This is a genomic window from Chryseobacterium gossypii, from assembly GCF_041361455.1.
Lineage (GTDB): Bacteria > Bacteroidota > Bacteroidia > Flavobacteriales > Weeksellaceae > Chryseobacterium > Chryseobacterium gossypii.
This window is the reverse complement of the sequence record NZ_JBGCUR010000008.1, coordinates 57,672-115,342: the sequence shown is the minus strand read 5'-3', so window position 1 is coordinate 115,342 and position 57,671 is coordinate 57,672. Positions and strand designations below refer to the sequence as shown.

Sequence of the window (57,671 nt, the reverse complement as noted above, 5' to 3'; positions counted from 1 at the left end):
TCACTACCCTTTCTTGTAAGTTCTCATTTGTATCTTCATAAATAGCAACGTGATGATTATTACCAGTACTCACAAAATCCACAGGCATTCTATTTCCGTCTTCATCAAGAATTTCTTTTCCAAAATGATCTTTTTTATAATGCAATGCCTCAGCATTATTTATTCCTGTTATCGTTACTGTTTTTATTGCAATTCCTTTAGATTCATTCAGCCAAATCGGATTTTTCTCTAAATCTGAAAATGCTTCTTTAACATTACCATTAAATGCATCCAAACGTTTTTTTAAGATTTCTTTTACTCCTTTATCAATGATTTTATCTAAATTTTTATAGTCTTTAAAATTATCTGAATTCACGGCTTTTCTTATTGTGTAACCTGTTTCATACCAAGCTAAGATTACACTTTCCGGTATTTGTTCAGTTTTATCTTCATTCAGATATATTGGATTTTTAGCCAAAGTGTTTTTCCCCGTAAAGGCTTTTTTAGAATCTCCTTCAAATTCTTGCAAACGCTCGAATAAAGCCTTTCTATATTTGTGATTCTGAACTTTATTAATGGTTTCCCAATCGAACTTTCCGGATATTTTTTCTTCTTTAGTTTTAAGAAACTTTGCGCTTCCGTATATGGTTTCTTTATGAAGCTGTCCTCTTGGTGTCAAAACAACCTTAGATACTACCCCACTCTTTTTCTTTGTTTTATTGATATTTTTAGTAACAACTTTATTTTTTACTTTATGTGAAATCAAAATTTCTTCCAAATGTTTTTTGGCTTCGGCTCTGAAATTCTTTACTGGTACTTTGAACTTTCTTTCCTTTGAACCATTTTTCTTTTCTTTGACTTCTGTAATCAAATTTTCAATGGCAAAAATATTGTGGTGCTCTTTGTGTTTTTCATCTCTCCGGGCATTCAAGTAATTAAGATACTGAATGTGGTTATGTGTGGTAAAAGCCACTGCAAGAGCATCCATTGCATGATGACGATGATCATTTCTTTTGGTCCATTCAATTATTCTTTCTTTTTCTTCTCCTTTAGAATTCGTAATCAATTCGGTCAAACCTATTGTTCTGTACTTTTCAAGATTAAGCTCTTTCATTATGTTTACCAGATTCCAATCTTCACGTAGCTTCTCTGTAATCCTACCAGACGTAGAAACCACAGTATTGGTAATACCGAACAAAATTTCTTTGGCTTTTTTAGCAATATATTGGGTGTCCCTCAAATCTCTCTCAATAAAACCATCTCCTATTTCGATACCTCTCTTTTGAAGTTTCACATACTTTGCTTTAGAAATGGCACCTTTATCAAATAATTCTTTGATAACATTAAGAAATTTTTCTAATTTTTCTTTTCCTTCAATTTCCAAGTAGTCAAATGAAGTAAAGTTTCCCTTTTTTAGATTGGCACCTCTTGGAACAAGAACTTTATTGGAAAAACTATCATCAAAAAAACGGGATTGTGGAATGATGTGATCAATATCATATTTATCTGTAAAGAGCTCTTCCTTTTTAATTTGAGTGTCTGTATACAAATCTTTAAATAGATTTTTCTCTAATTCCAGATATAATTTATATCGGATAATATCATTTCTTGATGGCATTTTTATTCCAAATTCCTTTTGCAAAATTTCTGCATATTTCTGATGAAGCACAGTTGCTTTGTTGATTTCAGCCGTCATACTTGCCCTTTCTTCAGCATTTTTTTTAAGTTCACGAGCCAGTTCTATTCTGATTTCATCCGGTTTTCCATATTCTTTTATGACTTCATTTACAATATTGATCATTTGATTCAAAACCTTCTCAACAACCGGATTTCTAAGGGCATTTTTAGGAAGATTTTCTAATTGTTCCTTCAAAATTCTGTTTGCCAATTCCTCTTTAGTCAATGAATTTTTAGAATGATTGTATCCTGCCATTGCTGTTGCAGAGAGTAAATTATCATCCATTGATTTTCTTGCAAAAGGTAATCCTGCTTTTAAATGAGGAATTATTTTTCGCATTGCTTTAGTACTCAGGCTTCCGTAATCCTGAGAAAATCCAATGTCAGCCAAAATTCTGGAATGCTCTTTTTTGAAGCCAAATTTCTTTTCTAACAGTTCATACAATTTTTCGTTTCCGGACGGAGAATCATCCCCTTCATAAGAATACAATAAATGCCAGAGCTGATAAGATTCTTGCTTTTCAAAGTCCTTTCCTTCAAGCTCAGGATTGAAATCCAAGACAGAAGTTTTAATTCCCAGCCCGTCAAATTTTTCTTTGACAAATTCTTTTATTTTTACGGCAGAAACTGAGATTTTGGATACTTTTATTTCATTGTCTGTACTGAGCTTAAATTCTTTTGGGAACGCCACATTTTCATTGGCCAGAATTTTCAAATAAGCATTATAAAGATTTTCGTTGGTTTTATTCCCATCAATTTCCTTAAAGTTACATTTCCAGTCCTTGGAAGAGTACCCAAGCAACTCAATAACTTCTTTAGAAGAAAGATTTCCTTTTATATTTAAATCAGTAAAAATAATTTCTTTGTGTTCTAAGTCTAAAGGAAATATCTCCTGGGTTTCCACATTTTTAAATTCTAAATCATTTAATCTTTGCCAAATTTTAAACTCCTGAAATAACGGGGATGATTTTGGAGCTACTTTCAACCCAACGATTTTCTTTTTGACATTTCCACTTTGAGTAACTTCAATTTCCTTATTCTCAAACTCACAAATACCGATTAACCCCTTTTGAGATTTCAATTTTCTCTGATAGAAAATAACGATATCCCGGATTTCTGCTTTAAGTTCATTCGTTAATTCTTTATGATATTTTGCCTGATTATCCCATATTTTCTCAAATTCATCTAAATAGTCCTGTCTGTAAAAAACCTGATTTTTTAACCTGGTATGTGGATTTTTCTGAAGCTGGGCATAAAGATATTCACCAACCGTTTGATTATTGAAATAAAGTTCTTTGCTTCTATCACTGATTGCTCCAAGATAACCACTGGAATTATTGAGATTGCTGTTAATTTCCTGAAATACAATTGCCAGACTTTCAAAATCCAGCTGTTTTTTCACCGCATCACTTCTCCAAAGATATTTTTCAATTTTCTTTTCCTGTACAGTGCCGGTCTGTTTGATTCCTATGAGGGAAAACGGTTCTTTTAAAATTGCCCAGGTTGCATTTTTATTTTTTCCTTGCAACTCCTTGTAGAGATTTTCTGTAAAAATTTCAGGGTTAAACTGCTTTTGAAAATTCCATACTTTATCAAATTCGGTTTGCAAATCAGAACGATAGAAGTCCGGTAATTGCTTTTTACCTTCTGTTAAAAGCTGATAAGAATATTCTCCCGGCGTCAGGTTTTCTTCATATAATTTTTTAGCAACAGACATCCCATCGATTATTTGTCCCTCTTCAGCGTTTTTTGCTTTTCTGCTGCTTTTGTATCCTCTTTTTTTATTGATTAAAAGTAAAACTCGTGCAAAATCAACCAACTCAATTTTCTCCTTTGCCGCTTTAGCTCTTAATTCCTGGGTTTGAAACGTAGAATTTTTCCCGATTTCTGTAAGCAGATCCCCTTCCTTCAAAATATTTCCTTTTTTTAAAACATCAATAAGATTCGCTCTTCGTAACTTGAATCTTTGCAGATTTCTTCGTGCACTTCTTGCCAAAGTTCTACCAGCATTGGTTGTAATTGGTTTTCCTTTTTCAAAATTAATTTGTTCGTCAACAGTTAATGGGTTCACACGAACGCCCAATTTTATAATCTCATTATTTTCAGGATTTTTAGAATCTTCCTGAACTAAAGCCCAGCCGATTGAGGAAACGCCAAGATCTAAGCCTAATATTCTCATGAATTAATTTTTTATCAGTTTCACTCTCCAAATATATTTATTTTTTATTACATTTGCATTGAAATTATAATTTTTCTTGACGAAGAAATTTTTCTTGGGCTCCAATCCAAGCTTTTTACAACCCCAAGTTGTATTATATAATTTCGACACAATTAACTCTTAATTATTAAATAAAGAATTTATTTATATTTGGAGAGTTTTGTGAATTGCTTGCCGGAATATTGGCTATTCCGGCTTTTATTTTTGTTAAATTTAAAAAGATAGATCTACATCGAAATACGGAAAACCGTAAAACAGATAAAAAAATAATTTCTATCTTTGACAATGAAAGCAATTCACAATAAGGATTATTCCGTTGTGAAAACATTTAAGGCGGGGGAACTCGCCTTTTTTCATTTTAAAAATGTTATTTTAGCACCTTCAAAAACCTTAAATGACTTCTTTAGAATTTATACAAAAGCACCTGCCCCTCACATCCCGTAGCATAGAAAATACTTTACTCCTACTGTCCGAAGACTGCACCATCCCCTTTATTGCCCGTTACCGGAAAGATAAGACCGGGAACCTGGACGAAACACAGATCGAACAGATCGCCAGGATCAGTAAGCAATTTGATGAGATCGTCAGGAGAAAGGAAACCATTTTAAAATCTATCGGAGAACAGAATGCCCTGACTCCTGAACTCCGACAAAGGATCGGGGAAAGCTTTGATATGCAAGAACTGGAAGACCTGTATCTTCCCTTCAAAAAGCGGAAAAAAACCAAAGCGGATGCGGCTAAGGAAAAAGGACTGGAACCTCTGGCCAAAATCATCATGAGCCAGAGAGATAATGATATCCGGTTTCTGGCTTCAAAATACCTGAATGAGCATGTAACCACGGAAGAAGAGGCCCTGCAGGGTGCCAGGGATATTATCGCAGAATGGATCAATGAAAATATGTACGTCCGCAGGAGCCTTCGCCGGCTGTTCCAACGTAAGGCGGTCATTTCATCAAAGGTGGTGAAGGCCAAAAAGGATGAGGAAGAGGCACAGAAGTTCTCTCAATATTTCGACTGGCAAGAGAGTTTAAATAAAGCACCATCCCACAGACTCCTTGCCATGCTGAGAGCGGAAGCGGAAGGATTTGTAAAAACGAATGTAGGAATTGACAAGGATGAAGCCGTTGATTGTATTGAAAGGGTAATTATAAAATCCGATAATGAAAGCTCTGAGCAGATCACTCTGGCTGTAAAAGACAGCTATAAAAGACTTCTGGAACCCGCCATTTCAAATGAAACGTTACAGGAAGCCAAAGAGAAGGCGGATAAAAAAGCCATTGAGATATTCTCTGAGAATTTAAGCCAACTGCTTCTGGCTCCTCCTTTAGGTGAAAAAAGGATCTTAGCCATAGATCCGGGATACCGAAGCGGATGTAAAGTAGTATGCCTGGATGAAAAGGGGGATTTGCTGCATAATGAAACCCTCTATCCTCACGCTCCGCAGCATGAGACCGGAATGGCGATGAAAAAGATCCGCTCCATGGTGAATGCCTACAATATTGAGGCGATATCCATCGGAAACGGAACTGCGAGCCGGGAAACTGAGTTTTTCATAAAAAAGATCGCATTTGACAAACCGGTACAGGTATTTGTAGTTTCAGAAGCCGGAGCTTCCGTATATTCTGCAAGTAAAATTGCAAGGGATGAGTTTCCCAACTACGATGTGACCGTCCGGGGAGCTGTCTCCATAGGAAGGAGATTGGCCGACCCTTTAGCAGAGCTTGTTAAGATCGATCCGAAATCCATCGGCGTGGGGCAGTATCAGCATGATGTAGACCAAACCCGGCTAAAGAATGAGCTTGATTCCACTGTGATGAAATGTGTAAACTCTGTCGGCATCAACCTGAATACGGCCAGCAAATCACTTTTAAGCTATGTTTCAGGGATCGGGGAAAAAATGGCTGAAAATATTGTCAATTACCGTATGGAACACGGCGCTTTTGAAGACAGGAAACAGCTGAAAAAGGTTCCAAGACTGGGTGAAAAGGCTTTTCAACAGGCTGCGGCCTTTGTCAGAATTACAAACAGTAAAAATCCTTTGGACAATTCTGCCGTACACCCCGAAGCTTACGGTATTGTAGAAAAAATGGCCCGGGACCTGGGAATTAAAACCCATGAACTGATCGCCAATAAAGAAAAAATCGCTTTGATTCGGCCCGAGCAATATATTACCGGAGAAATCGGTATTTTAGGGATACAGGATATTTTAAAGGAACTTGAAAAGCCGGGATTAGACCCGCGAAAGGCTGCCAAGATATTCGAGTTTGACCCGAATGTAAAAACCATCAAAGACCTCAGCCCCGGAATGATATTACCTGGAATTGTCAATAATATTACCGCTTTCGGATGTTTTGTGGATATAGGGATCAAAGAAAGCGGGCTGGTTCATATTTCCAGGCTAAAGGACGGCTATGTCTCTGATGTAAATGAGGTAGTGAAATTACACCAGCACGTGAACGTAAAAGTGACTGAAATTGACGAAACAAGGAAAAGGATACAGCTGAGCATGATCCTATAATTTCCGGGATCCGGACAGAAATACCGTTTGGCTTGCTAAACCGCATCAGTTCTTAGCATCAGGAAAATATAAGGTCCTAAAATAAAGATCCCTGCCAAAAGACAGGGACTTTTTTATTTTTTAGATTCCTCAACAGAAACTTTTCTGAATTCTTTAAACAATTTGCTTAGTTCCAGAGCTGATTTACGGGCTCTTGTTCCGGCTGCTTTGTTTCCTTTTTCTGCCTGTTGGTTTGCTTCAGTAATGAACGCTTCAAATTCCGAGTTGATTTTTTCAATTAATTCTTTCATTTTATTTAAAAATTTAGGCTGCAAATATAGGTTTTATGATAATTCCAGCCTAATGGTGACAGAAAAATTTACTCTGATTAATAAAATTTAATAAATCCTGGTGCTTTCCTTTACATGCAACTTTCCAGATACTCTTTCAGGATGATGGCATGGCAATGCTTCTCATCTTTTGCAGCATAAACCAATGTAATGGTATCCTGATCTTCATGGCGCTTAAGAAATTCCTTACCTAAGTTGTTATCATGAAGCTCTTTCCTGTATTTTTCAGAAAAGTCATCCCATAATTCAGGGTCGTGGTGGAACCACTTTCTAAGCTCATTTGAAGGAGCCAGATCTTTATTCCATTCATCGATATCCGCATCTTCCCTGGCCAGCCCCCTGGGCCACAGGCGGTCAACTAAAACCCTGTATCCATCTTCCGGAGCGGAAGCATTATAAACTCGTTTTAATAAAATTTCAGGCATTTTTAAAGTATCTGATATGAGATATGAAGCAAAATTTATTCCTATTCAATAAGATCAAATATTATGCAGTTTATGGAAAGGGTTAACCATTTAGTCAACAAGCATTTTCTGATCTCTATAATTGCAAGATAAAAATAACCTTGACCATTTGTGGTCAAGGCTAAATGATTTATGATAAATCGATCAGTTTAGTTAAGTTATTGAGATATTACTGTTTCGTAAAAATCAAATCTTTTGTTTCAGGAAGGTAAATATTAATATCTGTTCCTGGAGGGCATTTACTGTTGTCAAGAATAATATCATTAGGTTTATATTCCCATGAAAGCTGTGTGGAGTTTATTTTTTTTAGAATTATTTTCCCCCATCCAACGTTGCAATTTGTTCCCCTATAATTGAATATTACCTTAGTTCCACTATCTACAACCCATTGACTATAAATTGTATGAGTATATTGATTTATTTGGAAATTCATATTCTGGGTATCTTGTAAAATATTTCCTGTAGAATTTTTAACAATGTATCTTATAGATAAGACATCTCGATATATTTTTTTGTCTCCTAAATCGAAATATTTATCATTTTCTTTAGTAATATACAATGTAATTTGTTTTCCATTGTAAGATGATGAGTATTGCCCAATAAAAGCTTGCAGTTCATTATTTGTATCCTTTAAATATGATAGATTAGGTACATTATCCACAGCAGTACGAAGTGGAAATATCTGTTGAGCTTTACAAGATAACAAACTTATAAAAATGCTAAAAAGTATTGTTATTTTAATATTTATTGTTTTCATATTCTATTATTTGATTTATTATGAACAAGTTGTTGAAACTGGCTGGTTACTACTGTTTAAGCCTAAGGTTTTAACTGTACCATCACTTTCGATTCTTTGTAAAATTACTTTACCTTCTAGTCCCATATTTTTTAATGTTTCAAAGAAAAGTGTTTCCACCCCTAAATTATTTATTGAACCATCATTATTCATGTACATCATACCACTTATGACTTCATCCGTTAATTCTGATTCACGTTGTTGATACTTATAATACTTTTTGAAAATGTGCTTTCATTTTATTAGTTTTTAACACTACAATCTAAATATTTGTAGTGACAAGACTTGACGTGTTTCATAAATTTCCCAATTGGAATATTATACAAAATCACATCACATTCCATTAGCTTTGGACAATTGAAGCCACCACAAGGAATATTCTGTATTGATTACCAAAAATACAGCTTACAATTGTTTAGTGTTCAAACAGATTTATCAGATTCATGCAGATAAAAAAGAACATTTTTAAAATTTGCACTCTTAGATACAAAAACAAAAAAGAGAAAATGCAATTATTTAATTCAATAATTTACAAATTCTCTTTTAATTAAAGTGGCCCCAGAAGGACTACATTAAATTAATCTGCTACAACTCCTTAAATCTTAAAAACCTCTATGAATGCTTTATTTGTGGAGGTTTTAATTACTTTAAATTTAAGTTAATTAAAATTATCGTTTATGGCTAAAGTATTATTTATCCTTAGAAGTACAGTAAAAGATAAACCGATTAGTTTAGTTAAGTTATTGAGATATTACTGTTTCGTAAAAATCAAATCTTTTGTTTCAGGAAGATATATATTAATATCTGTTCCTGGGGGGCATTTACTGTTGTCAAGAATAATATCATTGGGTTTGTATTCCCATGAAAGCTGTGTAGAATTTATTTTTTTTAAATAAATATCACCCCATCCAACTCCACAATTAGTACCACCATAATAAAAAATTACTGTATTTTGTGAAGGTCTAGTTTTAGTGCTATATATTGTAAAACGAAGTTGATTTGCTGGAAAATTCATATTCTGTGTATCTTGAAGAACTACTCCAGAAGAATTTTTTACAATATATTTTATTGATAAAACATCCTGATAATACTTTTTCACTTTTAAATCAAAAAATTTATGATTTTGCAGACTAATAAATAAAGTAATTTCATTACCTTCAAAATTTGCTTTATAAGTACCAACATAGGGTGGGAGCTCATTATTTAAGTCTTTTAAATATGAATTATCAGATAACTTCATATAAGAAGAGTTTAATGGATATTCTTGTGCTTTACAAGATAAAAAGCTTATAAATAGACAAAAAAGTATTGTTGTTTTGATATTTATTGTTTTCATATTTTATTATTTATGAACAAGTTGTTGAAATTTGGCTGGTTACTACTGTTTAAGTCTAAGGTTTTAACTGTTCCATCACTTTCGATTCTTTGTAAAATTACTTTACCTTCTAGTCCCATATTTTTTAATGTTTCAAAGAAAAGCGTTTCCAGTCCTAAATTATTTTAATTAAAGTGGCCGCAGAAGGACTACATTCAATTAATCTGCTACAACTTCTTAAATCTTAAAAACCTTTATGAATGCTTTATTTGTGGAGGTTTTAATTACTTTAAATTTAAGTTAATTAAAATTATCGTTTATGGCTAAAGTATCATTTATCCTTTCTAGTTTGTCTTCCTGCTTAGTTATAAATAGCGAATTTCTTTTCCATTAAAATTAGCTTTGTAAGTTCCAACATATTGTGCCAACTCATTATTTGTATCTTTTAGATGAGCATTGTTTGGAATGTCTTTTAACGAAGTATTTAGAGGGAGAGTTTGTGCTGAACATAATAACGTGTTAATTATTAAACATATCAATAAAGTTCTTAAATATATTATTTTTATTTTTTTATAGGTTAATTTTATGGACATGGTGTTGCAGTAATTGAGCCCGAACTATCTTGTGTTACATTATATACTGTTCCGTTAGGCTCTACGCGTTGAAGGGCCACTTTATTGTCAAGTCCCATATTTTTTAGTGTGTCAAAAAAAGAGTTTCTAATCCTTTTTCATTCAAATCACCTGAACTGTTACTGTATGTATTTCCATTAACACTGGGTCAGTTAAATTCTTTTCAAGTTTTCTATATTGTTTTAAAAATTGTGCTATTTGCGCAGGTGAATATACAAAATTTGCTAATTCTGTTCCTGTACCCATATAACGTATTACATAATGTATATATTTAATGTTATCAGGACAAGTGCTACAATGCTCCGCAGCAACCATTCCTAAATAAGCATTTCCTACTCCATCATTTATACTTTGAGAAGATGCAAATCCGAATAGCAAGATAAAAAATAACCTTGACCGTTTGTGGTCAAGGTTAAATGATTTATGATAAACCGATTAGTTTAGGTAAGGTTATTGAGATATTACTGTTTCGTAAAAATCAAATCTTTTGTTTCAGGAAGGTAAATATTAATATCTGTTCCTGGAGGGCATTTACTGTTGTCAAGAATTATATCATCTGGACGGTATTCCCATGAAATCTGATTGGTATTTATTTTCTTTAAGTAAATATCTCCCCAGCCTACACGGCAATTTGTGCCACTATAATAAAAAACAATAGTATTTTTATTAGGATAAGTATAATAACTATAAAGTTCAATATCTGTTGTATTATTTTGTGTGTCCTGTAAAATTGTACCAGTTGAGTTTTTAACAATATATTTTATTACTAAAGCATCTCTATAAAAGTTCTTTTGTAATCTTTTTGTTAGTTTATCTTCTTCTTTAGTTATATATAAAGTAATTTCTTTTCCCTGAAAATTAGCTTTATAAGTACCAATATATGGAGCAAGTTCATTATTAGTGTCTTTCACATGGGCATTAAGAGGTATATCTTTCATACTTGTATTCAATGGCAATGTTTGCGCTTTACAAGATAAAAAAGTTATAAAAATGCTAAAAAGTATTGTTATTTTAATATTTATTGTTTTCATATTCTATTATTTGATTTATTATGAACAAGTTGTTGAAACTGGCTGGTTACTACTGTTTAAGCCTAAGGTTTTAACTGTACCATCACTTTCGATTCTTTGTAAAATTACTTTACCTTCTAGTCCCATATTTTTTAATGTTTCAAAGAAAAGTGTTTCCACCCCTAGAGTATTTATCGAACCATCACTATTAACATAGGTTGTGCCATTTTTTGCAAAATCAGTTAAATTTTTTTCTAACTCTCTATAATCAGTTATATAATTATTCAAATCATCCTGTGAAAAATTAGTCAAAGCATCCTGATAAGTCCCGTTAAACCAAATAACATAATGCATGCCGTTTGGAGCTACCATTCCAACAAATGCATTATTTACATTTGCAGGATCAGAAGTGGGCTGTGCTCTTGCAAAACCTAATAATTGGTCTATATCTGGTGGAGATAACATAGGTATTCCTGTTGGAGTGTGATTGTGGTAGCCTCCTGCATATCCTGTCTTATCTCCAAAATTTACACTGTGAGCACCACCACTTATTGTTGGTGAAGGGGTGCCATCAATTTTGAATTTCACACCTTTTTCGCCACCTAAAGTGGACTGCGCTTTTAGCTCATCAATCTTTGGTTGTACACCAGCTTTTGAAAGCATTCCCTGTGTTCTCTCACATGGATTTTGAGGTTCTTGAGGATAAGGATAACCGCTTGATCCACCACCGCCACCAGAGCCTCCCGGATTCGTTCCACTGCCGCCAGAACCTCCTCCGCAAGTTGCATCAACCTCTACAGCCTGACAAGGCAGATATGGTCCAGAAGGTAAACAATACATTTCAGTTATAGTTCTTACAAGCTCTACCTCTCCTGTAACTTCATTTGTCCATGTCCAAGTTGTTTCAATCGTTACACAGCCTCCTTTAGCTTCAGAGCTTAGTGTATTATTTAATTTCGCATTCGTAAGTTTGCTTCTATCATTAAAAACTAAAGCATTAAAAAATTTTTTAGATTCTTCATCTTCTTTTCTTTTAAAAAACACTCTATCACCATCTTTGTAAACAACAAGAACAAAGCCTACCTCTCCATTTTTTATTACTGGTGCTTCCAGAAAGGTTTCTTTTGTACCCATAGTCACAGCATAGTCCCAGTAAATATTACCAAAGTTTGTTACAAAGTAATCTTTATCTGCATATTCATCAAAAACAGCTTTTACATTTTTAATATACTTTTCATCCTCTTTCCAGAGGCTTTTTGAGCTATATTCTTTTGATTGCGGATCAGTTGCTGAATAAAGTTCGTCATGAACACAGGAATATAAGGATGTTGCAAATGCTATTAGCAAAAACAGCCTTAAAATATTCTTTTTTCTCATAGTTTTTTTTGATTTTGTAAATTAAATAATATTTTTTGAAAATGTGCTTTCATTTTATTAGTTTTTTTAACACTACAAATCTAAATATTTGTAATGACAAGCCTTGACGTGTTTCATAAATTTCCCAATTGGAATATTATACAAAATCACATCACATTCCATTCATTCCATTCATTCCATTGGCTTAGCTTTGGACAATTGAAGCCACCACAAGAAATATTCTGTATTGATTACCAAAAATACAGCTTACAATTGTTTAGTATTCAAACAGATTTATCAGATTCATGCAGATAAAAAAGAACATTTTTAAAATTTGCACTCTTAGATACAAAAACAAAAAAGAGAAAATGCAATTATTTAATTCAATAATTTACAAATTCTCTTTTAATTAAAGTGGCCGCAGAAGGACTCGAACCCTCACTGTCGGAGCCGAAATCCGAAGTTCTATCCATTAAACTATGCAGCCGTTGGTTTCAGGTAATGAGCATCAATAATTGAGATGCCTGGCCTGAATCTTCTTATCAGAAAGTGATCTTCACTCCGCCTAAAATCTGTGCACCAAGAACTTTATATCCCTTATACGTCTGATACTTTGAGCTCAGAAGATTATTTCCAAGCGCGAAAATACTGAAATTTTTGTGAATTTTATACTCTGCTGACAAATTTATATCCGCATACCCCCCAACTTTATCATTCCGGTCCTCGGCAGACTGGTACATCATGCTGTTAAGGACCAAAGGATTCGGAACAGCTTCAACAGAGTAAGAGTTTGTGGTTCTGTCTGTTGCAAAGATTCCTTTAAGGCCTAACAGTAGCTTTTTATCAAGCATGGTATATTTTGCACCGATCGTTGCCGTAAATAAAGGTACATTATAAATATCTTCATAATTCTTCAGATCGTATTTTGTAAATCTCAATTCTCCGTCAAGCACAAGATTCGCCAAAGGGAAATACTGGATGCTTCCCTTTATATCACTTACATTACCGTCATCGTATATAGCGGAGAATGTATTGGCAAAATTATAGGCAGAGCGGTTAAGCGTGTAATCATAATCAAAAAGGTCATTCCCTTTAAAGAACATAATATCCTTCATTTTTCCATAGCCGGCAGAAAAATCATATTTGATGGTTTCATCAAAATCCCCTCTTAAGCCTACGTAAAAATGGTATTTTGTTTCAGTAGGCCTCAAATATTGATCAGAAAGAATGAATGGATTCTGCTGTAACAGTTCCGAGAAGGTATTAATTTTCAATCCTCCGTCTACTCCGCCGTAAAATTTAAATTCTTCCGCGGCCGCAATCTGGAATTCCGCCTGTGGGAACCAATATGTTTTATTGTTTTTCACCTTTCCGGCCATCAGATCGTTGGAGTTCTTGGCGTTCAGGAAAGAGAATGAAGAACCAACCATCAGGTAAGATTCTCCTTTTCTGAACGTTAATTTCGGAGCCAGGCTCGTATTGAAAAAGCTGGCTGAATTTTTATCTCTTATGGCAAAATCGGTTTTTACAGTCTCCAGACCTACGCCTAGATCCGCATTCAGATTAATGCCTGAATTGCCTATTTCGATGGCATGTTTGGATAAATTAGCCAAAACAGAGGCCTGATTTTCCTGAGCATCAAAATGATCTTTTAAAAATGAGGACTTCACTCTTACATCATTCAGGATTTCATTGGAATAAAAATCATAATACCCGTTGACCTTAAACTGATTGACTTTTTGTTTCAGGTCAACATCGGCTGCCGGCTCCAATGCGTAAATACCATAGTAATTGTAATTGTCCAGACCATATTCAGCATTAAGGTTAAATTTCCCCTTCTCACCATAGGAATTAAGGAAAGCGCCTATTGTTGCCGTGCTTTGTTTAGAATCCCAGTCGTATTCTTTTTTCAGTCCATTAGTGGAAAGGACATGAACATCCGCTCCGACCTCTATTTTGTTTTCGAGTGTTTTCGAGATATTGGCATCCGCCAGGATCTTGCCATAATTCCCCATTCCAAACTGGAAATAATTATTCTGGGCCGTTGCATCAAATTTAGGAGCCACGTCTTCCCCCTGAATGGTAGAAGTTTTAAAATCTGAAACCGCAGGAACATCTGTAATGGTGTATTTTACAGGATTCTGGGATTTTTCTTCAGGCGGATAATTCTTAATGGTCTCCACGGAAGTCTTTTTCTTTTCGATCTTCTTCACCTCCGGCTCCCTCTTCTTGTTAAGAATCAGCTTTTCTTCTTTGATCTGGGAAAACGCAAATTGCGAAACTCCTAAAAATAATATGGATAATAATTGAATTTTTCTGTTCATTATTTTTTGTATTTAAGTATTATGCAAAAAATATTGATGGTTCCCGCAGGTCAACAATATGTTTTACATGAATACGACCTACATTTTTACTTTTTAATCTGCTTTTTAACTTCTTTAGCTTCTGCGACGATATCAGGAAAATCTTTATAGTTTTCAATGATCTGGTCGCATGTATAGCTTGCCTGGTAATTATCTTTCAGTCCGATATAGTTTTTTGCCATCAGCACCAGGGCCTTTGCTCCCCAATACTCTTCTGAAGCATAGTTGTTGGCCAGTCTGAAGATGGTCTCATTGGAAGATTTGAAAGCTTTCCCTTTATTCTGGTAATAAGCTTTTGCGTACAGGGCTTCAGCTGCTACGGAAGTGTTTGAGGACTTTTCAAGGGAAGCATAAGCCGCCTGGGCGTCCTTATCTTTTCCTGAGTTCATCAGGCTTCTCGCCTTGATCACTTTAGCCGTTTCAATAACGGCAGCGGAGTTTTTACTGTTGGCAATTACGGCATCCGCCAGCTTTTCAGCACGGGAGAAATCTTTTTCTCCGGCATAGATCTTCATCAGCTCTACATTGGCGTAATTCTTAATGCTGACATTGGAAGAATTTTTAATATTTTCCAGATATGTTTTAGCTTCAGCATTATTTCCCTGTGCGATATAGATCTGTGCAAGACGGGTTCGCGCATCATCCTGGTAATCATTCTGAACATCTGCTACCTCCTGCAGAACCAGTAAAGCTTTTGTAGTGTTATTCGTCTGATAGTAGCTTTCTCCCAATTCATATTTGGCCTGATAAAGACCTTCTCCTGTAGGATTCTGTGTCAGATATTTCTCATAGTAGGAAATGGCGCTTTTATAATCTTTCTTCGCGAAATACTGTTTAGCGGTTGAAAGGTTGATCTCATCAATTTCAGCCGCATCTATATTCACACCGATATTCCTTGCAAAATCCTGATATCCTGCCACATCTCCGTTCTTTGTAAAGACAGGCTTGGCAGCCTGAACAACCTTTTGCGCATAGGCTGTATTTTTATATTGCTCGCCCAGAGATTTTAATTCGGAAAGGGCTTTATCGTTTTGATTCTGATCAATATAATTCTGTGCCCTGTATATCGCGGCATTCGCAACAAGATCTTTATCCGGTGAATCCTTGATCACCTTTCCAAAATAATCATTAGAGCTGGCATAATCGTCCTGGGCTGCATAAGCTGTAGCTATTTCATACTGCGCATCATCATAATATTCAGAATCCGGATATTTGGATAAGAGGTTTTTCAGATTATTGATTTTGGCCTGGGTATCGCCTTTGAAGCCCAGGGCCATTGCTTTCTGATATAAGGTATAATCTGTTGCATCTTCATTTTTATCATAAATGGCTATGGCATCGTTCAGTTCATTGTTTGCGTAATGGATGTCTGCCAGACGAAGCTCCGCATCGTTTTTAAATTCGGGTTTCGGGTTGGTCAAATACTGTTTGAAGTAAGTCTGGGCCTGATCAAATTTTTTAGACTTAAAGTAAGCATATCCCAGGTCATAAGGCAATTGCTGCTTTTCAGGAAAGCTTTCGTTGAGGAGTTTCTCGTAACGTACGATGGCAGACGGATAATTTCCTTTCTGATAGTACACCTGGGCCAGCCAGTATAAGGCCCTGTTGTAAAACTCTTTATTGATATTAAATTCCAGGCTTCTCAGGAAATATTTCTCAGCTTCATCATAGTTCCCCTTGTTGAATTCTTCTGTTCCCAGCAGATAGGAAACCTCCTGGTCTATTTTATCAATTTCCGGAGAAGAATTCTGCAGTCTGTCTATAGCATTCAATGTTTCTTTATAATTACCTGAATACAGATAAGATTTCACCAGCAATGACCTCATTTCGGAAGCATTCGCGCTGTTCTGATTTTCATTGATATAGCTTTGGATTACCGATGAAGGGCTTTCAAACGGATTACCTATGTCATAGCTTAATTTTGCGTACTGCTCATGAGCCAGCTTTCTAACGTTCGCATCATAATCCATCTGATATGAGGAACGGAATGCCGAAAGCGCTTCCTGTTTCTTATCTACTGCCAGATAAGCATTCCCCAGCTGGTAATAAGCATTTTGTGCCAGAGCGGAATTACTGTTGATCAGCTGGTTATAATATGAAACCGCCTCATCATACTTTTTAAGCTGGGCTGCCACAAATCCCATTTCATATAAATCATTTTCTGACGGGTTTTGCTGGACATTCAGGTAATCTTTCAAATGAGGATAGGCTGAAGCATAATCATTTTTCATGAAATAGCTTTCCCCGATGATCTTATGAACCTCCGCCTTATAGGAATCGGAAATATCTTCATTCAGCAAAGCATTCCCTTCAGAGATTGCCTTATCATAATCCTTATCGTTATAGTACATCTGAACATAATAAGGACGTACAAGCTTGGAATATTTTTCCTGATCTTTTATCGAATCAAAATACTGGAAAGCTTTATCATTCTGCCGGTTGGCATAGTACAAATGCCCGAGCATATATGCTATATCGCCCTGCTGGGATGGCTCTGCCGTTTTATAAGCCTCTTCCAAAGCATCCACTGCACCTTTGGAATCGCCGGTCATGAACTTGGCATAGCCCAGCTTCAGTATATATTGTGTATTTTCTTCTTTAGAAAGCTGGTATTGATTAACTTTTTCCAAAGTCTCCAACGCCTTGTCAAAGTCTTTCTTAGCCAGATAATAATCCGCCAGGGGCAGATTGGCCTGGGCAAAATATGCGGAATTGGGATATTCTTTCATAAAAGCGGTTAATCCCTCTTCAGCATGGTTTTTCTGGAGGATAACCCCGATTACGTTATCGAAGAACTGTGCCGCTTCTTTTCTTGATCTTGACAGATTCTGATTGTAGAAATACTGTCTGGCATATTCGTACTGGGAAGCATTATATATTTTGGTCTGGTAAAGATTTTCGGCTAAATTGAACCTGTAGTTTTCTTTTTGGGTAAAGTACTGAGACTGTTGAGCGTCGGAAATTCCGAAGTAGAACACCGCTGCTGCTAGAAGTATTTTTTTTGATTTCATTAATATCAAATTTTAAAATGTGTAAGCCATAGACAGGCTAATTATTTTAAATTCTAAAGGGTATAATTTATCCACAATTTATCAACGAAAATATTGAAAAGATATTGTATAAACAAGTGTTTTAACATATTGTTAATATGTGGATTATTTTTTAATACTTCTTAACTTTTCGACAAGAAATCTTAAGAAAAACCAAATTATATCCAAGAAATAATTACATTTGCTTTTTTTCAAATCAAATATAGAATTGAATGGGTCAACTTTTTAGGAGAAAAATTTATTCGGACACCGATACATCTACTCATCTTTTAAGGGTTCTGGGTGTTTGGGACATCGTTTTTTTTGGTATAGCGGCCATTATCGGGGCGGGAAGTTTCAGCAGTTTGGGAGAGGCTGTTTTCAGAGGAGGACCCGGCGTTATTCTACTATATTTGATCTGCGGCTTCGCCTGCGGATTTACGGCACTCTGCTATGCTGAATTTGCCAGCAGGATCCCTACGGCAGGCTCTGCCTACACCTATGCCTATGCCAGCTTCGGGGAGCTGATAGCCTGGATCATCGGCTGGGCTCTCATCATGGAGTATTCCTTCGGAAACATCTATGTTGCCTTTTCCTGGTCTGATTATTTTACAAGCTTCCTGGAACGCCTGGGAATGCATATTCCGGATTATCTTACCTGCAGCTATACCGAGGCAAAAAAGGCTTTCATGAACAGCTCCGAAAATAAAGAGCTTATCAATGCCTGGCAAACTGCTCCCCTGATCGGAAGTCTGAAATTCATTGTAGATATTCCCGCCCTGGTTATCAATGGTCTGATTACATGGCTTTGCTATATCGGGGTAAAGGAAAGCAAAAATTTCAATAATGCCCTGGTTATTTTAAAGCTGGCCGTTATTATTCTGGTAGTACTTATTGGTTTTGCCTATATCAATACCGATAACTGGACTCCCGTAAATCCGGAAACCCATGTCTCTTCTTTTATGCCGAATGGTTTTGCAGGGGTCATGAGCGCCGTATCCGGGGTTTTCTTTGCGTATATAGGTTTTGATGCGCTGAGCGTACTCTCCGAAGAAACAAAAAACCCTCAGAAAACCCTGCCAAAAGGAATGATAATTTCCCTGGTGCTTTGTACGGTAATTTATATAGCCCTGACCTTAGTACTGACGGGAATGGTTGATTACAGAAAATTCGATGGTATAGGAGATCCGCTTTCGTTCATTTTTGAAAAAAGCAATGCCAATGTTGCCTGGATGGAGCTTGTGGTCTCTTTTGTGGCCATTGTTGCCATCACTACCGTATTACTGGTTTTCCAGATGGGGCAGCCCAGAATATGGTATGCTATGAGCCGTGACGGGCTGATGCCTCAGAAATTCCAGGAGGTACATCCTAAATATAAAACCCCTTCCTTTGCAACGATTATCACCGGTATTGTAGTAGGGGTTCCTATCTTATTCACGGATAAAACCTTTATCCTGGACTTTACAAGTATCGGAACTATTTTCGCTTTTGTATTGGTATGTGCGGGGGTTTTGCTTCTTCCAGCAAAAGAAAAGTTAAAAGGAAGGTTCCATCTCCCATATATTAACGGTAAAATCATTTTCCCTTTTATCTTCATTGGCGGATTGACCGCTTTCTATTTCTGGCAACCTGGCTTTTTTCATGACCTGATGGATTGGAAAGATCCGAAGGAAGGTGAATTCAGGGCTTCCATTTTCTTTTTCATTCTGATCAACCTCGTTCTTTGTATCGTGGCTTTTATAAAAAACCTGTCACTGATTCCTTTAATCGGTTTAAGTTCTTGTTTATACCTCCTTACAGGGATGAGCCATGAAAACTGGTTCTGGTTCGGATTATGGTTCGCGATAGGCCTGGTGATCTATTTCTGCTATGGCTACCGGAACAGTAAGCTGGGCAAGGAAATTATCTCCTGATCATTTTAGCGAATATACATCATACGGAGCGGGATCATAAAACTGTTTTATTTTATGATCCCGCTTTTCATTTTTCTTTATAATTGGCTGACTTATTGCTTTGGTTTTTATAAAATCTAAACTGATAACGCTATGTCTGAAAGAATAAAAAGCTTCAAAGAATTTTACCAGTTTTATCTTACCGAGCACAGCAGAACAGGAACACGAATCTTTCATTTCATCGGCACCCTGTTGGTATTCATAGTGATCGGATATGTGATCAGCTCAGGAAAAGAAAGGTTCCTGTGGTATGTTCCCATTTTCGGATACGGCTTCGCATGGATCAGCCATGCTTTTATTGAAAAGAATAAGCCCGCAACTTTCAGATACCCGCTCTGGTCCCTGATTTCAGACTTCCGGTTATTTTTTGAGCTGCTGATCGGGAGACAGAGGTTTAGCGGGACCTGATATATTATATTTTGATATAGTGGGATCATGAACAGTTTTGGCGGGGTTGCAAGCAACCCCGCCAAAACTTAAACATTACATCTCAAAACCATATAGGTTATTTAAACCGTTTTTTAAGGCTAAACTTAAGCCTGTTCACCAATCCCGGCTCAATGATGTCAATTCCCAATCCAAAGTTGCTGTCTGCAATGGTGTGATGTGCATTTCTGAATTCTTCAAAATCTTCTTTAGGGATTTCTAAATTCACTAATGGGTTATACTCTATGTAAACAGTACCTCCGTTTTTAGTGATGTTTTTCCGGCTGGTGTAATCAAAGTACGGATTTTTGATCGTACTTTCCTGTATTGTATATTTCTCTTGAGTGTCTATCTTATGGTCGGTGTAAAGACTAATTTCATACTTTTCACTGTCGAAATTATGCCAGAAAGGCGAATCTTTATGGGTATAATCCCTGGCACTTGATTTTATAATGCTTCTATCAAAGTACATCAGGAAACGGTTCTTTTGCGGATCTGCAAAATAAGGGTTTTCTATGGTAGACTGGTACTGAACCTTAAATTCATTTTTTGTCTTGTCATCGCTTACAATATCGATGGCCGCATCCCGGAATATATTTCTGACATCTGTTCCGTTCCTGTCCCCGGAATAGTTCAGGGTATAGAACAAAGAATTGTTCCAGGCATCTATTATTTCCCTTCTGTTGGTATTTTTAAAATACTTTCTCAAGCTGTTGGCCCGGTTTCCCCTGTATATGGTAGTAAGCTTTAGCTTTCCTGTAGTATCCTTCACGTCAAGCTCCACTTTCTCATCAATACAGTAATAAGGGAACCTGTAGGGTTCTCTTTCCTGTAATTCCTGATCCGGCTTCACTTTCAGATAATGCAGGAAATAGATAAATCCTCTGTTTTCAATCAGACCGAACTCGTCACGCATGGTAGCGTCCACAAAATAGGTTTCGCCTTTATAGTTGATTTTAACAATCGCATGATTAAAAGAAAGCAGTGATGGAAGATAGTACTTAAGGTAATAATCTGCCCGGAAATTCACTACAACAACCGAAGAATCCACACCGATATAGTCTAAAATAACTTTTAACAGAACAGATTTCGCCTTGCAGTCTCCCTGCTTGTTCTGATAGGTGATGGCAGGATACTGGGGCTTATGCCCGTTCATCTCATCCGCATTGTAAATATAATAAATATTGTTCTGTACATATTCGATGGCAAACTGGAGTTTCTCATCCGGACTGGTGATCGCATCCAGTTTCTCAATCAGGTTCGGGGCAAATTCCTGTAAGGAAGACTGATCATAAATTTCCTGATAGATCGGCGCGATATAGTTAGAAAGGTCCTTCCAGTTACTATCCGTTGCAAAATCTATAAACGGAAAAATTTCCCGGCTGGCATCCACCGGATTGATATAATTTTCCTCCTCGATGGTAAACTTTTCCCCCTTCTTCAAATAATTAACTTCCGGTTCAAGAACATTGCCCTGCTCATCCCTGAAAAATACCTTTTTATAGGCAACCGGCTCTTCCCTGCCATTAATAAAAGAGAACCTGTAGCTCCCGTAGGCCCAGTAGCTGTCAGGGCTTACCCATACATATTTTGAAAACTCTTTTCTGAGGAAATCACGGTCTGTAAAGGTCTTGATCCGGGAGTCTTCTAAAATAAGGATATCATAAAGCCTTAAATCCTTTATGGTGATATTGATTTTTTTATTGCTGCTTAAAATCCCGCCACTGCTTTCATTCTCGCTGTCCAGAACCTTAATTTTGGTATCCGGAATTTTATCTACCAGTACCCCTTCCCTTAAAACGCTGATCCTGTGGATATGATAAACCTCATTTTCTTCAAGGATAATATCCATTACAGAAGCTCTTTCCAGATTTGACGGCTCATTTAATGTGTAAGCCATGCAAACATATTCATTGATCTCCGTGTTACTCGTATAGTAGATTTTATCAAGAAAATAACAATAGTCCCTCCCCTCACTTGTCTGCCTATTTGAGAAATCAGATTCCTTTATCTTCGCTATCAGTTGCTCGTCATCAGCACTTTGAGTCCATTCCGCAGGCTTCTGAATCTTATAATTCTCAATCTGAGTTTGATTCTCCATATTATATTATTTAAATTTTGATTTGAAAGGGTCAAATTAATTAATAAAAAAGATAAAAAACAAGAGTAGAATAACTACATTATCCCGGAACAAATGCGGCACGGTAATTGTCACCAAGCTTAAAAACCAGAATTATGAAAAACAGCAAATATTTTTTGATAAAGGCCGTTGTGGTCATCTCCATTCCTGTATTGATCCGGTGTACAGCACCTGCAAATGTTTCCGGCGGGAATGAAAAAACATTGATCATAGGCCCGGAAACAGCAGACTGTACGGGAGTAGCCCCGATGAAGTGTCTCCAGGTCAAAGAAACCTCCAACGGCAGCTGGGTAAATCTTTACAGTAATATTGAAGGCTTTACCTACGAGCCCGGCTATGAATATGTGCTGAAGGTTAAGACTGAAAAAATTGCCCAGCCGCCGGCAGGCGGATCTTCTGTAAAATATATCCTGCTAAAACAGGTTTCTAAAACAAAAAAATAAAAACTCCGGGTTCCGGAGTTTTTTATTTATTGATTGGCTTTATGCTCATGTTCTTTCGGGGGTGCGGGATAGTTTCCCTTGGCTGCCTCTCCTACCGTATTTGCCGTGGTCATGGCAACCACCAGATCATTCAGCATATTGCTTGCCGCGGTAGGTGAATTAGGAAGCAATACCAGGTTGCTCCTGTTGCTGGCTCCTACAGAATGTAAGGTATCATAATGCTGGGTAACCACAATCAGTGCGGATGCTTCATGCGAATTGATGTTTACATTGTTCAGCATCCTTACAGACTCTTCCAGCCCTTTTGCAATCTCCCGTCTCTGGTCTGCAATTCCCTGGCCCTGCAGCTTTTTAGATTCCGCTTCGGCCTTGGCCACCGCTACAATCCGGATTCTTTGTGCTTCAGATTCATATTCTGCCGCTGTTTTTTCCCTTTCAGCTGCATTTATCCTGTTCATGGCATGCTTTACCTGCTCATCAGGATCAATATCAGTCACCAGAGCCTTAATGATATCATATCCGTAACTGTTCATCGCTTCCTGAAGCTCACTTTTTACCGCTACGGCAATATCATCCTTCCGTACAAACACATCATCCAGTTTCAGCTTCGGAACCTCTGCCCTCACTACATCAAAAACAAAGGAAGTGATCTGGTTTTCAGGGTTCTCCAGACGGTAGTAAGCGTCAGCCACCTGGTTTCTGATCACCTGATACTGAACGGAGATCTTCATTCTGATAAAAACATTATCCAATGTTTTCGTATCAATAATCACATCCAGCTGCTGGATCCTCAGGTTAAGTCTTTTTGCTATCTGATCAATAATAGGAAGCTTAAGATGTAACCCCGAATGCTTTACCGCCTGAAATTTTCCGAAGCGTTCAATAATAACTGCCGTTTCCTGCTTTACCACAAAGAATGAAGCAAATAAAATAATAAGTCCGAAGAAAATAATAGGTGCTAAATAAAGGCTCATAGTTTTATTTTTATATATTGTAATTGTATGTATTCTGTTCTGTAAGGAACCCAATGTGCAGGTTACCAAATATAGTAAAAATAAATCTAAGACGGCATGCTTTAACAGAATGACCGGTATGAATGCTTTTTAAAAATAAAATAATATTAAAAAAAAACTTACTTTTGAAACAGGATTACTCGCTATGACCAATGCCAGGGAAATACTAAAACAACACATCTCCAGATTCGTTCCTCTCACAGAAGAACAGTTGGAATATGTCTTTTCACATTTTGAGATGATCACTCTGAAAAAAGGCCAGATGCTGATCTCCGAAGGCAGTTTCGTGAATCATGAATATTTCGTTTTAGAAGGTTGCCTGAAAGCATTCTACGTTAATGACAATATGAAGATGTTTATCCTGCAGTTTGCCATGCCTACCTGGTGGATCACGGATTTTGATGCTCTTTACAATAAAACCAGGGCTACCATTAATGTAGACAGTATCACCGATGCAAGTATCTTATCCATTTCCGGCGAAAACAGGGAAAAAATATGCAAAGAGATCCATGAGATCGAACATTTTTTCCGATGGAGAACCAACAAAGGATATGTTGCCCTTCAGAAGCGCCTCCTTTCCTTCATGAACAATGAAGCCCGGCTCCGATACGACGAATTGTTGTCTATGTACCCGCAACTGTATAACCTGGTCCCCAAACACCTTATTGCCGCCTACCTGGGAGTTACAAGAGAGACATTAAGCAGGCTGCACCAGTCTAAAAATCATCCCTGATCTATCTTTTCCATGGACATCAAATAGTGATGTACATCACATAACTTTCTCCTTCATTCAACTGAACTTTGTGTCATCATTAATACATAAAAAAATGGACACAAAAAATTTTAAAGTCAATAATGCGCAAAGCATGATTGAATGGACAGGCAGAAAAGTAACCGGTGCTCATAACGGAACTATCGGTGTAAAGGAAGGGGTATTCACATTGGAAAACAATGTCCTCATCGCAGGGAGGTTTGTTATCGACACCCGCTCGATCAAAATCCTTGATATTGAAGATGCTGAAACCAATGCTCAGTTTGCAGGCCATCTGGCTTCTGATGATTTTTTCAGCTCCGATCAATACCCCGAAGCGATTTTTGAGATCAGCCATGCCGAACCGGGGGATTACAACCTTTATTATGTAACCGGTGACCTTACCATCAAAGGAATCACCAATTCCGTTGAAGCTTCCATTCAAATTGAGAGGGCCGGTGACACAGCTGTTCTGAACAGCAAGATCGTGATCGACAGGACCAAATTCAATATCAGATTCAGATCCGGAAAATTCTTTACCAACCTCGGTGACACTCTGATCTATAATAATTTCGATCTGGATATCCATCTGATAGCAGAAGCTCAGTAACTTATTAATTCTAAATTTAAATATCATGCCTTACATTAAAATAGAAGTATTACGTGACGACATTACCCGTGAAAAAAAACAGCAATTGATCCGGGAGATCAGCGGAGTTGTCACCACAGTTTTGAATAAGGATCCGCATCTCACCCATATTGTTATTGAGGAGATTGAGGACGAAAACTGGGGATATGCCGGAGAGCAGGTTTCAGTACTGAAAAAACAGGGATTCTCAACCGAAAAAAAATAGAAAAATGAGCCGGCAGACCATAATCGTAACAGGGGCATCATCAGGGATAGGCCTGGCAATCGCCCGCTATTTTCTGGAAAGAGGTGATAATGTAGTAATCAACTCAAAAACGGCTTCAAAGCTGGAACAGGTTTTCATTGAGCTTGGAGGCGGAGAAAATCTCGCGATGGTAGCGGGAGATATTTCAGACATATCCACCGGAAATTTATTGGCAGAGACCGCCATTAAAAAGTTTGGTTCCGCAGATGTTCTGGTAAATAATGCCGGAATCTATGAAAACAAACCTTTCCTGGAGGTCACCGAAGATTATCTTGACAGGTTTTTAAATACCAATCTGAAAGGTACGTTTTTTACTTCTCAGGCCTTTATTCCCCTGATGCAAAAACAAAAAGACGGGGTAATCATCAATATCGGGTCGCCGTTGGTGTACCATGCTATCGCCCGGTTTCCTTCAGCGGCCCCTATTTCAAGCAAGGGAGCTGTTCATGCCCTAACGGTTCAGCTTGCAGCCGAATTCGGAAAAGACAATATCAGAGTGAATACCATTGCCGCCGGAATCATCAGGACCCCAATGCATGGAGAAAATGCCGATAAAAGTGCAGGCTTGCATTTAATAAACCGTGTGGGTGAACCTGAAGAAGTTGCTCATATGGTTTACGCTCTTGCCAAGAACAGATTAATTTCCGGAGCCGTCATCAACGTAGACGGTGGCATGGGAGCCGGGCATTATTTATAAAAATGAAAACCTTATTATTAATGGTGTGGCTGTTTGGCCTTCCCGCGAACAGCCATGCCCAAAAAGTAAACATCATGGAAAGAAATCCGATACAGGAAGCTGAAATCAAAACTGCCATCGAGCAATATTATTTCAAAGGAATATTTAAAGGAGATACCGTACTTCTTAAACAGGTTTTTCATAAGGATGCCCTGATCTTTGGAGACATCAAGGGCGCTCCCTATTTCAAAACTGCAGACCAATATATAGAAGGTGTAGAAAACAGGGTGAGCCCCGAGAAATCAGGGAAACCCTTCAAAGCTGAGATTATTTTTATTGATGTCATCAATACCATTGCTTCCGTAAAACTGAATGTGAAAATGTATGATTATAATTACTATAATTTTATTACATTTCATAAGGTAAACGGTCAATGGCTTATCATCAATAAAACACTCACAGATGCAGACCTTTAGCCATTTTAAATTAAAATATCAAAGCTATGTGGTATAAAAACAGGATAACGGATTTAGTGGGGATACAATACCCTGTCTGGCAGGGGCCTTTTGGCGGAGGTCTGTCTACCGTTCAGCTTACTTCAACCGTAAGCAGACTTGGCGGTCTGGGAGGATTCGGGGCTTATACCCTTTCCCCACAGGAAATTTATGATACAGACCGGCAGATAAGAGCTGAAACAGACAAGCCCTATAACCTCAATCTCTGGGTTTCCGATCATGATATTACTGATGCAGGGCATACGGAAAGACAATATAAGAAAGCTGTTGAGATCTTCAGACCTTACTTTGATCGTTTGGGCATTGACGTTCCAGCTCCTCCGGTTCCTTTTGAATCCAGATTTCAGAATCAGCTTCAGGCTGTTCTCGATGTAAGGCCCAGAGTTTTTAGCTTCATGTTTGGACTGCTGGATACCGGTATTATTGAAGACGCTCACCGGCGGGGAATCATTGTAGCGGGAAATGCCACTACTCTGGACGAAGCGGTTGCTTTGGAAAACAGCGGGGTCGATATCATCGTAGCCTCAGGGTTTGAAAGTGGAGGCCACAGGCCTTCATTCCTCGATAAAGCTGAACTTTCCACAACCGGAACCTTTGTATTGATTCAATTGATCAAAGAGAAAGTAAAGATCCCGGTTGTAGCTGCAGGAGGAATTGCCAATGGGTGTGGAATTGCCGCTGCACTCACATTGGGAGCCGAAGCGGTACAGATCGGGACCGCTTTTTTGGCTACTGAAGAATCCGGAGCATTACCGGTACACAGGGAATTTCTCTTTTCGGAAAAATCCAGGCATACCATCTTATCAAGAGCCTATACCGGTCGTCTGGGAAGAGGTATCACTACGTCCATTGCAAGGGATTTGCCGGGTGAGGCTGATCATATTCTGCCCTTCCCCTTACAGACTACCTTTATCTCCTCACTGAGGAAAGCTGCTCTGGACCAGGAAAAGCTTGATCTTGTCTTTTTTTGGTGCGGTCAGATCGCCCCCGTCCTGAAACACAGGAACGCATCTGTCCTGATGGAATCCCTGATTACGGAAACCTCTGCGATTTTCGGCCGATAACGTCAAACCGTCATGCCAATGTCTATTCCCTTGATTTTCCTGTAAAGGTCTGTTGCATAATTATCTGTCATTCCGGAAACAAAATCTATGACTCCCAGAACTTTCTGATAATCTGTCCCCTCTTCATAGACAAACTGTTTCGGAAGCAGCTTCAGGGCCATTTTATCATAGGATTTCCTTTCATCTTTCTGCTTTAGGATGGAGGGGATGAAATGGTCGAGCAATTCATACATCACATTGTAGCCTGCATTTTCAATTTCCACTACTGCCTTGTGGTTATAAATTTTCTCTATGGAAAAACTTTCGATATCCTGTAATGTTTTGTTTTCAGATTTATAGATATCCAGAAGAGCCTTATCAAGATTTCCTTCCAGAATAGCATTAAAGTTCTGCCTGTAAATTTCAATGGATTTATTGATCAGGGCGTTGATCACCTTAGCCCGCAGGTAAGAAATCTTTTCATTGTCGTTCGAGATAGAGTCAAGCTTCCTTTTTACACGGTTGACGTCATCCGTTTCGGATTTTACCAGCTCAAAAAACAGGTTCTGGCAATCTGCCGTTGAAACGATACCCAACCTGTGGGCATCCTCCATATCGATAATATTGTAGCAGATATCATCTGCCGCCTCCACCAGCCACACAAAAGGATGTCTTTTGAAAATACAGGGCTCATCGCTTTCAGAAAGGAAATGGGTCTGCTCCGCAATTTTCATAAAGATTTCCTTTTCGTTCTGGAAAAAGCCGAATTTCTTTCTATGGATAACGCCTTTCTTTTTAGCAATGGCTTCACACGGATACTTGGCAATACTCGCAAGAGTAGTGAATGTGAGCTGGATTCCTCCTTCATCTTTTCCCTGCTGCTGGTGGGCCAAAACCCGTATGGCATTGGCATTTCCTTCAAAATTTACCAGGTCTGCCCATTCCTTATCTCCGAACTTGGGTTTTAGATCTTTTTCATTTTTTTCAAAATAGCTGGCGATTGCGTCTTCTCCTGAGTGACCAAAGGCCGGATTGCCTACATCATGGCACAGGCACGCCGCAGCGATCACATTTCCCAGATTATGAAGATAAAAGTTCTGTGACTCCTCTGTAAGGTCGTTCTTAAAATTCTCAGTGATAAATTCTCCGACAATACTTCCCAGACTTCTGCCTACGGAGGAAACTTCCAGGGAATGTGTCAGCCGGTTGTGCACAAAAACACTTCCGGGCAACGGAAACACCTGGGTCTTATTCTGCAATCTCCGGAATGCGGATGAAAAAATAATCCTGTCAAAATCTCTCTGAAAATCCGTTCTTGAAGCTCTGGTATGAGGATTGTTCCCTGTACGCTGATTGGTAAAAATCCGGTTTAAATTCATCATTTTTCAAAATTAGTTCAAATTTTAATTTTACGGAATAGTATTTGAATTTTTATTGAAAAGTAAAGCCATGCGTGAAGGTCCGTCCATAGTATTGATGAAAGAAAGCCTCCGGAAATTTGTTGGACAAATGGTCACGGGGGTTGATGGGAATGCTAAATTCGATAAAGAGCCGTTGACAGGAAAAACCTTACTGGATATCAAAACTTTTGGTAAGCAGACTTATCTTGTATTTGATGAGATAAGCATCAGGATCCATTTGCTGATGTTCGGGTCTTACAGTATCGATTAACAGACAAAACCGGATGCCAGCCTTCGGCTGGCACTGCACTTCAAAGATGAAGGGATGTATTTTTATACCTGCTCCGTAAAGCCTGTCGATCCAGAGTTTTTGGCAGGAATCGACTGGGAAGCGGATGTACTGAGTGACCAGTGGAATCCCGGAAAAGCAGAAAAGAAGTTGAGATCAAAACCTGAAATGATGGTTTGTGACGCTCTAATGGATCAGGATATCTTTTCCGGTGTAGGGAATATCATTAAAAATGAGGTTCTTTTCCGGATCGGGATCCAGCCTGAAAGTATCCTTGGCAATATGCCTGACAAAAAAATTAAAGAATTGGTTGCAGAAGCCAGGAATTACAGTTTTGACTTCCTGGAATGGAAAAGGGCGTTTGTTTTAAAAAAACATTGGTTGGTCCATACAAAAACGGTCTGCCCCAAATGTGGGGAAAAGCTTATAAAAAAACAGACGGGCCTTGGAAAAAGGCGAAGCTTTTATTGTGAAAAAGACAAGAAGCTTTATTAGAATCAACCTATGAGACCATATTATTCATTAGTGTAAGTTACCTGCCACATGGTAAATGTGCTCGCATTTCTAGAGAACAGATGTATCACCATATGAGCAACCCTATAAAGGCTGTCATTCCGATCACAGTGATACCTACAAAAAAGTAGTGGCTACAATTCAAAAGCAATAGCCAGATGAGGTAACATAGCTTGTCCGGAAGCTTTTTCTTTGTGACAAAATTAGCAATCTGTACCGGAAATGGTCATTATGACCCTGTAATTCTGGCAGAACCATGTCATAAAAAATCACTTCCTGTTGAACTAATAATAAATTTTCTTAACATAAAGCAATTATATGTGCTGGTTTCTTTTTTATTTTATCCCCAAAGGAAGAATTGTTTTTTTATTCTGGTTTCCATTTGGCGTTATCAAGTCTTGAATGCAAAGCCAGAAACCGTTATAAGATTGACAAAATTTTACAGATAAGACAATAAAAATATACATAATTTCTCAATAATACATTAAATTTATGTAAACAAATTGTAGCTTAAAATTAAAAACAAACCATGTAACAACCTGATATACATCATGATTATTTACTTTGGCACATCATTTGAAAGTTGTAATATTGCAATTGAAAAATTGATAAAAAAAAGTCAAATAATTAAAAATAAAACAAAATGATCACTTACATCGGAATCGCAACATGTTTAGTAGTTTTCACTTCTTATTTCATGACCGTAAGAAGGGAAAGAAATTAATTGTAGGTTCTTAACTGGATATAGCCAGGAACATTACTGAATTATATTGTTTATGTTTTTCAACAACAGACCGACCGCTCTTTTACCCACCGGGTAAAAGAGCATGGAAAACATAACAAAGCAACCTTTAAGACAATTTTAATTTTTATAGCCGTGAGTCGAACATTTTTGTTCGGCTTTTCTTTTCCCTGCCGTAAGCATTAATCTTTCCAGAAACTTTATATTTGCAAATAAAATCCATCTGTCAAAAATGAATCTGTACAACCTTATTATTCAGGATAAAGAAGATGTGGCGCTCGATGATGTTTTTCTTGATACAGCCAGCAGAGAACAACTTGTACAGCTTATCAAGGAACATACCTTTATCAGTGAACTACAGGAATATGAGCTGCCGGTGAATAATAAAGTTTTGTTGCAGGGAAGCTCAGGATGCGGAAAAACCATGACGGCCAAGGCTGTTGCCAATGCCTTAGGCAAAAGCATCATTATCCTGAATCTCAGCAATATCGTATCTTCCCGTATAGGGGAAACTTCGCAGAACATTAAGATGATCTTTGATAAAGCGGCCCGGGAAAGGTCCGTACTTTTCCTGGATGAGCTGGATCAGATAGGAAAGGCCAGGGGAAGTGATGATAAGGATGTCGGAGAAATGAGAAGACTGGTGAATACCCTTCTTCAGCTGATTGATTATTATCCTGAAAATGCGCTGCTTCTCTGCGCAACCAATCATCCTGAAATCATTGATACCGCTTTATTAAGACGATTTCAGCTGAAGATCAGCTACACAATGCCTTCAAAAGATCTTTTGGATAATTTTTATGATCACCTTCTGTCAAGATTTCCGGAAGAGTTGGCGGATATTGATAGGAAATATGAGATTTCCTTTGCAGAAGCCAGAGATCACGCGCTTACGGCCGTTAAAGCAAGACTGATTGCCAGGCTCGAAAAAAGCTTTCAGAAATAAACTTCATTTATCTCTGATGGATTTTACTGACTGGTCTGTTTTATTTGTATTGCGGGCAGTAAAGCTTATGGCTTTTTAATATTTTTATCATCATGCATTTAGTATCATTTTTAATTCATACATTTGTTAAACACAAATGAAAATACAGATACAATGATGAGACAAAATAATTTTGACTTTGTGATCCCACGGCTGAAAGAACGCAAACGCTTTTTCAGGAAAAGGCAATATATTGCCTTGTAATCTCCTACATATTTCAAGAAAACATAAAAGTCAGAATAGGCCAGATAATCTTTATCTGAACATTTCCTGTAAAGTTCTTAAAGACTTTTCACCATTTTGAATCCACAATAATACCAACACACAATATGGAAAAAAAAGCAATCTTCCTGCTCACAGCAATACTGGTAACCTCTTGCACCAGGCCCCCTCAGAGTGAAAGCGAACAAATCAAATTAACATTTCTTGTAACCTGTGCCATTATGGCGGTTACATTTATTTTGACCTATATTGTCAGAAAAGGTAGAGGAAGGTAAACAAAATCACCTGTTCAGGTCATTCTGAACAGGTGATGTATGATAAAAGGCTTTTATTACATATAAGCCTCGATCGGCTCACAGGTACAAACCAGGTTTCTGTCTCCATAAGCCTCATCCACTCTGGAAACGGAAGCAAAGAATTTGTGCTCTCTTACCCAATCCAGAGGGTAAGCCGCTTTTTCCCTGCTGTATGGTTTATCCCAGGAATCCGAGATCACCAGCTGCTCCGTGTGAGGGGCATTCTTTAATACGTTGTTATGAGGATCAGCTTCACCATTGGCAATTTCATCAATTTCTTTTTTGATAGAGATCAAAGCTTCTGCAAAACGATCGATTTCAGCCTTACTTTCTGATTCCGTAGGCTCAATCATCAGTGTTCCTGCAACCGGGAAGGAAACCGTAGGCGCATGGAATCCATAATCCATGAGTCTCTTCGCTACATCGGCCACTTCAATTCCCAATGATTTGAACTGACGAAAATCCACGATACATTCGTGAGCCACTCTTCCGTTTTTGTTGGAATATAAAATCGGGAAGTGCTCTGCCAGTAACTCTTTCAAATAGTTGGCATTTAAAATGGCGTGTTCGGTAGCTTTTTTCAATCCGGAAGCGCCCAACATTTTGATGTAGGCATAAGAAATATTCAGGATCAGCCCGGAACCGTAAGGTGCCGCAGAGATACCTTCAATAGCATCTTTAGTTCCAATTCTGATATTGGCATTGGTAGGAAGGAAAGGAACCAGGTGTTTGGCAACACAGATCGGCCCTACGCCAGGCCCTCCGCCACCATGAGGGATTGCAAAGGTTTTATGAAGGTTTAGGTGACAAACATCTGCTCCGATATTTCCGGGACTTGTATATCCTACCTGGGCATTCATATTGGCTCCATCCATATAAACCTGGCCTCCGTGCTGGTGGATCAGGCTCGTGATCTCCTTGATATTGTCATCGAAGAAGCCGTAAGTAGACGGATAAGTAATCATGACACAAGAGAGATTCTCCGAATGTTCTTCAGTCTTGGCTTTAAGATCCTCGAAATCGATTTCTCCATTCTCCAGATTTTTAACTACCACAATCTTCATTCCGGCCATTGCTGCAGAAGCCGGATTGGTTCCGTGTGCAGACTGAGGGATCAATACTACATTTCTATGCGCCTCACCTCTTGATTTATGATACTCCCTGATGACCATTAAGCCGGCATACTCACCCTGAGCCCCTGAATTAGGCTGTAATGAGGTTCCTGCAAAACCGGTGATCTTAGCAAGGTCTTTTTCAAGCTCAGCGATCATTTCCTGGTATCCGCCTGCCTGATCTACCGGTACAAACGGATGAACGCTTCCCCAGTTGTCCCATGAAAGCGGCAACATTTCAGTCGCGGCGTTCAACTTCATCGTACAGGATCCTAAAGAGATCATCGAATGGGTCAATGACAGGTCTTTTCTTTCCAGACGCTTGATGTAACGCATCAATTCGGTTTCAGTATGGTATTTGTTGAATACTTCCTCAGTAAGGATCTCATCTTTTCTCAATAATTCTTCCGGAATGCTGTATCCTTCTTTGATCTCTAATTTGAAAGCCTGCTTATCCTTGAACTGCGCAAAAGAAGTCATCAGATAATTCAGCTTTTCAACGGTTGTGCTTTCGTTGATCGCAATGCTTACAACACCCTCCGTGAAATAGTTAAGGTTGATCTTGTGATCTCTCATCATGATTGCCAGCCTTCCTTTTTCATCTTCACTCATGACAATCTTCACGGTATCGAAGATCGGTTCTTCAACAGTGTTGTAGCCTAAAGCCTGAAGACCGTTTTTCAAAGCATTGGCTTTGAAGTGGATCTGGTCAGCGATATAGTTCAATCCTTTCGGTCCGTGGTAAACGGCGTACATCCCAGCCATTACCGCCAGAAGAACCTGAGCCGTACAGATATTTGAAGTTGCCTTTTCTCTTTTAATATGCTGCTCTCTTGTCTGTAAAGCCATTCTCAGTGCACGTTTCCCGTACATATCCTGAGAAACCCCGATGATTCTTCCGGGAATATCTCTTTTATAATCTTCCTTACAAGCAAAGAATGCGGCATGAGGTCCTCCGTACCCCATTGGGATACCAAACCTCTGTGTGGTACCTACGGCACAGTCAGCCCCCATAGAAGCCGGTGATTTTAATTTTACCAGGGCCATAGGATCGCAAGCCACTACAACCTGCAGATCCAGCTTTTTATATTCTGTGATAGCTTCCGTATAGTCCAGAACGATACCGTTCTTACCCGGATATTGTAATAAAACCCCATAGTAAGAGGCATCAAACTCATGGGTTTTGTGGTCACCGATCATAATTTCTATCCCCAATCCTTCCGCCTTTGTTTTTAAAACAGAGATGGTCTGTGGCAAAACAAGATCGGAAATAAAGAATTTGTTTGCATTCGCTTTCTTCTGATCTTTGGTTCTGTTATTAAAGAACATATGCATTGCTTCCGCAGCGGCTGTAGATTCATCAAGTAATGAAGCATTGGCCAAAGCAAATCCTGTAAGGTCACATACAACAGTCTGGAAATTAAGAAGAGCTTCCAATCTTCCTTGTGCAATTTCTGCCTGATAAGGGGTATAGGCAGTATACCAGCTCGGGTTCTCAAAGATATTTCTCTGAATAGCCGATGGTAAAAGCGTATTATAATATCCAAAACCAATATAGCTTGTAAACTCAGTGTTTTTGGATGCCAGCTCTTTGGAGCGGATCAGCATTTCATATTCCGAAAGCGGTTCTGAGATGTCAAGATCTTTTTCTAAACGGATAGAAGAAGGGATGGTTTGAGAAATTAACTCTTCAATGCTTGAAACACCAACTTTTTCCAACATCGCCTGTTTATCGGCTTCATTTAAGGAAATGTGGCGGTTCACAAACTGTTCTGTATTCATTTTTTATATTAGATTTTGTTTGTAAAAAAGATTGGTAAAATTACAAATTTTTAAGGAAAGCCACAATGTCAAAAAAAGGCTGTTTTATTTTCCGGAATTTTGTTAATTATATTTATTCTAAATTAATATATTTGCAACATGAATATAATTACTCCATTCAAAGTTCCGCCTTTAGCTCCGGCTTTCTCATTCAATAATGAGAACATATATTGTGAAAAGAAATCCTGCTGCAAGAAGTTTAAAAAGGGAAAAAGATGTAAAAAATGTCCCGGAAGAAAAAAAATGGCTTGATCAGTCAAAGCTTTTTATCAGAAAATAGACCGCCATCAGCAATATCAATACGGCTATTATTATTCTCATGATCTTCGGCTGACCGTGCGGATTCCTGATTGTTCTGGGCTGTGGCCTGAATAGTTCTTCTGCCTTATCCCTGAATTTCTCTGCATCACTCTCAAAGGTTTCGGTAATGGTAATCCCCTGAACAACCGTTTTATGCAGCAATGAGTTGGTTGCATGAAGCAGTAGCTGAAATTTTCCGTCCTTAAATTCCGTTATTTTAAAAATTCTTTCTCCGTAAGCCTTTTCCAATCCGAAGGGAAGCACCTTCACCACATCGGCATTCTGGGTCTGCCAGCTGATGATGATCTCTTCTCCCTTTTTAGCGTGGATCTTATTTGCCGTAAAAGTCTTAATGGACGGCGGAATGTTATATCTGAAGCTCCTCTGATGGCTTTCCAGATTCTGGTCATAGGTACGCCTTTTAGCGGGATCACTTAGCGTTTCATAAGCTTCCTGGATTTCCCGGAAACGGTCTGCAAAGAAATCATCATTATCATTTTTATCGGGATGGTACTTTAAAGAGAGCTTCCTATAAGCCTTTTTGATGTCTTCATCCGAAGCATCCTGAGAAATACCGAGAAAATAATAATAATCTTTCATTACCGCTATGCAAAAATAAGGATTATTTTTTCTAAATATCTTTTATCCGGGCCAAAATAAGGTATAAATCATGAAATGAAGATCTTCAATCCCAACAGCTATCACCGGCTTTTACGGCTATAAAGATTCCGGCGCGGGAAGCAGAGCTTCCCGCGCCGGAATCAAACAATTTCAATTCAGATAATATTATGCTTCATGCATTTTTTCTTTTCTGCCGCATCTTGAAGCAAATTCTTTTTTAAATTTTCCTTTCAGTTCCTGATATTCTTCCTCATTCATTTCCCTGATTTTATCTGCCAATCCGAAAGGTGACCTTTCCTTGATCCCGTATTCCTCAAAAATACTTTTCATGAATCTTTTTCTTGCGGCAATTTTTTTGGCTGCCAATGCCACACCCACAACGGCTAATGCTCCCAGAGCGCCTTTTAATGCTGAATTTTTCATTTTTTTCAAATTTTAAATTTTACTACTTCTTTTTTTATATGGACGAATGATCCTTTATTTTACTTTACTACTTTCTAAAATTTTAAGTTATTCGTGATTTCTGTTGAAAAATCCTCCCGCACACTTCTTTCTCCAGACTTCTTTAAATTTTTCTCTTTCTTCAGGAGACAGCCTTTCCATTCGTTCCATCATTTTTCTTTCCCTGAATCCACGGACTCCTCTTCCAAATTTACCATGGAAGCCTCCGAAAAGGATCTTACTTAATACCAATATTCCCATAGCCTGCCAGAAGGTAACCGGCTTTACTCCTAAGATCTCCGGAAGCAGGCTATTCCAAAGCCACATGACAATCCATGTAACGGCTAAAAAAATCAATGGTGGACATAAGAACAAAAGAGCCCAGCCTTTTTTATGTTTATGGTTCATAATTTCTTTTTTCTAACTATTTAAATCTTCGTATAATTTTCTCAATCTGTTCCTCAGGTGCTTTACAGCATAGTTTTTTCTGCTGATGATGGTTTTTATATTCTCACCATGTTCATCGGCTATTTCCTGGAGGGTCTTGTCGTTCAGCTCGTTTTCCATATACACCAGCCTCTGTTTTTCGGGAAGCTCTTCCAGGGCTTCAAACAGTTTCTGCCAAATCTCTTCCTGGAATATCTTCACTTCGGGCCCCGCACTCTCATCCATCAGTAAAATATCCTTGATGGAAAAGTCCCCGTCTTCATCTTCATAGACAAAATCTTCAAGATTTTCTGTTTTCTTCTTACGGTAGCGATCGGTTATTTTATTAGCCGTAACCCGGTACAGCCAACCTCCCACATTTACAATCTCGGAAAGATTGGTAAGACTACTGAACTGATACCACACTTCCTGCAGAATATCTTCTGCATCTTCAGTGTTTTTCACTTTAGGACGAATGTACGACATCAGCCTGCCACCATATTTAGATACGGCCTGCGAAATGATATTTTCCTTGTCCTTCTGTGGCATTGCTATTTTTTCGACAACCTCCATACTGCTATGACGGTTATACTTTTTATTTTACTTTAATAAATGTAAAATATTTTTTCCATTTTTCATTGAGATTGTTATCCTGATTCCGGGCAGACGGGAAATAGGCCTACTTTTTACCTGTTCTTTTTTATTCCGGTTTACCTGTATATCAGCATCGGTTACAGAAAAAAACGGAAAGCATGATACTTTCCGTTCAAAGTGATTATGAAAATTAGTCAGCCTATTTGTTGAAGTTTTCAGCAAAAAAGCCTAACATATATTTGTACAGTTCCAGTCTGTTGGGTTCTTTCCCGAATCCGTGTCCTTCATCATATTTTACCATATAGGGAACCTCAAAACCTCTGGCACGCATGGCCTTTACAATCTGGTCGGATTCATTGATATTTACTCTGGGATCGTTAGCTCCCTGAATCACAAACAATGGCTTTTTGATCTTATCGATCTGGAAAACCGGTGAAACTTCTTTTGCAATTTTCGCTTCTTCAGGGTTATCCAGGTCATACCAGATTTTTTTCATCATTTCCTTGTATGGTTTCCAATACTCAGGAAAAGAGTCGAAGAAAGTAATAATATTGGAAACCCCTACATAATCCACTCCACAGGTATACAGGTCCGGAGTCTTGATCAGTCCCATCAGGGTAGCATACCCTCCGTGGCTTCCCCCATAGATGGCAATTTTATTTTGATCTACCCAGCCCTGCTCAATAACGTATTTTACTCCGTCCTCCACATCGTCCATCACTTTTCTTCCAATCTGCTTATAGCCTGAGTTCTGAAATTCTTTCCCATAGCCTCCTGAAATTCTGAAATTGACATGTAAGGTAGCATATCCCCTGCTGGCAAACAGCTGGGCTTCGGAATCGAATCCCCAATTGTCTCTGGACCCGTGAGGGCCGCCGTGAGGGTTTACTATTAAGGGAACTTTCTCACCTTTCAGGGCAGCTTTCGGCAAGGTGATGTAGCCGTGGATGCTAAGCCCATCCCTGCTTTTATATTCTATGGGCCTCATTTCCGCCATATCTTCCTCTTTCAGCTGAGGCATAAGATTGTAAAGAAGCTTTATCTGCCCGGTTTGGGTGTCGTATTCGTAATAGGTGCCATACAGCCTATCACTGTCAACAATGACAAGGAGCTTATGACTATAATCATCGGAAGAAACCACATTAAACTGCTTGTCACCGAATTGAGACTGTAATTTGTTATGAACTTTTTTATAAAGTTCACTTATGGGTATTATTTCATTTTTAATTCCGTTATAGCTGATGTAGTCCAGCTCATAATTTCTGTTTTTTTCGGCAACGCTTATAGAGCTTACATCAAATACGGGGTTAGAATAAACTTCTTTGATGAGTATATCTTTCTTTAAATCATACAATACGATTCTTGCCTTATCACTATCCAGATTGGTCACTACATAAGCCTCATCCTTATTCTTTGAATTATCATTAAATCCGATGATGTTGAAGGTATCCTTCCAGTCAGTGGATTTAAGAAGGTTGAATTTACCAGTCTGCAGATCTTTATAGTAGGTTTTCGCGGTGAGGCCGTTCTCAAGGACAATATATCCGCGCAGATTACCATCTTTATCAAAAAGATAATCATCAATCGGGCTGTTAATATCCTTATTCTCATACAGCTGGATTATTTCTCCTGTATTAAAGTTGATCTTATAAGGCTCAAAAATCTGCTTATTGTTTTTGTTCATCGTAACAATAACGAAATCGGTGTCTTTTATCAGCTTTACCGCTCTGAGAGTAATCCCCTCGAAAGGAGTGAGATCTTTAAGGTTTTGTCCGTCAATATCTGCCGCATACAGGTGGATATTCTCATTTCCACCTTTATCCTGGGTATAAAAAAGCCGTTTTTTATTAAGCCACCCGTAACTTCTGATAAGATTATCTTTTTCAACAATCGCTTTGGTAATTTTCCCTGTTTTCAGATCTTTCACATACACATGGTTCTTACTGTCCTTATCTTTTTCCTTATAGGAAAGATACTGCCCATCCGGGGAAATTCTGAATTGTGAAGCTTTTGGTCTGGCAAAATAATCTTCCACTTTATATTTGAAGTTTCCTTTATCATAAGAAATAAGCTTTTCAAGATTTGCTTTCGAGGACGGAAGTGAGGGATCCCCCGGCAGCCTGGCTGCGGTACTTTGTGCGTTCATCATAATTGTTGATATTATAATGTGAGCAGTAACAAAAATTTTAGAATTGAAATTCATAACTCATGTTTTTAGATAAATAAGTTTATTAATAAGACACCACAACCTTATAAAATGTTACAAAAAATTGATTCTGATGAAAATAATTAATAAAAAAAACGGAAAGTAAGCACCTTCCGTTCCTGTTTATTGAATTTGTATTTATTAAATTAAGTTAAATAAATCCCAAAATACCAAGTCCATACGATTAAAATGATCTGCATGGGAATCCTTTCCCTATACAGATATCTCATCCCGGGACCTGTATAATCCGCTTTAAAAAGATTAATATTCTTTCTGGCCGAATTGACATTGGCAATAAACACCAGAATATAAAAAACGATCAGTAAAATGGCTGTTGTTTCCCGGATGGAGGGAATCATCAGGCCAATGCCCGCTCCTATTTCAATAATTCCGGTAAAGTATACCCAGAACATTTTAGCAGGAATAAAATCCGGAATCATCATGGCCATTCCTTTTTGAAATTTGAAATGGGAAAGCCCTGTGAACAGGATGAAAGCGGCCATTCCCAAATTTCCGGAAAATACCAAATTCCAGTCTCCTTCAATTATTTTCGATCCCAATAAGCCCAGAATAAATGCTCCGAAAAGAACTACCAGTAACTTCATGAATTTTCAGCAAGATTTTTTACCACTTCCAATCCTTTGATGAAACCCGTATTCATATGATCTTCCCATTGCTTTTCTACCTGCACTTCAGCATGCAGCTTTGTTTTTCCCTCAAGGTCAGTCAGAAAATATTTTTCGAAAGATCCGCTCCATTCCATAACTTCCTTGCTGTGGAGATCTTCCACACCATTTTTATCTATCATCCCCAAATGCTTGAATACTACCTGGTTGGGTTCATCGAGGCTATCGATGGTAGAGACCATCCCTTCATTTTCGGCATTCATGAAATAGGTTTTACCGCCTACTTTCCAGTCGGATTTCATGGTAGATCCCGGACTAAAATACTGAGTCCATTCCTTATAGGTCTCAGGATTCCAAAGAATATCCCATACTTTCTGTAAAGGGGCATTGATAATTTTCTCATAAGACAGTGTTTCCATACTCTTATTATTTATAGTTTTCCTTAAAACTTATTGTACTGATTTTACAACTGATTTTCAGATAAATGCTTCACAATTCCTATTGCTTTGGGGAATTTATCTTCAAAAAATTCTTTAAATTCGGGAGGAGTGTGGATCTCACTTTCCAACTTTGTTCCTTCTTCCGTTTCTTCCAGGATATATGTTTCGGTAGCCTCTCCCCAATCCCGTGGTGTTTCAATGCCGTCGTAAATTTCACCGAGATGCAGAAATTTCATTTCCCTGTTAGGCACATTCTTTTCTACCCGGCTGTACATCCCGTTATTATTCGGGTCAAGGAACCGGACGATACTTCCCTCTTCCAGCGTTCCTTCATAAAAAGAACCTGTCATAAAAGCCGAGGTCCACTGCCTGTAAGATATATCGCTCCAAAGCACGCTCCATACTTTTTCCGGAGATGCGTTGATTTCGACTTCAAAGTTTAATATTTCCATAATATGCTTTCAATGTATCTTTGATCCATTTGATCTGTATAAAAAAGCCACAAAAATCATCAGATCCTGATCTGGTTTGGAGCCACTTTGTGGCTTGTGCTTTATGGTTACATCATCCTCCTACAAAGTCTCCTCCATTGATGTGGATGATCTCTCCTGTAATATAGCTGGCATCCTCAGAGGCCAGAAAAACATAAGCCGGCGCAACTTCAGAAGGCTGTCCCGCCCGTTTCAGCGGTGTATCTTTTCCAAATGTGGAAAGATCATCGAAAGTTTCTTTCACGAGAGGTGTCCAGATAGGCCCCGGGGCAATACCGTTGACCAGAATCTTCTTTTCTGCAAGATTTGCAGACAGGGAACGGACAAAGGTTGCAATGGCTCCTTTCGTAGCTGAATAATCGATCAGATGATTGCTTCCCCTGTACGCCGTAACAGATGTGGTGCAGATGATCCTGCTTCCTTCTCCCATCAGCGGTAGAAAATCTCTCGTGAAGGCAATCATGGAGATGATATTGGTATCAAAGGTTTCCTGTATCTGTTCATCCGAAATCTTTTCAATATCATTCTTGGGAAACTGTATCCCTGCATTGTTGATCAGGATATCCAGGCTTCCCCATTCTTTCCTGATCTTATCTACACATTTTGATCTGAAGTTTTTTTTAGCGACATCACCTTTCAGCAGGATGCACTTTTGTCCTTCTTTCTCGACAAGCTTTTTAGTTTCATTGGCATCATCGTCACTTTCTTTGTAGATAATGGCAACATCAGCGCCTTCTCTGGCAAAATGAACGGCTACAGCCTGCCCTATACCGCTGTCTCCACCGGAAATTACAGCTCTCTTGCCGGCAAGTTTCCGGCTTCCCTGGTAGCTTTCCCTGATAATTTCAGGATAAACGCCTTCTTCGGGAACTTTTGATTTGGATTGTGACTTGTTCTGTGTTTTCATAAGCAAATCTTTTCTATATCACATCAAACAGTAAGCCGAAAGACAGAAATGGAAGTGATCAGTTGCAGGGGTATCCTTCTATCAGGACTGATAGGCTTCCTCCAGATCCCTGATAATGATCTTCTGCATTTTCATCATGGCCTGAACCACTTTCTGGGCTTTTTCCTGATCCGGATCACTCATTAATTGAATGAGTCTTTTCGGAACAATCTGCCAGCTTAGTCCGTATTTATCTTTCAGCCAGCCACACATGCTTTCCCTTCCTCCATTTGAGGTCAAGGCATTCCAATAATGATCTGTCTGAGCCTGATCATCGGTCATTACCACCACAGAAATACCTTCATTGAAATCGAATTTATGATCATAAGAATTATCCATACAGAAGAAACTGTATCCATCAATTTCAAAATGAGCATGTTGAATATTTTCAGCAGGTTCAGGTATTGGATGCCCCTCGCTTCCCTCTCCATATCTTAAAATATTTCCGATTTTAGAGTTAGGGAAAGTTTTAGTATATAGCTCCATTGCTTCCATCGCTTTACCGTTATTTTCGTGGATAAACATTAAGGTAGGAACCATTTTTTGATCGCTGGCCTTTTCTCCCAGGAAAATCTGCCAGGTTACGCCATATTTATCCTGAACCCAACCATATTTTTTGCTCCACGAATAGGAGTCTAAAGCCATTAAAGCCATTCCGCCGTCAATCAACTGATCCCAGTATTTCTGAACTTCGTCCTCCGTTTCGCAGATGACCATAAAAGAAACCGCCGGATTTTTTTCAAACTGTGGACCTCCGTTTAAAAGCATTAATTTTTGGCCGAAAATATCAATATTCATTACAACCGGCGTATCTGCCGTAATTTTCCCATCAAATACTTTACAGTAAAATTCTGCTGACTCTTTTGCGTTCCCGTCGTACCAAAGACACGGGAAAATATCGTTATTCATTTTTTATAGTTTAATTGATTTTTTTAGTATTAATTTGGAATAAGACAAGGTCTGATTGTACTTACGTATTTTAATTTAGCTGTCTTTAAAAGAAACATTATTTTCCTTCATGTAGCGTTTAAGTTTTGCCATTGCATTTTTTCCGAAACCGTGTAGCTGCATGATTTCTTTTTCAGAATAATCTGAAAGTTTTTCCAGAGAATCTATTTTCTCCTTTTCCAAAGCACGCCTTGCCGGTACCGCAATTACACCCTGTAAAAAGTCTCCTTTGACAACATGATGAACAGCGCAAATGGAGTTTAAACATTTTGCCATTATCACTAAATTGATCATGATGTAAAGCTTATTAATTGTTTTCTACATATTTGTGAAAATTATTCAGGATAGCGTACCAGCCGTCTCTTTGCATTTCCACAGGATTCTGCTTTTCGGGATCAAAGATTTCAATAACTTTGGTTGTACCTTCATCAATCCTATCAAAAAGCACTTCTACCTTACGTCCGTCTTCCATATGATACGCCATCTTCTCATAAGGGATAACCTCATCATAGGTTCCTTCAAAGTCAAACCCGAAGCTTTTGTCTTTGGCTTCCATTCTGTTTTTGAATTTTCCGCCCACCCTGAGATCATTTTCTGAAGAAGGACAATGCCAGGATTCATGGGCAAAGTTCCATTTTGTGATATGCTTGGGGTCATTGAAATAATCCCAGACTTTTTTAACCGGAGCTAAAATGGTAATGTCTATCTTAACAGGTTCCATATTATTTATTTTTAGTGGTGTTAAGGGCAGCCGGATTTCATCCGGCTACCCGCATATAATCAGTTAAATATAAGACTATTTTACGTAATCTTCATTATAGTTCACCATCCAATGAACCCCATATTTATCCTGGAAGCTTCCGAAATAATCACCCCAGAACTGGTCTTCAAGAGGCATTTCTATGTTTCCGCCTTCTGAAAGTCCTTTGAAAATCCTCTCGGCCTCTTCCCTGGAGTCCGGGAAAATGGAAACATAATTATTGTTTCCGACCGTTAAACTTTGCCCGAATCCGGGAACAATATCGGAAGCCATTAAAAGATCATTACCTACAGGCAGCGCAATATGCATTACCCTGTTTTTTTCTTCCTCCGATAAATTCTCGGTTCCGGGAGCATTGCCCATTTTATGGATCCCGCCTAAAAACTCACCTCCGAAAACGGACTTATAAAAATTGAAAGCTTCTTCTGCTTTCCCGTCAAAATTTAAATACGGATTTAGTTTTGCCATGATTTTAATTTTTAAAGTTATTGCTGATTTTATTGCTGAAATAATAGTGAACGGTTATACATTGATCTTATTCAGGAATTTTTCCACCTCACCGGTTGTCAGATCTATTAACTCCGTGTCAAGGTTCCCCTCAAAATCGGCCATCATATAAGAGCCATGGATAGCCGGAAGAATCATTAGCTGTGAGCCTTTGACCAGCCGCCACATTTCAACGGTATGCTCCGGCCTTATCACATCCTTATCCCCGGAAATAAACAGGACAGGAACCTGTATTCCCGTAAGAACCTCCTCATCCCAGTCCTCGAAATTCTGCATCCTTTTGCTGTCTTTATCGAAAAGATTTTCAAGCTTTGAGAAATCGGGATTCAGATTTAAGAAGTTGATCTTAAGCGGCTCAGGCATTGATTCCAGAGTAGCGGACTGCATTCCTTCAAAGAAGCCTTCTATCATCCCGCTCCTTTTATAAAAGGCAGAGGCAATGATGAGGCTCTCAACAAGCTCCGGATAAAGGTGTACGATCTGCATCACAGTATTCCCGCCATTGCTGAATCCCCAGAACGAAGCTTTTTCAATCTTGAGCTCTTTTAAAAGCGCCGCCACATCACGGGCATCCTGTTCAAATGTTTCAGGAATATCCCGGTGTCCGGACATGCCATGGTTCTGCAGGTCTACCCCGATCAGGCGGAATTTTCCCTCAAGCCTCGAAATGACCTCTTTGAAATCGAACAGGATTGACGAGCCTCCTCCGTGTACCAATACCAAAGGTTTTCCGGAACCGTAAATCTCATAGTATATTCTGATTCCGTTGATGTCTTTGTAACCTTTTTCTACCGGAACCATCTGTTAATACTTTAAATCTTTGTCAAAATCGTATTTCATTCCCTCATAGCCGAGGATTCTCCGCATCAGCCCAAGCTGTCCGCACAGATAGTCCTCCCGGCCAATACACATTCCTACAAAGTTCAAAACCGTTTCGGGGAAAAAATCAATATTCATACCCATTGGAAAAGCTTTTTCCAGCTCTTCATCCGAAACTTCAAGAAGCTTGCGGTAAACAGCCGGGGAGATTTTATGAAAGTCATCTTTAAGCTGCTGCAAAGAAGGATATTTCAGGCTTTCGTCCAGTGCTTTCCCCTGAAAGAAAAAGTCTTTATATTCAAATTCTTCATTAAGCCCGAGTACATTTCCCAATGCATAACGCATATCCAGGAAATTTCCGGCCATCCAGACCACATGGTTGGTTCTTCCTTCGATTCTTTTTAGGGCGTCTTCTTCGGAAATTCCGTCAAGGACCATCAGAAAATTCTGGCTATGTCCTCTAAATGCAGGGATAATTACATCTAATTTCTTTGATTTCGGTGTATCCATTTTTTTGATTTTTTTAGTGTTTTATTTTATAGCTCCCGGTTTTCCCAGTATCCTCCTCAGGTAGCCTAATTGCCCGCCGTGATATATTTCATGAAGGCATAACGTTGAGATATCATTAATACTTTCGGAATTAAAACTTTCAATGCTATTAAGCTTTGATTCCAGCTTGTCCTGGGACCGCTTTAAATAAGATTTCAATTCTTCAAAAGAAGCAAAGTCATCCTTTCTTTCCAAAGCGATTTCCCCTCTGTTATAGCATGAAAATTTTTCGCCATCCCAAACGGATTCTTCGCCCAAAATATTCAGTAATGGATTTCTTATATAGATCAAATATCCTAAGATCCAGTTCATACAATTTGCTTCACCATTGGGGAAAATTATCGCTTCTTCATTGGTGATTCCTTCAATATTCATCGAAATTACTTTGTAATTGCTGAATATTTGATTTTTTACAAATTCAATATCATTTTTCATGGGAACAGAATTATTCAGACGGGATCTTTGAGGCATCGGCAAAGATCACATTCCAGCCGTGCCCGTTGATGTCCCAAAAAGAATTTTGATACATCCAGCCGTGATCTTGCGGCTTCTCATGCTGATAAGCTCCGTTGGCCACAGCAGCGTTTACAACCTGGTCAACCTCTTCACGGCTGTTTAAGCCAACGGCAACCAAAACCTGGGTTGTATCCCCTTTTGGGGTTGGTCTCTCGGAAAAAGTCTGAAAATATTCCTCGGTTAAAAACATCACGTACATATTGTCACCCATTACAATACAGGCTGCTCTCTCGTCTGAAATCTGTTCGTTGATAGGAAATCCGACATTTGTCCAGAATTCTTTGGTTTTTTGAATATCCTTAACGGGAAGGTTGATATAAATCTGATTGATTTTCATTCTGTAATTTTTTAATGTTTGCTTTATTTTTTAAAATTTTATTCTGTCGGAATTTTAGACATATCAGCAAACATCACTTCCCACTGATGCCCGTTAAGATCTGAAAAGGCATTCTGATACATCCATCCGTGATCCTGCGGCTCGCTATATTTTGAGCCTCCATTTTCTATGGCTGTCTGTGCACCATATTATCTACTTCTTCACGGCTGTTCGCACCGATGGCAAGAAGTACCTGGGTGGTATCACCTTTTGCAAAAGGCCTGTTGGTGAAGGTCTGAAAAAACTCCTCTTTCAGAAACATGGTATAGATATGATTTTCCTTCATGACCACACAAACCGCTTTTTCATCAGAAAACTGTTCGTTGATTGCAAAGCCTAATTTGGTCCAGAATTCTCTTGTTTTATGGATATCTTTAACCGGAAGATTGACATAAATTTGATTGATTTCCATTTTTGTAATTTTAATGTTAAACTTTTAACCAAAATTACCAAGTCGTGATGAAAATCAACTTGCCATAAGACAAGATTTAATTTTTCTTTGGATGAGAAACCAGTTCCTTACGGATTCTGCTTAAAGAGGTATCCGTAACTCCCAGATAGGAGGCGATCTGCTTCAAGGGGGCAAACTGAATGACCTGACACTTCTGTTCCAGCAGGTTCAGGTACCGTTTTGTGGCGGAAAGGGTAAACATCTCTACGGAACGCTGCTTGTAGACAAAAAGCTGCTGGGACATCCACGCCCTTCCCCACTCCCTGAGATTCGGGATTTTATGAAATAACTCCTGAAATACTTCATAATTCATTTTGCGGCATTCGCAATCGGTAATGCACACTATATTTTCCTGTGTAGGAATTCTTTGGAAGAGTGATGATACTTCAATGATAATTTCATTTTCTGCGAAGAAATGGGTAGTTACCTCATTTCCGTTGAAATCATTTACAAATGAGCGGGCCAGGCCTTTTTCAAGAATATAATATTCATTGGCCACTTTTCCTTCTTCAAGGATCGTTTCACCTTTCTGAAACACTATTTTTTCATGGGCCTGAAATATTTCATCAAGCTCCTCAGGCAGGAAAAAGGGGAAATCATAACAGATCTCTAAAGCTTTGTTGCTCATCAGGCCGTCTTTTAAGACCTTAAAAATAAAATTTTTATTAGATTCACTACAAAAATTTGCTAAAATAAATCAAATAAAAGCAATTATTTAAATTCTGAGCTTTTTTAGAGGTTTAAAGAAACATAATGCCACAAACAAATATAGATTATTGTCAGATTAAAAGAGGAGGCGAAATAATAGCAATGAGGAAATTAAAACAGGGACAATTGAATCGGCTTCGGATGGGCAGGTTTCCGGGCATCACCAAAAACGGTTTTACCGCCAAATCTCCAGGAATTTTGTCTTTCTTCCTCAATAACCTGCTGAACATCAAAATCAGGGGTAAAGTCTTTTTCCGTTGCGGCAATCACCTGATGAAGCTTGTTCAGAGTTTTCAGTTTATCTGAATTTCCCAGCCTGGATTTTTCAATTCCTTTCCTGATAATATTGATGCTTTCATCATATACTTTGGTCGGCACCGGGAAAGGATGCCCGTCTTTTCCTCCATAGGCAAAGGAGAATCTTGCGGGATCTGTAAACCGTGACGGCGCTCCGTGAATCACTTCGCTTACTAAAGCCAGGGATTGCATGGTTCTGGGGCCTACACCTTCCAGCATCAGCAATTCTTCAAAATTCCGGGGCTGCTGTTCCCTGGTAACATATAAAAGTGCCCCCAGCCGTTTTAAATCTACATCTGACGCCTGAACATCGTGGTGATTGGGAAGGATCAGTTTTGAAAAATCCTTCATCACTTCAGCAGAGTCCGTATGGGAGATCTCAAGGATTCCTTTCCGGTTTTCCGAGGCTTCAGCATCGGTAAGGTTGAGGATCCTGCCTCTTGAAATTCCGTTGATTCCTGTGTGGGGCTCTTCAACAAATGATTTTAAGTTTTCCGAGTGCCAGTGATAGCGCCTTGCTGTCCCGTCAGATTCGTGCATTCCCTGCTGTACAACACTCCAGCTGCCATTGTCGGATAAAATGAAATTATGCAGATATAACTGGTAGCCATCATGGATGGCCGTATTATCCACTTTTGCTGAAAGCTTGCTGGCTTTTACCAGTTCATCTCCGTTCAGGCCTGTCTTATCAGCGATCCGGATCAGCTCTGAAGGAGTTTCTCTCGAAAACTTTCCTTTTCCACCACAAATGTAGAGCCCTAACGCTTGTGAATTTGGATTGATGGAACGTTTTAAAGCCCCCATTACGGAAGTGGTGATCCCCGATGAATGCCAGTCCATCCCCAATACGGCACCAAAGCTCTGGAACCAGAAAGGGTCCGCCAGTCTGCGGAGCACCTCATCTTTACCGTAATCCGAGAGGATAACTTCAATAATGGAAAGCCCGAGGGCAGACATGCGCTCATACAGCCATGGCGGTACTTTGCCATAGTGAAGAGGTAGATCTGCAGTTCCTGAACGTTTCATTTATAGTGTAAAGATAGCTTTATTATGATAAAATTTTGATGATCCAAATCAATATTACAGTAAAAATTGGAATTGAACGATCTGTGATCAATAGATCGAGTAAAATCCGACAGCTTTATGTTTCTCTTCATCAAACTTTTCATTAAAGATGATTTTATTTCCGAAAGGATCATCCACCGTAAAGGCAACCGCATTATAAAAAGTCTTTTCCAGACCCGGGCGGTTGTACCGATATTCCCTGTTGATCAGCTCTTTATGGTATTCCGGGATACCTTCACCCCAGATAAAAACCCGGATTCCCGGTGTTCCGTCACCGTGATGCTCACTTAAATGCAATACAATGCCGTCCTTTCTTACTTCTATATAAACAGGAGCATTGTCTTCAAACCGGTGCTCCCAGACAATTTCAAAACCTAACCAATCGATATAAAATTCAACGGTTTTCTGATAATCAAAAATCCTGAGGATAGGAATAATCTGTTCAGCTTTCATATTGATGCATTATTGATGAGAAAGGATATTGACCAGACGCCCAAACGGATCTTTTACAAAGAATCTCCGTACACCCCAGTGTTCATTGATAATATCATAAACAATCTCAAAGCCGGAGTCTTTCATTTTTTTATACATTTCGTCCACATTGTCTACCTCCACAGAAAAGTCCGGCACTTCGGTACCATTTCCTCCCTGAGTCGCAAAACTGATCTGTACCTTTGCCTTTTCATCATTCCCGAAAGTTGCAATCCAACCGTGATCCATCAGGATCTCAAGGTCCAGAATATCCTGATAGAAATGGTGAGCCTTCGCTATCTCATCTCCTTTAACATTAACTACAATTCTTTTTACCATGACGGCTTTTAATAGTATTGCTGAAAAAGCCCTGTGAATAATTCCCACAGGGCTTATGTATTCATGTCCTGATCCGGTTTCAGCGTGTCAGAAAATGGATACAGATCTTATTTTAATGCTGAAATGGCAGCTTCATAGTCAGGCTCATTCGCGATCTCCGAAACCTGTTCCGTATAAACCACTTTATTATCCGCATCGGTAACGATCACGGCACGGCTCAGCAATCCTTTCATCGGGGAATCTGTAATGGTCACTTCATAATCATCACCGAAGCTTCCTCTGAAGTCCGACAATGTTTCAACATTATCCAGGTCTTCAGCGGCACAGAATCTGCCCAGGGCAAAAGGTAAATCTTTAGAAACATTGATCACTACGGTATTTTCCAGCTTGGAAGCTTCTTCATTGAACTTTCTTGCTGAAGCCGCACACACTCCCGTATCAATGCTCGGGAAAATATTGAATACTTTTTTCTTTCCGTCAAAATCCGAAAGTACTTTCACATTCAACGCTGAATCCACCAGAGCAAAATCCCTGATGGTAGTTCCAATTGAAGGAAGGCTTCCTATGGTATGTACTTCGTTTCCTTTTAAAGTGATTGTCGACATATTTTTATTTTTAAGTTTTCTCTCCAAATTTAGTTAAAAATGAAGGTTTTTTATTTCAGATAAAGGTTAAATAATTCTTAAAGTGGAAAATCTTATCAGGATTAATCTGAAAAAATTAAATTTTAACTAAATTTGTGAGTCTTAAAAATCAAATAATAAATAACAGTATAATGTCAGACAAATCAAAAATCTACTACACATTAACGGATGAGGCTCCAATGCTGGCTACACACTCGTTTTTACCTATCGTAAAAGCATTTACCCAATCGGCAGATATTGAGATTGCTGTTCCGGATATTTCTTTGGCAGGAAGGATTCTGGCCAACTTCCCTGAATTTCTAAAAGATGATCAGAAAACGGGTGATGCTTTGGCAGAGCTGGGAGAACTGGCTACAAAACCGGAAGCCAACATCATCAAATTACCTAATATTTCAGCTTCCGTTCCTCAGCTGGATGAGGCGATCGCAGAATTACAGTCTAAGGGCTTCGCGGTTCCAAACTACCCTGCAGAACCTAAAAATGATGAGGAAAAAGCGATCAAAGCCAGATATGCCAAGGTTTTGGGAAGTGCCGTAAACCCTGTGTTGAGAGAAGGAAATTCTGACAGACGAGCTCCAAAAGCTGTTAAAAATTATGCAAAAGCCAACCCGCACAGAATGGGTGACTGGGCTTCTGACAGCAAAACGGATGTGGCTCATATGGATAACGGAGATTTCTACGGAACCGAGACTTCAACCACAGTGGAAAATGCCACCAGATTCAGAATCGTATTCAAAGGAAATGACGGCTCTGAAACTGTACTGAAAGACTTTGCCAGCCTTCAGGCAGGAGAGGTTATCGACTCTTCGGTAATGAGTTTAAAAGCGCTAAAAGCATTCGTTCAGAAAGCTATTGATGAGGCTAAAAACAGAAATGTGCTTCTTTCCGCCCACCTGAAAGCTACAATGATGAAAATTTCAGACCCTATTATTTTCGGGGCTATTGTAGAAACTTTCTTCAAGGATGTATTTACAAAATATGCTGAAACTTTCAAATCCTTAGATATCAATCCTAACAACGGCCTTGCCGATCTTTTTGAAAAAATCAAAGGAAGCGCACAGGAAGCGGAGATCAAAGCAGATATTGAAAAGGCGCTTGCTGAAGGGCCAAGAGTGGCAATGGTGAATTCCGACAAAGGAATTACCAACTTCCATGTTCCTTCCGATGTCATCGTTGACGCATCTATGGCTGCTTTGGTAAGAGGAGGAGGCAAAATGTGGAACAAAGACGGTAAGGAGGAAGATACTGTTGCTATCATTCCGGACCGCTCTTACGCCGGATTTTATCAGGCCGTAATCGATGATATGAAAGCCCACGGAAAACTGGATCCTACGACCATGGGTTCCGTTCCGAACGTAGGCTTAATGGCTCAGAAAGCTGAAGAATACGGTTCCCATGACAAAACTTTCCAGGCTGCTGCCGACGGAACTATTGAAGTTCAGGATGAAAACGGAAATATCCTTCTTTCTCAAAAAGTAGAGAAGGATGATATCTTCAGAATGTGCCAGACCAAAGATGCTCCTATCCAGGATTGGGTGAAACTGGCGGTAAACAGGTCAAGACTTTCTGACACACCTGCGATTTTCTGGTTAGATAAAGGAAGAGCACACGACAGAGAGATCATTAAAAAAGTAGAAAAATATCTTAAAGATCACGATACTACAGGTCTTGACATCAGAATTATGGATGTAAAGGATGCCATGACCGAAACATTAAAAAGAGCAAGAGAAGGAAAAGATACGATTTCTGTTTCAGGAAATGTACTTAGGGATTATCTTACAGACCTTTTCCCAATCCTTGAGCTTGGAACATCTGCAAAAATGCTTTCCATTGTTCCGTTAATGAATGGTGGCGGCTTATTTGAAACAGGTGCCGGAGGCTCTGCTCCGAAGCATATTGAGCAGTTCATTGAAGAAGGATATTTGAGATGGGATTCTCTAGGTGAATTCCTTGCGCTTCAGGCTTCTTTAGAGCATTTAGCACAGACCCAGGGAAATAAAAAGGCCCAGGTTTTGGCCGATGCGCTGGATGAAGCTAATGCCAAATTCCTGGCTACGGATAAATCCCCTGCAAGAAAGGTAGGCCAGATCGATAACAGAGGTTCTCATTTTTATCTTGCCATGTATTGGGCTGAAGCTTTGGCCAAGCAGACAGCGGATGCTGAAATTGCGGAGAAATTCAAGCCTATTGCCGCTAAGATGCAGGAAAATGAAGCCAAGATCAATGAAGAATTGATCGGGGCTCAGGGCAAACCTCAGGATATCGGCGGTTACTACAAAGCAGATGAGCCTAAAACTTACGCTGCGATGAGACCAAGTGTTACATTAAATGAAATCATTGACGGAATTTAACCGGTACTGAAATCATAAAAATAAAAAGCTCCTGAAAAAGGGGCTTTTTTGTTGCGTATCACCGATGGAAAGATGATATTCCCGAAGCTGCACATGGGAAACCCTTTATATAAAAAGCATTTACCATATTTTCAGACCTGCCGGCCGGTCCACCGGAAATCAGGCGGAACAGTATCCAGGCTGTGATCTGGATAAGTTCTCTATTTCTCGGGATCTTATCTTCAGTTCCACAACTGGCTTCCCATGATTTCAACTGGAAAGAAGCCGTTGTAAACTCCGCCATTACGGCAGCGTTTTCCATTATGATGTGGTACCTTAATATTTATATACTGAACCGTAATTCGGGGAAACGGAGACAGCATATTTCCTATTCCAGGCTTTTGCTCGTCCTGGCATTCGGAATGGTAATCCTGTTCCAAAGACTTTTGCCCGGGATGACGGTTTTGCCGTCCTGGAGCTGTTCACTTCAGAAGGCTGCTCAAGCTGCCCGCCCGCAGATGAACTGATGGGACAAATTAGGAAGGAATACAAGGCCAACCCGTCTATATCCTCTCCTACCATGTGGATTACTGGAACCGCCAGGGTTGGAAAGACCGTTTCAGCAGTTCTGAAAATTCCCGGCGCCAACGGCAGTACAGCCGTTCACTGGGCTCACAGGTGTACGCTCCCCAATTGGTATCAACGGAAGAACTGAATTGGTGGGATCTGATAAAAAGGCCGTGGAAGATGCCATACAAAAAGCATTATTCAGCTTCAGGAATGTTAAGATAGAGCTGTCTGTAAAGGTTTCTTCAGAAGGCATCAATGTTAATTATAAGACAGAAGGAAATCATCCGGGAGACATGCTGCTCATTACTCTGGTTAAAAAGGAATCTTCCACTCATGTAGGAGGTGGTGAAAATGAAGGCCGCTATTTACGGCATTGGCAGATTGTCCACCACCAAAACCAGATCTCATGAAAGGCAGCGGATTCTTTGAGCTTACAAAAAACCCGGTTGTGTGGGATATCACCCGGCAATTGGGTTATCCTCCGCATTTCATCTATATCCTGGGTGTATTTAAGCTTTCCGGGGTCATCGTACTCCTTCTGCCCAACAGGTGGCTCAGATTAAAGGAATGGGTCTTTGCAGGAATGTTCTTCGATATCATTTTTGCTTTCTTTTCCAAAATTGCCGTATTGGGCTTTATGGCAACGGTGGACGCGGTCATTGCTTTTACGGTACTTTCTGTAACCTATATCATGTTCAGAAAAATGTACTCCTCTGAGCTTATGTATAATAAAATTGAAATGGTTAAGCGGAATATCACCCGTATCAAAAAAATCCTCTCATTTCTGAGAGGATTTTTGATGAAAATATGTCGTAGAAAATTTAAATTTAATATTAATTCATAAAACTCTCCGGAAACCATTCAAACCCGACAGTTTTTTTCCTGGTAAAGCCAAGGCCCGGCCAGGGCAAATGATAGGCAAAAGCCCGGGTTCTGGTTTCTGCCAGCATCTTAAGAAGTTTTTTACGGGATTCTGTAGCGATATCCAGATCCGTATCCCCGAAATACCCCCAGTCGGGATGCGGGAAAAGCACTACATCTGAATGGATCAGGTCTGCAATATAAACCAGCTTCTCATTTCCTGAAGAAATGGTGGTCACCGTCAGGCCCGGTGTATGCCCGGGAGCCAGCTGAAAGCTGAAATGTTCATATAAAGATGCCTTAAGATCATAAAACTTCACCTTGGGACGGATCGTTTTCAAAATATTCCGGATAGGCGGAATGATCTGGTTGAGAAATTCCGGCTGATTTCTCAGAGCGCTGTTATTGAAGTCTTTAACGGATGCCTTCAGCCAGAAATTATATTCTGTTTCTGAAATAAAAATGTCAGCATGGGGAAAAACCAGATTATTCTGTTTATCAATTACTCCTCCGATATGATCGGGATGAGCGTGGGAAATAAAGACATCCGTAATATCCTTCTCTGAAAATCCCGCCCGTTGCAGGCTTTTCAGAAGAAATCCCGTTTTATCATCCGCGAATATTCCCATTCCGGTATCCAATAAGATCAGCCTGCTGCCTGCTTTGACGAGCAGGATGTTCATGGCCATATCAATATAATCATCAGGGCGGAGATTATCCTTCAGAATTGTTTTCAATTCAGAGATACTTCCCCTTGGTGCAAATGATTCAAGCTTTTCCTCATGGATATATCCGTCCGTAAGGATAAAAAGCTCCAGCTCACCAAGCCTTATTTTTTTAAACCCTGAAAGGTCATCAAAAGTTCTCTTCTGGTCATCAGATATGTGCTTTTCTAATTTTTATCATGTTTAAAATAAATAGTCCCAAAATTCCTAATATAAAATAGCCTTCCGCCACTTCAAGCTGAATTTCAGGTTTAATGGCCGCTACAATTCCATAGCTGACCGCAGATGTAATGATGAAGGCCACACCTCCCGTAAGACCGCCTGCAATTCCGGCGGAGTTGGGAAACCTCCCGATGCAGTAAGAAAAATAATTATTGAATATGAATCCTGCCGTAACGTGAATCATAAAAGCGAAAATGACCAGGGTATAAATATTATTCGTAAAATAAGATGCGACAAACATTAAAAGAATCAGGCCGAGCTGGATAAAATTAGCATGCCGGATCTTAGGCAAAAAAGCCTTATTGATCAGTGCTTTTCCCAAGAAGCCGCCTGTCATCCATGCAAAGCCTAGAATGAGTGAAACATATCCTGCCACCACCTCGGAATATCCCATCTTATGCTCAATGATAAAAGCACCGCACAGGTTGAAAAAGATCACCATGGCATAGCTCAGCCCGCACATCAGCATTCCATAGAAAAAATCCCTGGTTCTGAACATGGTATTATATTCCTTCAATAAAAACTCGAAATGAAAGGGATTTCTGGCTTTCAATGTTTCCCCCGAAAAAAGCAGTTCCAAAATTAAAAGCAATAAGCTGTATCCCGCCAGCACATAAAAATTGGACTGCCATCCGAAATTCTTCTGCAGATATCCCCCGATGAATGGAGCGATGATAGGCCCAACCGACCAGACGATCGTCATAATGCTCAGATAATGCTTCCTTCGTTCACCTTCATATACATCCACAAAAAAAGCCCGTTTGGAAACCACCGCAAATCCGGACAGCATTCCCTGCAATACCCTCATGGCATAGATCACCATGATATTTCCGGTAGTCGCCGTAATTATAAACGAAACTATAAACAGTGCCAATGATGCCGTTGAAACTTTATACCTTCCGAAGGAATCAACCACACTTCCCGCAAAAAACTGAGTAAGCCCGTAGCTGATTAAAAATATGGACAAGGTAAGCTGGATGTTGCTTTCCGGCTGATGCAGCTCGGTAGCCATACTGGGCATAGAAGGAAGGTAAATATCCGTGGCCAGACCAGACATAGGGATTACCGCAAAAGCCAGGATGGTGGCAATAAACTGATTTTTTTCTTTAAGCGTTCTCATTCGTCATGTAATCTTTCGCAAAAATCCGGATCCCTGATTTGTTTTCAGGGACCCGATCATTGATATTCCTTTTTTAGTTATTTACTAATTTCATTGAGCCTTCACTGTATCTTTCTCCTACATTCGGATATTTTTTAAGGATGGCATCAATAGCTTCCAGATCTGATTGGGTGAGATCTATATTGATCGCTTCAATATTTTCCTCCAGGTATTTGATGCGTTTGGTACCCGGGATCGGGATGATATCTTCTCCCTGATTCAGTACCCATGCCAAAGCCAGCTGGGTTCCTTTCACACCTTTGGATGCAGCCAGCTCATTAATCTCCTTAGCCAGGTTTCTGTTGTTTTCAAGGTATTCTTCCTGATAACGAGGCAATGATTTTCTGAAATCATTATCTTCAAAATGCTGAACCTCGTTAATATTTGAAAAAAGCCCTCTTGCCAGTGGTGAATACGGAACAAGAGTAATCCCCAACTCTCTGATAGTCGGCAGGATCTTATTCTCCACATCTCTGGTAAGAATAGAGTATTCGGACTGCAAAGCGGTAATCGGGTGAATGCTATGGGCCTTCCTGATAGATTCTGCTGACGCTTCAGATAGGCCCAGATATTTTACTTTCCCTGCTTTAACCAGTTCTGACATCGCCCCTACTGTTTCTTCTACAGGAACGTTCGGATCAATCCGATGTGCGTAATACAGGTCTATCTCATCGATTTTCAGCCGCTGAAGACTCAGATCCACTGCCTGCCTGATCCATTCCGGAGAACCGTCAAAGTAAGTTCCCGGGGCACCACTGTGACTGGCTTTTCCATCTTTGAATCTGAAACCGAATTTTGTGGCAATAAAAATTTTATCCCGGTTCGGAACCAGAACTTTGGAGATCAGTTTTTCATTTTCACCATTGGCATACATATCTGCAGTATCCCAAAAATTTATTCCAAGATCTAAAGCTCTGTGCAATGTATTGATACTTTCCTGCTCGTCTGCAGTACCATAAGCAAAGCTCATCCCCATGCATCCCAGGCCGATGGCAGACAGCTGCTTTCCTGTGTCTCCTAATTTTCTAAATTTCATAATGGTTTGTGATTTTTAATTTGCAGATACAAAATTAGAATAAGAAGCTTTCATTCAGTATATAGAATTCAAACCAATAATTATAAAATTCAAACAAGCTTACTTCTTAATGCATTAGGGGTGAAGCCGGTCTGCTTTTTAAAGTAATTGGTAAAGTAGGCCGGTTCTTCAAATCCGAGCCCGTAAGCAATTTCGGAAATGCTCCAATCGGTATGCTTCAGTAAGGCGTTAGCTTCCTGAATGATCCTTGAAGTGATCTGCTGGGTGGTTGTTTTTCCTGTAGCTTCTTTCACGGAACGGTTCAGAGAG

Annotated in this window: 59 protein-coding genes and 1 tRNA gene (2 of these 60 cut by a window edge); 18 read left to right on the top strand and 42 right to left on the bottom strand. The window is 39.1% G+C overall.

Going from position 1 to position 57,671, the window contains the following annotated elements; all coding sequences use genetic code 11:
- Positions 1-3,835, bottom strand: partial view of a type II CRISPR RNA-guided endonuclease Cas9 gene (cas9, locus tag ABMQ40_RS06965; protein ID WP_370897919.1) — the 5' portion only. The gene continues 374 nt to the left of window position 1, outside the view; only the first 3,835 of its 4,209 coding nucleotides appear in the window; it begins with the start codon at positions 3,833-3,835; its stop codon lies beyond the left edge, outside the window.
- Positions 3,836-4,268: 433 nt separating this feature from the next.
- Here cas9 and ABMQ40_RS06960 point away from each other — a divergent pair, with 433 nt between their 5' ends.
- Positions 4,269-6,392 (top strand): Tex family protein, encoded by a 2,124-nt coding sequence (locus ABMQ40_RS06960; RefSeq protein ID WP_370897917.1) that lies wholly within the window; start codon positions 4,269-4,271, stop codon positions 6,390-6,392.
- Between the two features lie 113 nt (positions 6,393-6,505).
- Here ABMQ40_RS06960 and ABMQ40_RS06955 read toward each other — a convergent pair whose 3' ends face one another.
- From ABMQ40_RS06955 to ABMQ40_RS06910, 10 genes are all read right to left on the bottom strand, one after another.
- Complete coding sequence (locus tag ABMQ40_RS06955) at positions 6,506-6,682, bottom strand: BF3379 family histone-like protein (RefSeq protein WP_370897915.1); 177 nt, start codon at positions 6,680-6,682, stop codon at positions 6,506-6,508.
- Positions 6,683-6,792: 110 nt separating this feature from the next.
- Positions 6,793-7,146, bottom strand: coding sequence for a DUF488 domain-containing protein (locus ABMQ40_RS06950; protein ID WP_370897913.1), 354 nt, complete (start codon positions 7,144-7,146; stop codon positions 6,793-6,795).
- Positions 7,147-7,354: 208 nt separating this feature from the next.
- Positions 7,355-7,942, bottom strand: coding sequence for a hypothetical protein (locus ABMQ40_RS06945; protein WP_370897911.1), 588 nt, complete (start codon positions 7,940-7,942; stop codon positions 7,355-7,357).
- A 790-nt stretch (positions 7,943-8,732) separates the two neighbouring features.
- Entirely contained in the window at positions 8,733-9,317 is a 585-nt protein-coding gene (locus ABMQ40_RS06940) for a DUF6705 family protein (protein WP_370897909.1), read from the bottom strand.
- Between the two features lie 713 nt (positions 9,318-10,030).
- Entirely contained in the window at positions 10,031-10,306 is a 276-nt protein-coding gene (locus tag ABMQ40_RS06935; protein ID WP_370897907.1) for a hypothetical protein, read from the bottom strand.
- A gap of 83 nt (positions 10,307-10,389) precedes the next feature.
- Positions 10,390-10,959: a DUF6705 family protein gene (locus ABMQ40_RS06930; protein ID WP_370897905.1), complete on the bottom strand. Its 570-nt coding sequence runs from the start codon at positions 10,957-10,959 to the stop codon at positions 10,390-10,392.
- 18 nt (positions 10,960-10,977) lie between these two features.
- Positions 10,978-12,315, bottom strand: a complete 1,338-nt coding sequence (locus ABMQ40_RS06925) for a hypothetical protein (RefSeq protein ID WP_370897903.1) — start codon at positions 12,313-12,315, stop codon at positions 10,978-10,980.
- A 394-nt stretch (positions 12,316-12,709) separates the two neighbouring features.
- Positions 12,710-12,781, bottom strand: a tRNA-Arg gene (locus ABMQ40_RS06920).
- A gap of 55 nt (positions 12,782-12,836) precedes the next feature.
- Positions 12,837-14,618 carry a TonB-dependent receptor gene (locus ABMQ40_RS06915; protein WP_370897901.1) on the bottom strand — a complete coding sequence of 594 codons (1,782 nt, stop codon included), beginning with the start codon at positions 14,616-14,618 and terminating at the stop codon, positions 12,837-12,839.
- Between the two features lie 86 nt (positions 14,619-14,704).
- The gene (locus ABMQ40_RS06910; protein WP_370897899.1) at positions 14,705-17,668 is read right to left on the bottom strand and encodes a tetratricopeptide repeat protein; all 2,964 of its coding nucleotides are present in this window, start codon (positions 17,666-17,668) and stop codon (positions 14,705-14,707) included.
- 251 nt (positions 17,669-17,919) lie between these two features.
- Between ABMQ40_RS06910 and ABMQ40_RS06905 the strand changes: the two genes are divergently transcribed.
- Together ABMQ40_RS06905 and ABMQ40_RS06900 are read left to right on the top strand one after the other, a co-directional pair.
- Entirely contained in the window at positions 17,920-19,599 is a 1,680-nt protein-coding gene (locus tag ABMQ40_RS06905) for an APC family permease (RefSeq protein ID WP_370897897.1), read from the top strand.
- 132 nt (positions 19,600-19,731) lie between these two features.
- Entirely contained in the window at positions 19,732-20,046 is a 315-nt protein-coding gene (locus ABMQ40_RS06900; protein ID WP_370897895.1) for an Mpo1-like protein, read from the top strand.
- Between the two features lie 97 nt (positions 20,047-20,143).
- Here the strand turns inward: ABMQ40_RS06900 and ABMQ40_RS06895 are convergent, their stop codons facing one another.
- Entirely contained in the window at positions 20,144-22,165 is a 2,022-nt protein-coding gene (locus ABMQ40_RS06895) for a DUF3857 domain-containing protein (protein ID WP_370897893.1), read from the bottom strand.
- Between the two features lie 134 nt (positions 22,166-22,299).
- Between ABMQ40_RS06895 and ABMQ40_RS06890 the strand changes: the two genes are divergently transcribed.
- Positions 22,300-22,647 (top strand): DUF4377 domain-containing protein, encoded by a 348-nt coding sequence (locus ABMQ40_RS06890; RefSeq protein ID WP_370897891.1) that lies wholly within the window; start codon positions 22,300-22,302, stop codon positions 22,645-22,647.
- A 26-nt stretch (positions 22,648-22,673) separates the two neighbouring features.
- On the opposite strand, the gene ABMQ40_RS06885 is transcribed toward ABMQ40_RS06890, so the two are convergent.
- Positions 22,674-23,621 carry an SPFH domain-containing protein gene (locus tag ABMQ40_RS06885; RefSeq protein ID WP_370897889.1) on the bottom strand — a complete coding sequence of 316 codons (948 nt, stop codon included), beginning with the start codon at positions 23,619-23,621 and terminating at the stop codon, positions 22,674-22,676.
- Between the two features lie 184 nt (positions 23,622-23,805).
- Here ABMQ40_RS06885 and ABMQ40_RS06880 point away from each other — a divergent pair, with 184 nt between their 5' ends.
- The 6 genes from ABMQ40_RS06880 (at position 23,806) to ABMQ40_RS06855 (ending at position 27,559) form a co-directional block, all read left to right on the top strand.
- Entirely contained in the window at positions 23,806-24,393 is a 588-nt protein-coding gene (locus tag ABMQ40_RS06880) for a Crp/Fnr family transcriptional regulator (protein WP_370897887.1), read from the top strand.
- Between the two features lie 94 nt (positions 24,394-24,487).
- Complete coding sequence (locus ABMQ40_RS06875; protein ID WP_370897885.1) at positions 24,488-25,021, top strand: YceI family protein; 534 nt, start codon at positions 24,488-24,490, stop codon at positions 25,019-25,021.
- 25 nt (positions 25,022-25,046) lie between these two features.
- Positions 25,047-25,265 (top strand): tautomerase family protein, encoded by a 219-nt coding sequence (locus tag ABMQ40_RS06870; RefSeq protein ID WP_370897883.1) that lies wholly within the window; start codon positions 25,047-25,049, stop codon positions 25,263-25,265.
- A 4-nt stretch (positions 25,266-25,269) separates the two neighbouring features.
- Positions 25,270-26,001, top strand: a complete 732-nt coding sequence (locus ABMQ40_RS06865) for an SDR family NAD(P)-dependent oxidoreductase (protein ID WP_370897881.1) — start codon at positions 25,270-25,272, stop codon at positions 25,999-26,001.
- A 2-nt stretch (positions 26,002-26,003) separates the two neighbouring features.
- Entirely contained in the window at positions 26,004-26,456 is a 453-nt protein-coding gene (locus ABMQ40_RS06860; protein ID WP_370897879.1) for a nuclear transport factor 2 family protein, read from the top strand.
- A gap of 26 nt (positions 26,457-26,482) precedes the next feature.
- A complete protein-coding gene (locus ABMQ40_RS06855; RefSeq protein ID WP_370897877.1) occupies positions 26,483-27,559 on the top strand; it encodes an NAD(P)H-dependent flavin oxidoreductase in 1,077 nt (358 codons plus the stop codon).
- A gap of 2 nt (positions 27,560-27,561) precedes the next feature.
- On the opposite strand, the gene ABMQ40_RS06850 is transcribed toward ABMQ40_RS06855, so the two are convergent.
- Entirely contained in the window at positions 27,562-28,917 is a 1,356-nt protein-coding gene (locus ABMQ40_RS06850; RefSeq protein WP_370897928.1) for a deoxyguanosinetriphosphate triphosphohydrolase, read from the bottom strand.
- Positions 28,918-28,987: 70 nt separating this feature from the next.
- Between ABMQ40_RS06850 and ABMQ40_RS06845 the strand changes: the two genes are divergently transcribed.
- The 3 genes from ABMQ40_RS06845 to ABMQ40_RS06835 all read left to right on the top strand — a co-directional run bounded on the left by ABMQ40_RS06845 (position 28,988) and on the right by ABMQ40_RS06835 (position 31,428).
- Positions 28,988-29,209: a hypothetical protein gene (locus ABMQ40_RS06845; protein WP_370897875.1), complete on the top strand. Its 222-nt coding sequence runs from the start codon at positions 28,988-28,990 to the stop codon at positions 29,207-29,209.
- 54 nt (positions 29,210-29,263) lie between these two features.
- Complete coding sequence (locus ABMQ40_RS06840) at positions 29,264-29,722, top strand: Fpg/Nei family DNA glycosylase (RefSeq protein ID WP_370897873.1); 459 nt, start codon at positions 29,264-29,266, stop codon at positions 29,720-29,722.
- A gap of 992 nt (positions 29,723-30,714) precedes the next feature.
- Entirely contained in the window at positions 30,715-31,428 is a 714-nt protein-coding gene (locus ABMQ40_RS06835; protein WP_370897871.1) for an AAA family ATPase, read from the top strand.
- A gap of 592 nt (positions 31,429-32,020) precedes the next feature.
- On the opposite strand, the gene gcvP is transcribed toward ABMQ40_RS06835, so the two are convergent.
- From gcvP to tpx, 24 genes are all read right to left on the bottom strand, one after another.
- Positions 32,021-34,879, bottom strand: coding sequence for an aminomethyl-transferring glycine dehydrogenase (gene gcvP / locus ABMQ40_RS06830; RefSeq protein ID WP_370897869.1), 2,859 nt, complete (start codon positions 34,877-34,879; stop codon positions 32,021-32,023).
- A 291-nt stretch (positions 34,880-35,170) separates the two neighbouring features.
- Positions 35,171-35,818 (bottom strand): J domain-containing protein, encoded by a 648-nt coding sequence (locus tag ABMQ40_RS06825; protein ID WP_370897867.1) that lies wholly within the window; start codon positions 35,816-35,818, stop codon positions 35,171-35,173.
- Positions 35,819-36,004: 186 nt separating this feature from the next.
- The gene (locus ABMQ40_RS06820; RefSeq protein ID WP_370897865.1) at positions 36,005-36,262 is read right to left on the bottom strand and encodes a hypothetical protein; all 258 of its coding nucleotides are present in this window, start codon (positions 36,260-36,262) and stop codon (positions 36,005-36,007) included.
- A gap of 87 nt (positions 36,263-36,349) precedes the next feature.
- Positions 36,350-36,688 carry a hypothetical protein gene (locus ABMQ40_RS06815; RefSeq protein WP_370897863.1) on the bottom strand — a complete coding sequence of 113 codons (339 nt, stop codon included), beginning with the start codon at positions 36,686-36,688 and terminating at the stop codon, positions 36,350-36,352.
- A gap of 12 nt (positions 36,689-36,700) precedes the next feature.
- Positions 36,701-37,255 carry an RNA polymerase sigma factor gene (locus tag ABMQ40_RS06810; RefSeq protein ID WP_370897861.1) on the bottom strand — a complete coding sequence of 185 codons (555 nt, stop codon included), beginning with the start codon at positions 37,253-37,255 and terminating at the stop codon, positions 36,701-36,703.
- Between the two features lie 244 nt (positions 37,256-37,499).
- A complete protein-coding gene (locus ABMQ40_RS06805; RefSeq protein WP_370897859.1) occupies positions 37,500-39,503 on the bottom strand; it encodes a S9 family peptidase in 2,004 nt (667 codons plus the stop codon).
- Positions 39,504-39,652: 149 nt separating this feature from the next.
- Positions 39,653-40,111, bottom strand: coding sequence for a DoxX family protein (locus tag ABMQ40_RS06800; RefSeq protein ID WP_370897857.1), 459 nt, complete (start codon positions 40,109-40,111; stop codon positions 39,653-39,655).
- On the bottom strand, positions 40,108-40,551 hold the full coding sequence (locus tag ABMQ40_RS06795; protein WP_370897855.1) for an SRPBCC family protein: 444 nt from the start codon (positions 40,549-40,551) through the stop codon (positions 40,108-40,110). The genes ABMQ40_RS06800 and ABMQ40_RS06795 overlap by 4 nt, the downstream gene beginning before the upstream one ends.
- Positions 40,552-40,595: 44 nt before the next feature.
- Complete coding sequence (locus tag ABMQ40_RS06790) at positions 40,596-41,024, bottom strand: SRPBCC domain-containing protein (RefSeq protein ID WP_370897853.1); 429 nt, start codon at positions 41,022-41,024, stop codon at positions 40,596-40,598.
- A 112-nt stretch (positions 41,025-41,136) separates the two neighbouring features.
- A complete protein-coding gene (locus tag ABMQ40_RS06785) occupies positions 41,137-41,970 on the bottom strand; it encodes an SDR family oxidoreductase (RefSeq protein ID WP_370897851.1) in 834 nt (277 codons plus the stop codon).
- A gap of 81 nt (positions 41,971-42,051) precedes the next feature.
- Positions 42,052-42,918: a VOC family protein gene (locus tag ABMQ40_RS06780; protein ID WP_370897849.1), complete on the bottom strand. Its 867-nt coding sequence runs from the start codon at positions 42,916-42,918 to the stop codon at positions 42,052-42,054.
- A 75-nt stretch (positions 42,919-42,993) separates the two neighbouring features.
- Positions 42,994-43,233 (bottom strand): helix-hairpin-helix domain-containing protein, encoded by a 240-nt coding sequence (locus ABMQ40_RS06775; RefSeq protein WP_370897847.1) that lies wholly within the window; start codon positions 43,231-43,233, stop codon positions 42,994-42,996.
- 31 nt (positions 43,234-43,264) lie between these two features.
- Complete coding sequence (locus ABMQ40_RS06770; RefSeq protein WP_370897845.1) at positions 43,265-43,678, bottom strand: SRPBCC family protein; 414 nt, start codon at positions 43,676-43,678, stop codon at positions 43,265-43,267.
- A 75-nt stretch (positions 43,679-43,753) separates the two neighbouring features.
- A complete protein-coding gene (locus ABMQ40_RS06765) occupies positions 43,754-44,185 on the bottom strand; it encodes a VOC family protein (protein ID WP_370897843.1) in 432 nt (143 codons plus the stop codon).
- A gap of 54 nt (positions 44,186-44,239) precedes the next feature.
- Positions 44,240-45,025, bottom strand: coding sequence for an alpha/beta fold hydrolase (locus ABMQ40_RS06760; protein WP_370897841.1), 786 nt, complete (start codon positions 45,023-45,025; stop codon positions 44,240-44,242).
- Positions 45,026-45,028: 3 nt separating this feature from the next.
- Entirely contained in the window at positions 45,029-45,553 is a 525-nt protein-coding gene (locus ABMQ40_RS06755; RefSeq protein ID WP_370897839.1) for a DinB family protein, read from the bottom strand.
- A 21-nt stretch (positions 45,554-45,574) separates the two neighbouring features.
- The gene (locus ABMQ40_RS06750) at positions 45,575-46,027 is read right to left on the bottom strand and encodes a DinB family protein (RefSeq protein WP_370897837.1); all 453 of its coding nucleotides are present in this window, start codon (positions 46,025-46,027) and stop codon (positions 45,575-45,577) included.
- A gap of 10 nt (positions 46,028-46,037) precedes the next feature.
- Positions 46,038-46,445 carry a VOC family protein gene (locus ABMQ40_RS06745; protein WP_370897835.1) on the bottom strand — a complete coding sequence of 136 codons (408 nt, stop codon included), beginning with the start codon at positions 46,443-46,445 and terminating at the stop codon, positions 46,038-46,040.
- A gap of 166 nt (positions 46,446-46,611) precedes the next feature.
- Positions 46,612-46,896 carry a VOC family protein gene (locus tag ABMQ40_RS06740; protein ID WP_370897833.1) on the bottom strand — a complete coding sequence of 95 codons (285 nt, stop codon included), beginning with the start codon at positions 46,894-46,896 and terminating at the stop codon, positions 46,612-46,614.
- Positions 46,897-46,972: 76 nt separating this feature from the next.
- Positions 46,973-47,563, bottom strand: coding sequence for a Crp/Fnr family transcriptional regulator (locus tag ABMQ40_RS06735; protein ID WP_370897831.1), 591 nt, complete (start codon positions 47,561-47,563; stop codon positions 46,973-46,975).
- Positions 47,564-47,754: 191 nt separating this feature from the next.
- Positions 47,755-48,966, bottom strand: a complete 1,212-nt coding sequence (locus tag ABMQ40_RS06730; protein WP_370897829.1) for a DUF763 domain-containing protein — start codon at positions 48,964-48,966, stop codon at positions 47,755-47,757.
- An 87-nt stretch (positions 48,967-49,053) separates the two neighbouring features.
- Positions 49,054-49,458 carry a glyoxalase superfamily protein gene (locus ABMQ40_RS06725; RefSeq protein WP_370897827.1) on the bottom strand — a complete coding sequence of 135 codons (405 nt, stop codon included), beginning with the start codon at positions 49,456-49,458 and terminating at the stop codon, positions 49,054-49,056.
- A gap of 9 nt (positions 49,459-49,467) precedes the next feature.
- Positions 49,468-49,815, bottom strand: a complete 348-nt coding sequence (locus ABMQ40_RS06720; RefSeq protein WP_370897825.1) for a VOC family protein — start codon at positions 49,813-49,815, stop codon at positions 49,468-49,470.
- 107 nt (positions 49,816-49,922) lie between these two features.
- The gene (tpx, locus tag ABMQ40_RS06715) at positions 49,923-50,420 is read right to left on the bottom strand and encodes a thiol peroxidase (protein WP_370897823.1); all 498 of its coding nucleotides are present in this window, start codon (positions 50,418-50,420) and stop codon (positions 49,923-49,925) included.
- A gap of 170 nt (positions 50,421-50,590) precedes the next feature.
- Here tpx and ABMQ40_RS06710 point away from each other — a divergent pair, with 170 nt between their 5' ends.
- The 5 genes from ABMQ40_RS06710 (at position 50,591) to ABMQ40_RS06695 (ending at position 54,203) form a co-directional block, all read left to right on the top strand.
- On the top strand, positions 50,591-52,810 hold the full coding sequence (locus ABMQ40_RS06710) for an NADP-dependent isocitrate dehydrogenase (protein WP_370897821.1): 2,220 nt from the start codon (positions 50,591-50,593) through the stop codon (positions 52,808-52,810).
- A 182-nt stretch (positions 52,811-52,992) separates the two neighbouring features.
- Positions 52,993-53,316: a hypothetical protein gene (locus ABMQ40_RS16740; protein WP_503128616.1), complete on the top strand. Its 324-nt coding sequence runs from the start codon at positions 52,993-52,995 to the stop codon at positions 53,314-53,316.
- Positions 53,205-53,504 (top strand): DUF1223 domain-containing protein, encoded by a 300-nt coding sequence (locus ABMQ40_RS16735; RefSeq protein ID WP_503128617.1) that lies wholly within the window; start codon positions 53,205-53,207, stop codon positions 53,502-53,504. The genes ABMQ40_RS16740 and ABMQ40_RS16735 overlap by 112 nt, the downstream gene beginning before the upstream one ends.
- A gap of 4 nt (positions 53,505-53,508) precedes the next feature.
- Entirely contained in the window at positions 53,509-53,769 is a 261-nt protein-coding gene (locus ABMQ40_RS06700) for a DUF1223 domain-containing protein (RefSeq protein ID WP_503128618.1), read from the top strand.
- Positions 53,766-54,203, top strand: a complete 438-nt coding sequence (locus ABMQ40_RS06695; protein ID WP_370897819.1) for a DoxX family protein — start codon at positions 53,766-53,768, stop codon at positions 54,201-54,203. The genes ABMQ40_RS06700 and ABMQ40_RS06695 overlap by 4 nt, the downstream gene beginning before the upstream one ends.
- Here the strand turns inward: ABMQ40_RS06695 and ABMQ40_RS06690 are convergent.
- The 4 genes from ABMQ40_RS06690 to ABMQ40_RS06675 form a co-directional block, all read right to left on the bottom strand.
- Positions 54,193-54,957, bottom strand: a complete 765-nt coding sequence (locus ABMQ40_RS06690; protein WP_370897817.1) for an MBL fold metallo-hydrolase — start codon at positions 54,955-54,957, stop codon at positions 54,193-54,195. The two genes, ABMQ40_RS06695 and ABMQ40_RS06690, sit on opposite strands and share 11 nt — an antisense overlap.
- A gap of 139 nt (positions 54,958-55,096) precedes the next feature.
- On the bottom strand, positions 55,097-56,287 hold the full coding sequence (locus ABMQ40_RS06685; protein ID WP_370897815.1) for an MFS transporter: 1,191 nt from the start codon (positions 56,285-56,287) through the stop codon (positions 55,097-55,099).
- Between the two features lie 73 nt (positions 56,288-56,360).
- On the bottom strand, positions 56,361-57,362 hold the full coding sequence (locus tag ABMQ40_RS06680; RefSeq protein ID WP_370897813.1) for an aldo/keto reductase: 1,002 nt from the start codon (positions 57,360-57,362) through the stop codon (positions 56,361-56,363).
- Between the two features lie 89 nt (positions 57,363-57,451).
- Positions 57,452-57,671: the end of a helix-turn-helix domain-containing protein gene (locus ABMQ40_RS06675; RefSeq protein WP_370897811.1), read on the bottom strand. 686 nt of this gene lie beyond the right edge of the window; only the last 220 of its 906 coding nucleotides appear in the window; its start codon lies beyond the right edge, outside the window — the gene reads right to left on this strand; its stop codon occupies positions 57,452-57,454.

Excerpts from the sequence above, each read along its gene's own strand:
- ABMQ40_RS06960 (WP_370897917.1), top strand. The coding sequence starts at position 4,269 with ATGACTTCTTTAGAATTTATACAAAAGCACCTGCCCCTCACATCCCGT.
- ABMQ40_RS06955 (WP_370897915.1), bottom strand. The coding sequence starts at position 6,682 with ATGAAAGAATTAATTGAAAAAATCAACTCGGAATTTGAAGCGTTCATT.
- ABMQ40_RS06950 (WP_370897913.1), bottom strand. The coding sequence starts at position 7,146 with ATGCCTGAAATTTTATTAAAACGAGTTTATAATGCTTCCGCTCCGGAA.
- ABMQ40_RS06945 (WP_370897911.1), bottom strand. The coding sequence starts at position 7,942 with ATGAAAACAATAAATATTAAAATAACAATACTTTTTAGCATTTTTATA.
- ABMQ40_RS06940 (WP_370897909.1), bottom strand. The coding sequence starts at position 9,317 with ATGAAAACAATAAATATCAAAACAACAATACTTTTTTGTCTATTTATA.
- ABMQ40_RS06930 (WP_370897905.1), bottom strand. The coding sequence starts at position 10,959 with ATGAAAACAATAAATATTAAAATAACAATACTTTTTAGCATTTTTATA.
- ABMQ40_RS06925 (WP_370897903.1), bottom strand. The coding sequence starts at position 12,315 with ATGAGAAAAAAGAATATTTTAAGGCTGTTTTTGCTAATAGCATTTGCA.
- ABMQ40_RS06915 (WP_370897901.1), bottom strand. The coding sequence starts at position 14,618 with ATGAACAGAAAAATTCAATTATTATCCATATTATTTTTAGGAGTTTCG.
- ABMQ40_RS06910 (WP_370897899.1), bottom strand. The coding sequence starts at position 17,668 with ATGAAATCAAAAAAAATACTTCTAGCAGCAGCGGTGTTCTACTTCGGA.
- ABMQ40_RS06905 (WP_370897897.1), top strand. The coding sequence starts at position 17,920 with ATGGGTCAACTTTTTAGGAGAAAAATTTATTCGGACACCGATACATCT.
- ABMQ40_RS06900 (WP_370897895.1), top strand. The coding sequence starts at position 19,732 with ATGTCTGAAAGAATAAAAAGCTTCAAAGAATTTTACCAGTTTTATCTT.
- ABMQ40_RS06895 (WP_370897893.1), bottom strand. The coding sequence starts at position 22,165 with ATGGAGAATCAAACTCAGATTGAGAATTATAAGATTCAGAAGCCTGCG.
- ABMQ40_RS06890 (WP_370897891.1), top strand. The coding sequence starts at position 22,300 with ATGAAAAACAGCAAATATTTTTTGATAAAGGCCGTTGTGGTCATCTCC.
- ABMQ40_RS06885 (WP_370897889.1), bottom strand. The coding sequence starts at position 23,621 with ATGAGCCTTTATTTAGCACCTATTATTTTCTTCGGACTTATTATTTTA.
- ABMQ40_RS06880 (WP_370897887.1), top strand. The coding sequence starts at position 23,806 with ATGACCAATGCCAGGGAAATACTAAAACAACACATCTCCAGATTCGTT.
- ABMQ40_RS06875 (WP_370897885.1), top strand. The coding sequence starts at position 24,488 with ATGGACACAAAAAATTTTAAAGTCAATAATGCGCAAAGCATGATTGAA.
- ABMQ40_RS06870 (WP_370897883.1), top strand. The coding sequence starts at position 25,047 with ATGCCTTACATTAAAATAGAAGTATTACGTGACGACATTACCCGTGAA.
- ABMQ40_RS06865 (WP_370897881.1), top strand. The coding sequence starts at position 25,270 with ATGAGCCGGCAGACCATAATCGTAACAGGGGCATCATCAGGGATAGGC.
- ABMQ40_RS06860 (WP_370897879.1), top strand. The coding sequence starts at position 26,004 with ATGAAAACCTTATTATTAATGGTGTGGCTGTTTGGCCTTCCCGCGAAC.
- ABMQ40_RS06855 (WP_370897877.1), top strand. The coding sequence starts at position 26,483 with ATGTGGTATAAAAACAGGATAACGGATTTAGTGGGGATACAATACCCT.
- ABMQ40_RS06850 (WP_370897928.1), bottom strand. The coding sequence starts at position 28,917 with ATGAATTTAAACCGGATTTTTACCAATCAGCGTACAGGGAACAATCCT.
- ABMQ40_RS06845 (WP_370897875.1), top strand. The coding sequence starts at position 28,988 with ATGCGTGAAGGTCCGTCCATAGTATTGATGAAAGAAAGCCTCCGGAAA.
- ABMQ40_RS06840 (WP_370897873.1), top strand. The coding sequence starts at position 29,264 with ATGTATTTTTATACCTGCTCCGTAAAGCCTGTCGATCCAGAGTTTTTG.
- ABMQ40_RS06835 (WP_370897871.1), top strand. The coding sequence starts at position 30,715 with ATGAATCTGTACAACCTTATTATTCAGGATAAAGAAGATGTGGCGCTC.
- gcvP (WP_370897869.1), bottom strand. The coding sequence starts at position 34,879 with ATGAATACAGAACAGTTTGTGAACCGCCACATTTCCTTAAATGAAGCC.
- ABMQ40_RS06825 (WP_370897867.1), bottom strand. The coding sequence starts at position 35,818 with ATGAAAGATTATTATTATTTTCTCGGTATTTCTCAGGATGCTTCGGAT.
- ABMQ40_RS06820 (WP_370897865.1), bottom strand. The coding sequence starts at position 36,262 with ATGAAAAATTCAGCATTAAAAGGCGCTCTGGGAGCATTAGCCGTTGTG.
- ABMQ40_RS06815 (WP_370897863.1), bottom strand. The coding sequence starts at position 36,688 with ATGAACCATAAACATAAAAAAGGCTGGGCTCTTTTGTTCTTATGTCCA.
- ABMQ40_RS06810 (WP_370897861.1), bottom strand. The coding sequence starts at position 37,255 with ATGCCACAGAAGGACAAGGAAAATATCATTTCGCAGGCCGTATCTAAA.
- ABMQ40_RS06805 (WP_370897859.1), bottom strand. The coding sequence starts at position 39,503 with ATGAATTTCAATTCTAAAATTTTTGTTACTGCTCACATTATAATATCA.
- ABMQ40_RS06800 (WP_370897857.1), bottom strand. The coding sequence starts at position 40,111 with ATGAAGTTACTGGTAGTTCTTTTCGGAGCATTTATTCTGGGCTTATTG.
- ABMQ40_RS06795 (WP_370897855.1), bottom strand. The coding sequence starts at position 40,551 with ATGGAAACACTGTCTTATGAGAAAATTATCAATGCCCCTTTACAGAAA.
- ABMQ40_RS06790 (WP_370897853.1), bottom strand. The coding sequence starts at position 41,024 with ATGGAAATATTAAACTTTGAAGTCGAAATCAACGCATCTCCGGAAAAA.
- ABMQ40_RS06785 (WP_370897851.1), bottom strand. The coding sequence starts at position 41,970 with ATGAAAACACAGAACAAGTCACAATCCAAATCAAAAGTTCCCGAAGAA.
- ABMQ40_RS06780 (WP_370897849.1), bottom strand. The coding sequence starts at position 42,918 with ATGAATAACGATATTTTCCCGTGTCTTTGGTACGACGGGAACGCAAAA.
- ABMQ40_RS06775 (WP_370897847.1), bottom strand. The coding sequence starts at position 43,233 with ATGGCAAAATGTTTAAACTCCATTTGCGCTGTTCATCATGTTGTCAAA.
- ABMQ40_RS06770 (WP_370897845.1), bottom strand. The coding sequence starts at position 43,678 with ATGGAACCTGTTAAGATAGACATTACCATTTTAGCTCCGGTTAAAAAA.
- ABMQ40_RS06765 (WP_370897843.1), bottom strand. The coding sequence starts at position 44,185 with ATGGCAAAACTAAATCCGTATTTAAATTTTGACGGGAAAGCAGAAGAA.
- ABMQ40_RS06760 (WP_370897841.1), bottom strand. The coding sequence starts at position 45,025 with ATGGTTCCGGTAGAAAAAGGTTACAAAGACATCAACGGAATCAGAATA.
- ABMQ40_RS06755 (WP_370897839.1), bottom strand. The coding sequence starts at position 45,553 with ATGGATACACCGAAATCAAAGAAATTAGATGTAATTATCCCTGCATTT.
- ABMQ40_RS06750 (WP_370897837.1), bottom strand. The coding sequence starts at position 46,027 with ATGAAAAATGATATTGAATTTGTAAAAAATCAAATATTCAGCAATTAC.
- ABMQ40_RS06745 (WP_370897835.1), bottom strand. The coding sequence starts at position 46,445 with ATGAAAATCAATCAGATTTATATCAACCTTCCCGTTAAGGATATTCAA.
- ABMQ40_RS06740 (WP_370897833.1), bottom strand. The coding sequence starts at position 46,896 with ATGGAAATCAATCAAATTTATGTCAATCTTCCGGTTAAAGATATCCAT.
- ABMQ40_RS06735 (WP_370897831.1), bottom strand. The coding sequence starts at position 47,563 with ATGAGCAACAAAGCTTTAGAGATCTGTTATGATTTCCCCTTTTTCCTG.
- ABMQ40_RS06730 (WP_370897829.1), bottom strand. The coding sequence starts at position 48,966 with ATGAAACGTTCAGGAACTGCAGATCTACCTCTTCACTATGGCAAAGTA.
- ABMQ40_RS06725 (WP_370897827.1), bottom strand. The coding sequence starts at position 49,458 with ATGAAAGCTGAACAGATTATTCCTATCCTCAGGATTTTTGATTATCAG.
- ABMQ40_RS06720 (WP_370897825.1), bottom strand. The coding sequence starts at position 49,815 with ATGGTAAAAAGAATTGTAGTTAATGTTAAAGGAGATGAGATAGCGAAG.
- tpx (WP_370897823.1), bottom strand. The coding sequence starts at position 50,420 with ATGTCGACAATCACTTTAAAAGGAAACGAAGTACATACCATAGGAAGC.
- ABMQ40_RS06710 (WP_370897821.1), top strand. The coding sequence starts at position 50,591 with ATGTCAGACAAATCAAAAATCTACTACACATTAACGGATGAGGCTCCA.
- ABMQ40_RS06695 (WP_370897819.1), top strand. The coding sequence starts at position 53,766 with ATGAAAGGCAGCGGATTCTTTGAGCTTACAAAAAACCCGGTTGTGTGG.
- ABMQ40_RS06685 (WP_370897815.1), bottom strand. The coding sequence starts at position 56,287 with ATGAGAACGCTTAAAGAAAAAAATCAGTTTATTGCCACCATCCTGGCT.
- ABMQ40_RS06680 (WP_370897813.1), bottom strand. The coding sequence starts at position 57,362 with ATGAAATTTAGAAAATTAGGAGACACAGGAAAGCAGCTGTCTGCCATC.